60 protein-coding genes and 1 pseudogene (2 of these 61 cut by a window edge) are annotated in these 57,671 nt (G+C 39.9%); 13 read left to right on the forward strand and 48 right to left on the reverse strand.

Features of this window, described 5'->3' with window-relative positions:
- Both CSV67_RS13480 and CSV67_RS13485 read right to left on the reverse strand, forming a co-directional pair.
- On the reverse strand, positions 1–954 hold the 5' portion of the coding sequence (locus CSV67_RS13480) for an alanine/glycine:cation symporter family protein (protein ID WP_099632114.1). Its footprint begins 468 nt before the window's first position; the window shows 954 of its 1,422 coding nt (coding positions 1–954); its start codon is at positions 952–954; its stop codon lies beyond the left edge, outside the window.
- 71 nt (positions 955–1,025) lie between these two features.
- Positions 1,026–2,147, reverse strand: coding sequence for a glycerate kinase (locus CSV67_RS13485; protein ID WP_099632115.1), 1,122 nt, complete (start codon positions 2,145–2,147; stop codon positions 1,026–1,028).
- Positions 2,148–2,530: 383 nt separating this feature from the next.
- Here CSV67_RS13485 and CSV67_RS13490 point away from each other — a divergent pair, with 383 nt between their 5' ends.
- Both CSV67_RS13490 and CSV67_RS13495 read left to right on the forward strand, forming a co-directional pair.
- Positions 2,531–3,034: a DUF2243 domain-containing protein gene (locus CSV67_RS13490; RefSeq protein ID WP_099632116.1), complete on the forward strand. Its 504-nt coding sequence runs from the start codon at positions 2,531–2,533 to the stop codon at positions 3,032–3,034.
- Positions 3,024–3,857, forward strand: a complete 834-nt coding sequence (locus CSV67_RS13495; RefSeq protein WP_099632117.1) for a cytochrome c oxidase assembly protein — start codon at positions 3,024–3,026, stop codon at positions 3,855–3,857. The genes CSV67_RS13490 and CSV67_RS13495 overlap by 11 nt, the downstream gene beginning before the upstream one ends.
- A gap of 180 nt (positions 3,858–4,037) precedes the next feature.
- On the opposite strand, the gene CSV67_RS13500 is transcribed toward CSV67_RS13495, so the two are convergent.
- On the reverse strand, positions 4,038–4,364 hold the full coding sequence (locus CSV67_RS13500; protein WP_099632118.1) for a YnfA family protein: 327 nt from the start codon (positions 4,362–4,364) through the stop codon (positions 4,038–4,040).
- 280 nt (positions 4,365–4,644) lie between these two features.
- Positions 4,645–5,154 carry a YfiT family bacillithiol transferase gene (locus CSV67_RS13505; RefSeq protein ID WP_099632119.1) on the reverse strand — a complete coding sequence of 170 codons (510 nt, stop codon included), beginning with the start codon at positions 5,152–5,154 and terminating at the stop codon, positions 4,645–4,647.
- Positions 5,155–5,306: 152 nt separating this feature from the next.
- Here CSV67_RS13505 and CSV67_RS13510 point away from each other — a divergent pair, with 152 nt between their 5' ends.
- Positions 5,307–6,041: a MerR family transcriptional regulator gene (locus CSV67_RS13510; RefSeq protein WP_099632120.1), complete on the forward strand. Its 735-nt coding sequence runs from the start codon at positions 5,307–5,309 to the stop codon at positions 6,039–6,041.
- A 77-nt stretch (positions 6,042–6,118) separates the two neighbouring features.
- Here CSV67_RS13510 and CSV67_RS13515 read toward each other — a convergent pair whose 3' ends face one another.
- The 16 genes from CSV67_RS13515 to CSV67_RS13600 form a co-directional block, all read right to left on the reverse strand.
- A complete protein-coding gene (locus tag CSV67_RS13515) occupies positions 6,119–6,373 on the reverse strand; it encodes a GlsB/YeaQ/YmgE family stress response membrane protein (RefSeq protein ID WP_099632121.1) in 255 nt (84 codons plus the stop codon).
- Between the two features lie 192 nt (positions 6,374–6,565).
- Positions 6,566–7,174 (reverse strand): RIO1 family regulatory kinase/ATPase domain-containing protein, encoded by a 609-nt coding sequence (locus tag CSV67_RS13520; protein WP_099632122.1) that lies wholly within the window; start codon positions 7,172–7,174, stop codon positions 6,566–6,568.
- A 366-nt stretch (positions 7,175–7,540) separates the two neighbouring features.
- Positions 7,541–8,194, reverse strand: a complete 654-nt coding sequence (locus CSV67_RS13525; protein WP_099632123.1) for a DedA family protein — start codon at positions 8,192–8,194, stop codon at positions 7,541–7,543.
- Positions 8,195–8,471: 277 nt separating this feature from the next.
- Positions 8,472–8,906, reverse strand: a complete 435-nt coding sequence (locus tag CSV67_RS13530) for a hypothetical protein (RefSeq protein WP_099632124.1) — start codon at positions 8,904–8,906, stop codon at positions 8,472–8,474.
- A gap of 202 nt (positions 8,907–9,108) precedes the next feature.
- Positions 9,109–10,158: a threonine aldolase family protein gene (locus tag CSV67_RS13535; RefSeq protein ID WP_099632125.1), complete on the reverse strand. Its 1,050-nt coding sequence runs from the start codon at positions 10,156–10,158 to the stop codon at positions 9,109–9,111.
- A gap of 106 nt (positions 10,159–10,264) precedes the next feature.
- The gene (locus CSV67_RS13540) at positions 10,265–10,756 is read right to left on the reverse strand and encodes a DUF4825 domain-containing protein (protein ID WP_099632126.1); all 492 of its coding nucleotides are present in this window, start codon (positions 10,754–10,756) and stop codon (positions 10,265–10,267) included.
- A 466-nt stretch (positions 10,757–11,222) separates the two neighbouring features.
- Complete coding sequence (locus tag CSV67_RS13545) at positions 11,223–11,690, reverse strand: NADPH-dependent FMN reductase (RefSeq protein WP_099632127.1); 468 nt, start codon at positions 11,688–11,690, stop codon at positions 11,223–11,225.
- A 324-nt stretch (positions 11,691–12,014) separates the two neighbouring features.
- Entirely contained in the window at positions 12,015–12,176 is a 162-nt protein-coding gene (locus CSV67_RS13550) for a hypothetical protein (protein ID WP_369803185.1), read from the reverse strand.
- Between the two features lie 109 nt (positions 12,177–12,285).
- A complete protein-coding gene (locus tag CSV67_RS13555) occupies positions 12,286–12,648 on the reverse strand; it encodes a VOC family protein (protein WP_099632129.1) in 363 nt (120 codons plus the stop codon).
- A 65-nt stretch (positions 12,649–12,713) separates the two neighbouring features.
- Complete coding sequence (locus CSV67_RS13560; RefSeq protein ID WP_099632130.1) at positions 12,714–13,013, reverse strand: DNA-binding protein; 300 nt, start codon at positions 13,011–13,013, stop codon at positions 12,714–12,716.
- 110 nt (positions 13,014–13,123) lie between these two features.
- Positions 13,124–13,366 carry a CPCC family cysteine-rich protein gene (locus CSV67_RS13565; RefSeq protein WP_099632191.1) on the reverse strand — a complete coding sequence of 81 codons (243 nt, stop codon included), beginning with the start codon at positions 13,364–13,366 and terminating at the stop codon, positions 13,124–13,126.
- A 125-nt stretch (positions 13,367–13,491) separates the two neighbouring features.
- A complete protein-coding gene (locus CSV67_RS13570; protein WP_099632131.1) occupies positions 13,492–13,947 on the reverse strand; it encodes a PH domain-containing protein in 456 nt (151 codons plus the stop codon).
- 1,865 nt (positions 13,948–15,812) lie between these two features.
- Positions 15,813–16,700 (reverse strand): hypothetical protein, encoded by an 888-nt coding sequence (locus tag CSV67_RS13585; protein ID WP_158232945.1) that lies wholly within the window; start codon positions 16,698–16,700, stop codon positions 15,813–15,815.
- A gap of 364 nt (positions 16,701–17,064) precedes the next feature.
- Positions 17,065–17,454: a hypothetical protein gene (locus CSV67_RS13590; RefSeq protein WP_099632135.1), complete on the reverse strand. Its 390-nt coding sequence runs from the start codon at positions 17,452–17,454 to the stop codon at positions 17,065–17,067.
- Between the two features lie 82 nt (positions 17,455–17,536).
- Positions 17,537–17,776, reverse strand: coding sequence for an ATP-dependent Lon protease (locus tag CSV67_RS13595; RefSeq protein ID WP_099632136.1), 240 nt, complete (start codon positions 17,774–17,776; stop codon positions 17,537–17,539).
- Between the two features lie 62 nt (positions 17,777–17,838).
- Complete coding sequence (locus tag CSV67_RS13600; protein WP_099632137.1) at positions 17,839–18,249, reverse strand: hypothetical protein; 411 nt, start codon at positions 18,247–18,249, stop codon at positions 17,839–17,841.
- A 228-nt stretch (positions 18,250–18,477) separates the two neighbouring features.
- Between CSV67_RS13600 and CSV67_RS13605 the strand changes: the two genes are divergently transcribed.
- On the forward strand, positions 18,478–18,657 hold the full coding sequence (locus CSV67_RS13605) for a hypothetical protein (protein WP_099632138.1): 180 nt from the start codon (positions 18,478–18,480) through the stop codon (positions 18,655–18,657).
- Positions 18,658–18,958: 301 nt separating this feature from the next.
- On the opposite strand, the gene CSV67_RS13610 is transcribed toward CSV67_RS13605, so the two are convergent.
- From CSV67_RS13610 to CSV67_RS13630, 4 genes are all read right to left on the reverse strand, one after another.
- Positions 18,959–19,405 carry a hypothetical protein gene (locus CSV67_RS13610; protein ID WP_099632139.1) on the reverse strand — a complete coding sequence of 149 codons (447 nt, stop codon included), beginning with the start codon at positions 19,403–19,405 and terminating at the stop codon, positions 18,959–18,961.
- Positions 19,406–20,384: 979 nt separating this feature from the next.
- Positions 20,385–21,821 carry a MocR-like pyridoxine biosynthesis transcription factor PdxR gene (pdxR, locus tag CSV67_RS13620; RefSeq protein WP_099632141.1) on the reverse strand — a complete coding sequence of 479 codons (1,437 nt, stop codon included), beginning with the start codon at positions 21,819–21,821 and terminating at the stop codon, positions 20,385–20,387.
- A gap of 217 nt (positions 21,822–22,038) precedes the next feature.
- Complete coding sequence (locus tag CSV67_RS13625) at positions 22,039–22,929, reverse strand: cation diffusion facilitator family transporter (RefSeq protein ID WP_099632142.1); 891 nt, start codon at positions 22,927–22,929, stop codon at positions 22,039–22,041.
- A gap of 219 nt (positions 22,930–23,148) precedes the next feature.
- Entirely contained in the window at positions 23,149–24,033 is an 885-nt protein-coding gene (locus tag CSV67_RS13630; RefSeq protein WP_099632143.1) for a LysR family transcriptional regulator, read from the reverse strand.
- Positions 24,034–24,154: 121 nt separating this feature from the next.
- On the opposite strand from CSV67_RS13630, the gene CSV67_RS13635 reads away from it, so the two are divergent.
- Positions 24,155–25,096, forward strand: a complete 942-nt coding sequence (locus CSV67_RS13635) for a DMT family transporter (RefSeq protein WP_099632144.1) — start codon at positions 24,155–24,157, stop codon at positions 25,094–25,096.
- Positions 25,097–25,456: 360 nt separating this feature from the next.
- Here CSV67_RS13635 and CSV67_RS13640 read toward each other — a convergent pair whose 3' ends face one another.
- The 4 genes from CSV67_RS13640 to CSV67_RS13660 form a co-directional block, all read right to left on the reverse strand.
- A complete protein-coding gene (locus CSV67_RS13640; RefSeq protein WP_099632145.1) occupies positions 25,457–26,137 on the reverse strand; it encodes an acetylglutamate kinase in 681 nt (226 codons plus the stop codon).
- Between the two features lie 239 nt (positions 26,138–26,376).
- Complete coding sequence (locus CSV67_RS13645; RefSeq protein ID WP_099632146.1) at positions 26,377–26,565, reverse strand: hypothetical protein; 189 nt, start codon at positions 26,563–26,565, stop codon at positions 26,377–26,379.
- A gap of 754 nt (positions 26,566–27,319) precedes the next feature.
- Positions 27,320–28,225: a chemotaxis protein gene (locus CSV67_RS13655; RefSeq protein ID WP_099632148.1), complete on the reverse strand. Its 906-nt coding sequence runs from the start codon at positions 28,223–28,225 to the stop codon at positions 27,320–27,322.
- Positions 28,226–28,371: 146 nt separating this feature from the next.
- Complete coding sequence (locus tag CSV67_RS13660; protein WP_099632149.1) at positions 28,372–30,402, reverse strand: bifunctional diguanylate cyclase/phosphodiesterase; 2,031 nt, start codon at positions 30,400–30,402, stop codon at positions 28,372–28,374.
- A gap of 293 nt (positions 30,403–30,695) precedes the next feature.
- Here CSV67_RS13660 and CSV67_RS13665 point away from each other — a divergent pair.
- A pseudogene (locus CSV67_RS13665) lies at positions 30,696–30,848 on the forward strand (nucleoside triphosphate pyrophosphohydrolase); the annotation flags it as partial.
- Positions 30,849–30,984: 136 nt separating this feature from the next.
- On the opposite strand, the gene CSV67_RS13670 reads toward CSV67_RS13665, so the two are convergent.
- The 9 genes from CSV67_RS13670 to CSV67_RS13705 all read right to left on the reverse strand — a co-directional run bounded on the left by CSV67_RS13670 (position 30,985) and on the right by CSV67_RS13705 (position 39,798).
- A complete protein-coding gene (locus CSV67_RS13670; protein ID WP_099632151.1) occupies positions 30,985–31,575 on the reverse strand; it encodes a class I SAM-dependent methyltransferase in 591 nt (196 codons plus the stop codon).
- A 125-nt stretch (positions 31,576–31,700) separates the two neighbouring features.
- The gene (locus CSV67_RS13675; RefSeq protein WP_099632152.1) at positions 31,701–32,819 is read right to left on the reverse strand and encodes an MBL fold metallo-hydrolase; all 1,119 of its coding nucleotides are present in this window, start codon (positions 32,817–32,819) and stop codon (positions 31,701–31,703) included.
- 68 nt (positions 32,820–32,887) lie between these two features.
- Positions 32,888–33,271 (reverse strand): DUF302 domain-containing protein, encoded by a 384-nt coding sequence (locus tag CSV67_RS13680; protein ID WP_099632153.1) that lies wholly within the window; start codon positions 33,269–33,271, stop codon positions 32,888–32,890.
- Between the two features lie 785 nt (positions 33,272–34,056).
- Positions 34,057–35,262 (reverse strand): MalY/PatB family protein, encoded by a 1,206-nt coding sequence (locus CSV67_RS13685; protein WP_099632154.1) that lies wholly within the window; start codon positions 35,260–35,262, stop codon positions 34,057–34,059.
- A gap of 88 nt (positions 35,263–35,350) precedes the next feature.
- Positions 35,351–36,559, reverse strand: coding sequence for an amidohydrolase (locus CSV67_RS13690; RefSeq protein WP_199173184.1), 1,209 nt, complete (start codon positions 36,557–36,559; stop codon positions 35,351–35,353).
- Between the two features lie 200 nt (positions 36,560–36,759).
- Positions 36,760–38,190, reverse strand: a complete 1,431-nt coding sequence (locus CSV67_RS13695; protein WP_199173186.1) for an AbgT family transporter — start codon at positions 38,188–38,190, stop codon at positions 36,760–36,762.
- Between the two features lie 235 nt (positions 38,191–38,425).
- Entirely contained in the window at positions 38,426–38,572 is a 147-nt protein-coding gene (locus tag CSV67_RS16700) for a hypothetical protein (protein ID WP_158232946.1), read from the reverse strand.
- Between the two features lie 181 nt (positions 38,573–38,753).
- Positions 38,754–39,128 carry a Rid family detoxifying hydrolase gene (locus tag CSV67_RS13700; protein ID WP_099632155.1) on the reverse strand — a complete coding sequence of 125 codons (375 nt, stop codon included), beginning with the start codon at positions 39,126–39,128 and terminating at the stop codon, positions 38,754–38,756.
- 1 nt (position 39,129) lies between these two features.
- Complete coding sequence (locus CSV67_RS13705; RefSeq protein ID WP_099632156.1) at positions 39,130–39,798, reverse strand: helix-turn-helix transcriptional regulator; 669 nt, start codon at positions 39,796–39,798, stop codon at positions 39,130–39,132.
- 991 nt (positions 39,799–40,789) lie between these two features.
- On the opposite strand from CSV67_RS13705, the gene CSV67_RS13710 reads away from it, so the two are divergent.
- Complete coding sequence (locus tag CSV67_RS13710) at positions 40,790–41,182, forward strand: VOC family protein (protein ID WP_099632157.1); 393 nt, start codon at positions 40,790–40,792, stop codon at positions 41,180–41,182.
- 183 nt (positions 41,183–41,365) lie between these two features.
- On the opposite strand, the gene sda is transcribed toward CSV67_RS13710, so the two are convergent.
- Positions 41,366–41,482 (reverse strand): sporulation histidine kinase inhibitor Sda, encoded by a 117-nt coding sequence (gene sda, locus CSV67_RS13715; protein WP_099632158.1) that lies wholly within the window; start codon positions 41,480–41,482, stop codon positions 41,366–41,368.
- 338 nt (positions 41,483–41,820) lie between these two features.
- Here sda and CSV67_RS13720 point away from each other — a divergent pair, with 338 nt between their 5' ends.
- Positions 41,821–43,092, forward strand: a complete 1,272-nt coding sequence (locus CSV67_RS13720) for an ATP-binding protein (RefSeq protein ID WP_099632159.1) — start codon at positions 41,821–41,823, stop codon at positions 43,090–43,092.
- 103 nt (positions 43,093–43,195) lie between these two features.
- Here the strand turns inward: CSV67_RS13720 and CSV67_RS13725 are convergent, their stop codons facing one another.
- The 8 genes from CSV67_RS13725 to CSV67_RS13755 all read right to left on the reverse strand — a co-directional run bounded on the left by CSV67_RS13725 (position 43,196) and on the right by CSV67_RS13755 (position 51,255).
- Positions 43,196–44,092: an AEC family transporter gene (locus CSV67_RS13725; RefSeq protein ID WP_099632160.1), complete on the reverse strand. Its 897-nt coding sequence runs from the start codon at positions 44,090–44,092 to the stop codon at positions 43,196–43,198.
- A 160-nt stretch (positions 44,093–44,252) separates the two neighbouring features.
- Positions 44,253–45,722 (reverse strand): methyl-accepting chemotaxis protein, encoded by a 1,470-nt coding sequence (locus CSV67_RS13730; protein WP_099632161.1) that lies wholly within the window; start codon positions 45,720–45,722, stop codon positions 44,253–44,255.
- A 207-nt stretch (positions 45,723–45,929) separates the two neighbouring features.
- Positions 45,930–46,061 carry a hypothetical protein gene (locus CSV67_RS17050; RefSeq protein ID WP_255397364.1) on the reverse strand — a complete coding sequence of 44 codons (132 nt, stop codon included), beginning with the start codon at positions 46,059–46,061 and terminating at the stop codon, positions 45,930–45,932.
- Complete coding sequence (locus CSV67_RS13735; protein WP_099632162.1) at positions 46,058–46,528, reverse strand: hypothetical protein; 471 nt, start codon at positions 46,526–46,528, stop codon at positions 46,058–46,060. Before CSV67_RS13735 ends, CSV67_RS17050 begins: the two co-directional genes overlap by 4 nt.
- Positions 46,525–47,805, reverse strand: coding sequence for a replicative DNA helicase (locus tag CSV67_RS13740; RefSeq protein ID WP_158232947.1), 1,281 nt, complete (start codon positions 47,803–47,805; stop codon positions 46,525–46,527). The genes CSV67_RS13735 and CSV67_RS13740 overlap by 4 nt, the downstream gene beginning before the upstream one ends.
- Positions 47,786–48,592, reverse strand: a complete 807-nt coding sequence (locus tag CSV67_RS13745) for a conserved phage C-terminal domain-containing protein (protein WP_158232948.1) — start codon at positions 48,590–48,592, stop codon at positions 47,786–47,788. Before CSV67_RS13745 ends, CSV67_RS13740 begins: the two co-directional genes overlap by 20 nt.
- A gap of 212 nt (positions 48,593–48,804) precedes the next feature.
- Positions 48,805–50,166 carry an alkaline phosphatase gene (locus CSV67_RS13750; protein WP_099632194.1) on the reverse strand — a complete coding sequence of 454 codons (1,362 nt, stop codon included), beginning with the start codon at positions 50,164–50,166 and terminating at the stop codon, positions 48,805–48,807.
- A gap of 168 nt (positions 50,167–50,334) precedes the next feature.
- Positions 50,335–51,255 (reverse strand): DMT family transporter, encoded by a 921-nt coding sequence (locus CSV67_RS13755; RefSeq protein WP_099632165.1) that lies wholly within the window; start codon positions 51,253–51,255, stop codon positions 50,335–50,337.
- Between the two features lie 167 nt (positions 51,256–51,422).
- Between CSV67_RS13755 and CSV67_RS13760 the strand changes: the two genes are divergently transcribed.
- The gene (locus CSV67_RS13760; RefSeq protein WP_099632166.1) at positions 51,423–51,848 is read left to right on the forward strand and encodes a DUF1284 domain-containing protein; all 426 of its coding nucleotides are present in this window, start codon (positions 51,423–51,425) and stop codon (positions 51,846–51,848) included.
- A 101-nt stretch (positions 51,849–51,949) separates the two neighbouring features.
- Positions 51,950–53,230 carry an RNA polymerase factor sigma-54 gene (gene rpoN, locus CSV67_RS13765; RefSeq protein ID WP_099632167.1) on the forward strand — a complete coding sequence of 427 codons (1,281 nt, stop codon included), beginning with the start codon at positions 51,950–51,952 and terminating at the stop codon, positions 53,228–53,230.
- 267 nt (positions 53,231–53,497) lie between these two features.
- Here the strand turns inward: rpoN and CSV67_RS13770 are convergent, their stop codons facing one another.
- Positions 53,498–54,751, reverse strand: coding sequence for an S-layer homology domain-containing protein (locus tag CSV67_RS13770; RefSeq protein WP_099632168.1), 1,254 nt, complete (start codon positions 54,749–54,751; stop codon positions 53,498–53,500).
- Between the two features lie 457 nt (positions 54,752–55,208).
- Here CSV67_RS13770 and tatA point away from each other — a divergent pair, with 457 nt between their 5' ends.
- Together tatA and tatC are read left to right on the forward strand one after the other, a co-directional pair.
- A complete protein-coding gene (gene tatA, locus CSV67_RS13775) occupies positions 55,209–55,430 on the forward strand; it encodes a twin-arginine translocase TatA/TatE family subunit (RefSeq protein ID WP_199171356.1) in 222 nt (73 codons plus the stop codon).
- Between the two features lie 8 nt (positions 55,431–55,438).
- A complete protein-coding gene (gene tatC / locus CSV67_RS13780) occupies positions 55,439–56,347 on the forward strand; it encodes a twin-arginine translocase subunit TatC (protein ID WP_099632170.1) in 909 nt (302 codons plus the stop codon).
- Positions 56,348–56,426: 79 nt separating this feature from the next.
- On the opposite strand, the gene CSV67_RS13785 is transcribed toward tatC, so the two are convergent.
- The gene (locus tag CSV67_RS13785) at positions 56,427–56,876 is read right to left on the reverse strand and encodes a hypothetical protein (RefSeq protein ID WP_099632171.1); all 450 of its coding nucleotides are present in this window, start codon (positions 56,874–56,876) and stop codon (positions 56,427–56,429) included.
- A 191-nt stretch (positions 56,877–57,067) separates the two neighbouring features.
- Here CSV67_RS13785 and CSV67_RS13790 point away from each other — a divergent pair, with 191 nt between their 5' ends.
- Positions 57,068–57,671 carry the 5' portion of an agmatinase family protein gene (locus tag CSV67_RS13790; protein WP_099632172.1) on the forward strand. It continues 350 nt past the right edge of the window, so the window shows 604 of its 954 coding nt (coding positions 1–604); it begins with the start codon at positions 57,068–57,070; its stop codon lies off the right edge, out of view.

Here is a 57,671-nt window from a genome sequence, read left to right on the forward strand (position 1 = left end):
GCCTAGCAAAATGATGAATGCGGTCGCAGAACAGATGATGATGGTATCGAAAAACACACCTAGACTTTGTACCAATCCTTGTTTTGCCGGATGCGATACGTTTGCTGTAGCAGCCGCGTTTGGCACACTACCCATACCTGCTTCATTGGAGAAGAGACCGCGACGTACACCTTGCATCATGGCCATCCCGATTCCGCCACCCATGACTTCTTTAATTCCGAAAGCATGCTCGAATATCAATACCATAATGCCTGGAACTTCAGAAATATTCATAATCACGATATATAATGCTACCAAAATATAGAAGGTCGCCATGATGGGTACGATGGTTTGTGTTACTTTTACAATCCGTTTGACACCACCGAAGACGATAATCCCTGTTAATAGCATTAAGCCAACCCCGACACTCCAGTTCGGAATGCCGAATACTTCAGTGAATGACTGACTGATGGTGTTGGATTGTACTGCGTTAAATATGAAGCCGAAACTCATCGTCAGTAAAATCGCGAAGACAATTCCGAGTTTCCGCCAGCCTAGTGCTTTTTGCATGTAATACGCCGGCCCTCCGCGGAATGTGTCACCATCTTTCACTTTATACACTTGCGCCAATGTACTTTCGATGAATCCAGTCGCCATGCCGATTACGGCGATCACCCACATCCAGAATACCGCACCAGGCCCACCAATTCCGATCGCTAGGGCTACCCCAGCTACGTTACCTGTTCCTACGCGCGACGCGGCACTAATTGTGAATGCCTGGAACGGCGATACCCCGTCATTGTTATCCTTCTTCTCTACAATCAGGCGGAACATCTCACCAAATAAGCGCACTTGTACAAATTTCGTGCGAATCGTGAAATATAAACCCGCCGCCAATAAAAGTCCAATTAAAACATATGTCCAAATGAAATTAGTCACCGGCCCTACAAGCCAGTCAATCGCGTCTTGAAACATCTGACCACCTCCTTGTGATTCTATACCCTACTCGCCTACTAGCTATGCATGGTATAAGAAAAAACTATTTTCTACTGTCTATGTTGCAGGACAATTGACGCTTTGTTCTCCAATAACTTTGCTGCTTGTGCCATCAATTCAGCTAACGATTTTTTTCCATCGTCTAATGAATACAATTCGGTGAACCACTCCAGTAGTTCCTGACGCGCCGCTTCTTCAATCGCCCCTGAAATGACGATGACCGGAACATTCTCTACTCTCGCAAGCTTGGCAATCCCCATTAATGCCTTGCCTGCAAGCGTCTGCCGATCTGTCTTCCCTTCCCCTGTGACGATGAAATCTGCTGAAGATAGTTGCTTTGCGAAATCCATCGCTTCGAGCACGACATCAATTCCACTTTTAAGATTAGCGCCACAATACGCAAGTAATGCCCCTGCACTTCCACCAGCCGCCCCCGCACCGCGCAGCTCATGCAATCGCACGCCTGTCTGCCTTTCCGTCATGTCCGCCAGATGACGTAACCCTTCATCCAGACGCAGAACCATCTCTGCATCCGCCCCTTTTTGCGGACCGAAAACAAATGACGCACCCTGCTCACCGACAAACGGATTTTCTACGTCGGACGCAATGCGAATGTCCGTCTCCAGCAAACGTTTATCCAGTTGCGAGATATCAATTTCATCGATTATTGACAGCGTTGAGCCATTCATCTGCACTACCTGTTCGTCGGCTAAAAAACGAACGCCTAGTGCTTCGAGCAAGCCTGTTCCCCCATCATTCGTCGCACTCCCGCCAAGTCCAATAATCATTTTCCTGTAACCTGCATCAAGCGCATGACGAATTAATTGCCCTGTACCAAATGTTGACGCTTTCATTGGATCGAGTTCATGATCCGCAAGCAACAGCAAACCGGACGCTTGTGCCATTTCAATGACCGCTGTCTCGCCGTCACCAAGCACACCAAAGTGCGCATCCATTGCGCGACCAAGCGGATCTTGCACAGACACGGTTCGCAACGTCCCCCCAGTTGACGACATGAGGACAGACAGCGTCCCCTCACCACCATCCGCAACCGGTAAACGGACGACTTCTGCGTGCGGATATACTTTTTTTACGCCACTATATATAGCGTCGGCCGCTTCTTCTGCATGCAAGCTTCCCTTAAATGCATCAGGCGCAATAACAATTTTCACGGCTCTCACTCCCTTTATTCGTATTCTAGCAGATTATGCGGGAAAAGTTACCATAAATTATTGGATGGCTACTATATTTTTATCATGAAAGCTTTCCGATGTGGATGTGTGTACGCTCAATGTTTGCAGGTATCCGATCATACTTCAGCGGAGTGCGCTCTATGTGTTCGTCCATCCGCTCTATTGCGACGCGTATCCGTTCATAGACCCCGGTAAGACGCTCTATACGACCGTGTATCCGCTCAATGTCTACGGATATCCGATCATACTTCGAGACAGAGCGTTCTATGAGTCTACCCATCCACTCTACTAGCCACGCAACATGTTTTAAATGCCGCATTTTTAGGGAACACTGCGTATAAAAGGAAAGGAGTGAGTAATAGATGGCTGTGTTGCAAGTGAAAAACTGGACGAACCGAAGAAGTTATCAGAAGAGAAATCTATGGGCGGGTATATTATTCGGACTCGGGTTCGTGGCGTTTTTAGATGAGACAGTATTCCACCAGCTACTTCATTGGCATAAGTTTTATGATAAATCTACGGTGGCGGTTGGATTGGTATCGGATGGTTTGTTTCATGCATTTAGTTGGTTTGCGACAGTGGGAGGGTTGTATTTAGTGGCGGATTTGCGCAGAAGGCATGCGTTATGGCACAAGATGTTCTGGGGTGGCAAGTTACTCGGGGGCGGTGCGTTCCAACTGTATGACGGGACCATTCAACACAAGGTCATGCGCATACATCAGATCCGATATCACGTGGACATTGTTCCGTATGATATCGTTTGGAACGTTACTGCTATTTTGATGATTGCGGCAGGTTTGTTGCTCATCAAGTCCGCGCAACGGAATGCACGCTCGGCGGAAAGGCTGATGCCTCATGCCACATGATTCCTATATCAGTGCAACCGATTGGTTATTTGGGATGCTTGCGTTGCTCGCCATCGTATTCTACGGGGGCGCTGTCTTTCATTCCAACCGGCAAAGCCGCTTGCGTAAATGGCCACGAAAACGGATCGTGTTATGGATTGCGGGTGTACTCGCTTCAGCAAGTGCTGTTGTCGGACCGCTTGCCGAACTGTCACATGATTTCTTCACGTGGCATATGTTGGGACATCTCTTGCTCGGTATGATCGGTCCTCTTCTGTTGGCGCTCGCCGCTCCCATGACATTATTGCTCCGGACATTACCCGTTCGACAGGCAAGAATGGTAAGCTCCTTGCTAAGAAGCCGACTTGCGGGGTTCTATACACATCCCGTCACTGCCTCCATTTTAAATATCGGCGGACTTTGGCTGTTATACACGACAGGCTTGTTTGCGGCCATGCACCATCATCTTTGGCTCCATGTCTTGATCCACATGCATGTGTTCGTTGCGGGATATCTATTTACCATTTCTCTTTTATACACCGATCCTGTATCTCGTCGGTACAGTTACCGCTTCCGCACTGTAGTCTTTATTGCGGCTCTTGCGGGACACGGAATTCTATCAAAATTCCTATACGCCTATCCGCCTGCCGGTGTACCCATTGAAGAAGCGCGCACAGGGGCCATGCTTATGTATTATGGAGGCGATGCGGTGGATCTCGTGTTGATCATCCTTTTGTTCAGGAGCTGGTATCATTCGGCCAAACGTCAACAGACCCACATTCCGTCCACTTCAGACGGTCATGTGTATATGAATGAAACGACACAAAACGCACCCGCTGGCTAATGGGTGCGTTTTATATTTTCTATTCATTTCATGAGTCCGGTATACCTGTCACAATGGTCCCTTGGGCAGCGGCACACAACTTCCCGATAGTGAACATTTCATTTTGCGTCATGCTCTCCCCTTATAGACTGTAGGCCTTCACTTGGAATGAAGCGAATATTTTTCTTACGCCAATCGCTATTACGATCTAGGTGCAAATAATATGACAGACACACCAATTAGGCAAATACCGGCTCCTATGAAATCGTACAAATCAGGAGTTTTTTTATCAATTCCCCATCCCCATAATACGGATAGAAAGACGAACACGCCTCCATATGCCGCATAGACTCTGCCAAAGGTTGGAAAGGTCTGAAATGTGACCACTACGCCATATAAAATTAAGGCAATGCCGCCGAATAATCCGAACAGTGCAGATTTCCCTTCGCGCAACCATTGCCAAATCAAATAACCACCGCCGATTTCCGCCAAGCCGGCCAGCAGAAATATCACCACGACCTTCAACATCAGTAAACCTCCATTTAATCACTTCGGATCATCCAACATATAATTGTTCACATACACAAGTCTATTTCTTGAAAACTAGTATTAACTATATCATGATTCAGACAACTTAAAAAAGCTAACTATATTCTGAACAGATGAACTTGGCGTGAAGCTAATTAAACATGACGACTTTACTTTCGTTTGTTGCTCATACATAAAAAGGGTCTGCAACGTAACACATAAAAACCAAAATAGAAAAAGGCTTATCGAAGTTCGATAAGCCAGTTCATCGTATCTTCCATTATTTCGCCAAAGCTATCTCAATATGCGCTAAATGATGCGCTTCATGCCAAGCCAATTTCGCTACTTTTGTCGCTACGGCAATCTCGCCGTTGACTTCATGAGTAAATGTTCGTTGTAGTTGCTCTTCCGTCAGACTATTGCCTAACGCTACAATACGCTCATTGATCCCTTCAAGCATCTTAATGGAAGGCTCGACTGGTAGCTCATTGTCAGGTAGTACAGCCCATTTCTCTTGATCAAATGCGGGTACTGTTGGATGGTCGTCTGTTAACGCAAGCTTTAATCGCTGATACATAATCAACTGCGAGTCTGCAATATGATGTACCAATTGACGAACTGTCCATGCACCTGCGCGATACGTTTTAGTTAGCTCTTCGTCAGTCAATGAATCTACAGTTCCCCTTAATCGGGTAGTATATGTTTCAATTTCTTGTAACCACTTTTGAATATCTTCCAACGTCACCTGTTCAGGAACGTGTAATTTTCCGATCGGAAATTGATTATCCATAACGAACCCCCCTCTTCATTGCCTTCATTATCCCATAAACTATCTAATTATTCTACGAATTGAATAGCACTACTTATTTAAAAAACTCTACTGACTGTATTGACCCTCACGTTACGTTACACTTTATACTACATAGTAAGGAGGTGTTGATAATGAAAATGAAGGTAAAGGAAGTCGCGGATTTAGTCGGTATTAGCGTACGCACACTTCATCATTACGATGCAATCGGATTGCTGACACCCGAGGAGACAACAGACACGGGTTATCGCTATTACTCCGAACGGAACCTTGAGACTTTGCAGCAAATACTATTTTTCAGAGAACTAGAATTTCCTCTTAAAGAAATAAAGAACATTCTCAGCGAACCGTCATTTGACCGCCAGCAAGCTCTTCAGCTACATCGAAAACTATTGCTTGAGAAACGCGAACGGATCGATCAAATGATTGCGACTATTGATAAAACTACACAGTATATAAAAGGAGAGAGGGACATGTCGAACGAAGAGAAGTTTCAAGGATTTAATTTTAATCACAATCCCTATGAAGAAGAGGCTCGAAAATTATGGGGAGCAAAAGCGGTTGAACAATCGAATACCGCATTCGAAAACAAAGCAGTCGGTGAAAAAATGAATGACATCTACCGGAAATTAGCACATCTTACAAACACACCGCCTGAATCCGCTGAAGCACAAACAGCTATTACAGAATGGTATGAGTTTTTGAATACACACACTGGCCATCACTACACATTGGAAGCATTCAAAGGTTTGGGGCATATGTATATAGCAGACGAACGCTTCACAACGAATATCGATCAATTCGGTGCAGGTTTGGCACAATTTATGAGCGAAGCGATGACGTTTTTTGCAGATCATAACAAAAACTAAACATCCTGTTGCATGCTGTTTATCAATCAATAAATAGGGCTACCTCCACATTTCGGGTAGCCCCCATCCCTGTCTATTCACCGATGTTTCCGCGCTGCTTTCATCATGTAACTGACGACTATGACAAAAATCAACGCACCTACAATAGTAGGGACGACATAAAAGTCACCTAAACGCGGTCCCCAACTGCCAAATAAATTGCCTCCAATCCACGCACCGATGATACCTGTAATCACATTCCCCACCACACCGCCTGGGACACTTTTGCCAATGATCAGACTAGCAAACCAACCCATCACACCACCAATTATTAAATATAAAAGGATACTCATTTCACACGCCCCTTCTCTTATTTTCACGCGTTTTTATTACGTACATTTCGAACATAATAGTGAAGTGAAAAAGTGATATCTTATTAACAATCTATTCTTCGTTACAGCATACTATTCGACAAATGAAAGTCTGTGTAGGTGCATGTATGCGAAAAGTCCATTCTCATGTTATAGAAACACTGAAATCTCTTTTCATAATCGATATGACGGAATGAGTCCCTTTTTATACAAGAACGCTACACCATTCAAAAACGAACTCGGGACTTTCTTCCAAAAGAATCGTTTTTGATAAAATTGACGATGGGCTTTTTTCAAATTACTCCACTGTTTGCAGTCTTTTTTCTGTCTGTACCGCGCCACATCAATCAGCTTCACTCGATTGTCAGGCGTGATCAATATATTGCGTAAATGAATGTCTGAAGGATTCAAACCTGCGTCGGTTGCTAACGATAAGGCATAGTCGATTTCTTCTATATGAGCTTCTGTAATCAAACGCCCATTTGTTAGGCAATCAAAAAGTGTATCTCCTTCCACGTAATCCATCACTAAGTAATTCGCGCCTGCCTCATAAATACGTGGAAAGTACTGAATATCCTTGAGCGATCGATAAATCTCCGCTTCTTCCTTCGCAATATACTCAAAGTTTGAAAAGAATACCTTCATCGCCTTGTTCGAGAATTTGATTCGAAATACAAACGCACTCCTTCCTGTTCCGACGAGCTGCATAGACGGATGAAAGTCTATCAGACGATTCTTTTTATTCACGACAATCGACTGGACAAGTTCTTGATATATACTCAAAGTGTAACCTCCTATAATTTTCAAAAACAAAAGAGACATCAAAACCAATTAGTGGCTTAGATGTCTCTGTTACAATCACAAAAGACCTCACCAAATAATTGGTAAGGTCTCGCAAACAACGTTAGTTGCCAGTAAAGCCGAGGACTTCCATCCTGTGTTGACGACTTTTACTGTCATAGCTACTCCCCTTAACGGAAGTGTTCGTATACATGTATAGGCTCACTATAAATTGAACCGATTTAGATGTCAACTAACTAAGCATGCATAGGTATTCATTGACACATTGTGATAAAACAACCAATTACTTTTCTGCTGAACCCCTTATTCCATCAAACGTTTCACTAGTGCACCTTAAACTGTTTCTTCTCATCTTGCAGGTTGACTGCTAAATTTACTTTTTACCATACCGATCAAAGCAGGCAGAACAGATAAAAAGATAATCGCAAGTAACACCGTGGAAAAGTTCTCTTTAATAATAGGAATATTTCCGAATAAATACCCTAGCATCGTGCACAGACCTACCCAAAAAGCTGCCCCGACGACATTATAGAAAGCAAAGTACCGGTAATTCATGCGGCTCGCGCCCGCAACGAACGGAGCGAACGTCCGGACAAACGGCATAAAACGGGCAATCAGGATGGTTTTCCCGCCGTGTTTATTAAAGAACGCCTCCGCGGCTGTCATTTTCTCTTGGTTTATGACTTTCCCTAGCCAACTGCCAGGAGAAATCGACATGCCCACTTTACGTCCAATATGGTAGTTCACTGTATCGCCTATGACCGCCGCAACGAAGAAGACCGCGACAAGCAACCAAATATTAAAAGCATCTAGCGCCGCAAATGCACCGCCTGCGAAAAGTAAGGAATCTCCAGGTAGAAACGGAAATATAACGATTCCAGTTTCAATGAAAACGATTAAAAATAAGATGACGTACGACCAGCCGCCAAATATTTGAATAATATCGACTAGATGCTCGTCAATGTGCAAGATAAAGCTGATCAGACCTTGAATGAGGTTCATGTAAAGGCTCCTTTTTTGAAAAAATGACTTCGACGCTACGCAAGTGAGGATACCAGGCGTATACACACTATCTATACACCTTACGTCCGGCACAAGGTATTTATCCTTGAAAAGCGCCAAGCTTGTAAAATAAATAAGATTCTCTTCCCATTTGAAAGCAAACAGGGAATGGATAATAAGCGGTTGCGTCTACTTATGAGACTTATTAAATATACCATGGATTCCCGTAAGTTCATCCAACTTATTATATTTTCCATACAATTGAATCCCAGATACGCTACACACGAACCCGATCAACGTATCGGATGACTAGGCTAGCAACGAGCACACTAAAAATCAAATGACTTACCGTCCAGTATAACCACGCCATGCCGTCATCCGCTGCTGGCGGCTGATCGGTTAGCAAGGTAAGGAAATACAATACGCCGCTCCCCGCTGTATACACCACAACATACGGCCACATGTTATATTGCCATTTGAAAAATTTTAATAAGTAAAACAGCCCCAACACGCTGGCAATACAAAAGACGAAGTGAAAGACGATGCCGAACCAAGCGACGTGCGAAAAGACATGAATGATGGGGAAATAATCTACATTGTACAGCAAAATATACGCTTCATTTCCTGTTACAGCCCATACGACAAGCATGAGTAGCGCCAACACGGCACCACCGGCAATTCCTATGCTGACCAACTGCAAAAATTGCTTCATCTGCTCCCCCTCTTTTCGTTAAGGTATTTGGTTATCTATTCCCTCGCATTTTCTAAATAAACGACCCTATTCCATAGTCTTCTATACTACAAATCTACAGTCTAGAGGCACTACTACGTGCCATACCATCACAAAAGAGACCTCACCCAAAACGGGAAGGTCTCACAAAAAGAGTTGAGTTGTCAGTGGCACCAACCAGCTACTAGTAGGATGTAATACATAGCAGATGCAAATCATGGACGAGCATGTCGACATGTTCTTTCTTAGTAGACCAACTGGTACAAAAACGAACCGCACTATGGCTAGCGTCGACTTTTTCCCAGAAGGTGAATGAATATTTTTTGCTCAACTCCGTCATGACATACTCCGGCAATATCGGGAATTGCTGATTAGTTGTCGAATCATAACGTAATGCAAACCCGTTCTCTACAAATGCTTGTCGAAGGATCAACGCCATGTCCACCGCATGTTTCGAAACTTCATAGTACAAACCATCTTCAAACAACGTTTCAAACTGGATGCCTAACAGTCTCCCTTTAGCAAGCAAGCCGCCCCGTTGTTTAATGAAATATCGAAAATCTTTTTTCAATGAATCATTGGTAATGACAACTGCTTCACCAAACAATGCACCAATTTTCGTTCCGCCAATATAGAACACATCACATAGTCGTGCATAATCTGCTAACGTAATATCATTATCAACCGAAGCCAACCCATACCCAAGTCGGGCACCGTCCAGTATTAATGGCAATCCGCATTCCCTACACACTTTATTCAAAGCTTCCAATTCCGCTTTAGTATAAGTCGTTCCATTTTCAGTAGGGTTCGAAATGTACACGAGACCCGGCTGTACACTGTGCTCTGGACTTGCGTCATTCCAATGGGCATCCACTAGCTCTTTTACTTGCTCCGCTGAAATTTTCCCGTCCTCGCTAGGTAAAGTCAGTACTTTATGTCCCGTAGATTCAATTGCGCCTGTTTCATGTGTCGCGATATGTCCACTCTCCGCAGCGACTGCGCCTTGGTAAGGACGTAAAATCGACGCGATGATAGTAGTATTTGTTTGGGTTCCCCCTACTAAAAAGTGAACATCCGCCTCTTGCGCTTCACACTCTTTACGAATATACTCTCTAGCTTTTTCGCAATGTTCATCCATACCGTATCCTGGAGTTTGTTCTTCATTTGTTTCAATCAATCGTTGCAAAATTCGCGTATGCGCGCCTTCCGTATAATCATTTTCAAATCGTATCATCGTTGTCCATCTCCAAATATGCCTGATTTTTTCTGCAAGTATACCATAGAGTGATGGATTTCTGTTACATCTTATATTGTTCTTACAATGATGAATTTTCCGTTTTTTATTCCGCAAACCGCTGTTGTACTTCACTGTCATCTTGTAATTTTTCTTGAATAAAAACATCCAATTCTTCTTCATTCGTAAAGTCGTTTAACTCTTTCCCATACCAGTCTTGTAATTTCGTTTTATGAATTGTATAGGCATAGTCTCCAAATTTAAAGCTAGCCCACTCCGCATTATCGATGAGCGCGAATAAATAACTAGCATTGTAAACCGCTGTCTCTTTATATTCACTTTCCCCTATCGCCGCGTCCATATTTTCATACTTGATCGTCATACCATATGGTTCTGTTTTGGTTTCAAGCGACACTTCCTCAAACTTTTCGGCATAACGCAGTTGGCCAATTATATGGATGACTGCACTATTATCACCAATAAATGATCCTTTGTATTGGAATACATCTTCACTTGGTTGATCGGTAGTGGAATTGCAACCAGTTAAGAAAAGTATTAGTATTAATGAAGACAAAAAGTATTTTGTGAAGTTTTTCATTGGAGTCTCCTTCCTTAATATGTTTTACTCTATCGCTCAATGATCATGACGATAGACGTTATTTGGGTTTTCAAGGATTCCCATTCTATTTTACGCTATAACTATTCCGTCTTCCAAATCATTTATCCATTTACAGTTAAAAAAAGAGGGAAGTAATACTACTTCCTCTCTTCTAATCGATTGTTTAGATTTTTATGTTGCTTGCCAACTTTTCTCCATAACGTGGTGCCCTTTTAGAAAAAGCACGTCTACCAAGTGATAAATGGTGCGGATCCGGGTGGGGCGTTTCGTATCATATCAACTAGAGGGAAAAACAGCGTGAATACTATGCCACCAATATTAAACAAACTAATTATGGACTCTAAATTAATCTCTCTCTCCCCTTTTTCAATATCTGTTAACTGGTCCGTTAGTTCAATAAGAAAAGCGATTCTTATTTAAAGAATCGCATAAAACGGCAGTTTCCTTATGCTTGATATTTCTTAATCAAATGAACAAATGCATCAACGAATGTTTGTAAGAATTGAACAGTTCCTTGATCTTTCACTTTGTCGTTTTCCTCCAATAAAGCTGCAGCATTACTAATATAAGCTTCCGGTTGTTGAACCACTGGCATATTTAAGGGTACAAGGATTTGACGTAAATGCTGGTTTGCACCAAATCCACCCAAATTACCAGGTGATTGGCTGATAACCGCTGCCGGTTTACCATTCCATACACTCGCTCCATAAGGACGTGAACCTACGTCTAATGCATTACTTAATACAGCAGGTACAGAACGGTTATATTCAGGCGTTACAAATACAATAGCGTCAAATTCCTTTATTGTGTTACGAAATGAAGTATATTCTGCTGGAACATTATTTTCCCCATCTACATCCTGATTATAAATATTAAAGAAAAAATACTTCCCCCATGATATATATCTTTTCAGCTGCTTCTCCTATATAAGTAATCGTGGCATAAACATTAAGGTCTTTCTCGACATGTATTGATACTTTGAAATCATCCACCTGTTTAGACTCATTAGTAATCGGTTTACCACTTACATTTTCTTCATTAGTGTTATTGGTTACACATCCGTATAGTCCGAAAATAGAAGTTATGGAGACAACGACAAATAATCTTCCAATTATTCCCGACCCCTTTTATGATTAGACGTGATACTAGTCGGTTCGTTTCAAATTTAATCATACTAATCTGGCCCTATTTAGACTAAATCATCTTCCACAACTGCACTCATTTGCATGTAAACCATTTAATTATCTAAATTATCATCAGTAAATGACTTTTTATTTACTACAGGCTCGGTTGTTCTTTCTATTGACTGTCCCACTACAGACTTGTTAATTCCTTCTTTGACTGCTTTGTAGATCACTAGATAAAGAATGAATAGTCCTATAATCCAGAGAATAATCATCCCAAAAACCTGGCTTGCCATTAACTCTCACTCCATTCTTTATACAAAGCTTCCCCGCTGCTGGTACGGTGTTTATTCAACAACTGCTTCCATTTGCTGAACCCTGAACTTATAATTCTTGAATCATTTCTACTCTGTTCCCAAACGGATCTCTAAATTCAAATCGGTCATAACCTGGAATTGGTACGCCTTCAATGATTTGAATAGTATGTTGTTCTAACACGCCTTTCCAATGTAAGAGATCCTCTACCAGATAAGCTAAATGCGCTTTTGTCGTTAAGCGGTTAAAACCGTCTTCTGTGCCTACGTGAACCTCTCTGTCTCCGACTTTCAACCAGAATCCTCCACGACCAGTAAGTGAATCTGGCTTTTCTACTACTTTCAATCCCAATACATCACAATAAAAATTCTTACCTTCCTCTTCCGCATTTTTCGGAATTGTGATCTGCGCATGATGCAATCCAAGAATCATTTACCTCTCCCCCTTTGTATTGAAGACTTTACCTATCAAACAATCCGGCCAAATTACTAGATCGTTCACGCCCCTATATCAGATAACCATTTACGAAGTTTTGCTTTAGGGTAATATATTTTATTATTTATAACTACGCGCGGTATGTTTGGATATTCTTGAATCAAGTGTTTCGCATCTTCTTTGGAAATCCCCATGAAGTAATGAACATTATTTTCCCTTATCAATTCGTGTTCATCATCATCGCTAAAGATTTCGCTGATACTATCTTTAGCATTCGGATTTTTAAAATTTTTGAGCCCATCTCCTACAAAATATCCAGCTGCAGCAATTCCTAATCCAATCCAAATCAAATCAAATTCCATATCATTATCTCCCAATTTTCCAACATACTGTATGTAAGTAAGTGGTCCTTATATAGATCAAACGCAATTCCTTACTATAAAATCGCACTCGATTCTATAGTAATCTCTGATCATATAATGATTTCCAATCCACTTCTGTTTTCTGCTACACCAAATTCGATAAAATTATTTTGTGCTTCTTGTAACGACGGCTCGTTAGCTCCGCCAGTATAGTCTGGATCAGCAAATTGAATGTTATCGTCTTCCCAAAAACAAATACCGCAAATATCGAAAGTGCCGGATGGCTTTTCATCTAATGTTTTATATCCATAACTGGGACATGTATATTTTCCACCATTCCAACACTTTTTCAGCTTTAACAATCTCGTATGATAATTGACTATAACTATCCTTTTCTATTCAATTGAAGGAGTGTTCAATAATTTGACCCGATCCCCTGTTAAGCAATCGCGTTACGAATATGGAAATGATAGTACCTCTACTTTTCATTGAATTCCAAAGAAATCTTGTCTATTTGTATATTGGGGTTTACAGCTAACAATGAATGTATAAGTTCACTTTCATTTTTGGGAGATATATTTATCACATCATATTTGCCAAAAAGAATATCCAACCTGTCAACGGATAGAGCAGGCGCTGTAAATGGACTTTTTGTTCTGCTGATTTTTTTGATCTCTTTGATTTGTACTTTACTTTTATACGGACCAAATTTTAATTTCAGCAATTCCCCCTCAACCTTATAACCTGTTCCAAACCAAATCCATATTAATAAAGCTAGAATCGATGCACCTATGATATATCCAGGTACACTTTTATAAGTGATTATTTGCCAGCCAACAGGTTCTCCACCGAAAATGTAAGTTAAAATCATGAAAAGAATAAAACCCCAAATGATTAAGAAAAACCAAATGTCTTTCTTGGTTGGAAAATACAATTGAATCACCTCTATTTAGATACCTATTCCATTAAATGGACCGTTAGTTGCACAAATATTATTGTTTATTTTTGATTTCTTCCAAAAGAGAAATCATCTTATCATTTTGTTCAATAACTGTTTGATTCTGTTTTCTAATTTTTGCAAAGTCGAATACAAATACTATTAAAACCAAGATTAAAAAGAATAACACGTTTTCCCCTCATTTCTATACCAGCAATTCATTTTATTTTTCAAAAATCGTGTAGTTGCCCTTTTATACTCGACATCACCTTAAACTCATCTACTTTTATTCAATCCCATTAAATTTGTTGATACACAATTTGGACCTCTTGCGAGAAAAAAGTTATCCCATAAGATGTGTTATAAAATATAGAAAACCATATGACCCTAGCGAACCAATACTAATTACTAAAACCATAACCGCTAAGATTAAAGGTCTGTAATCTGACCTTTCCTTTGAATTAAAGAGGAAAATAAGGGATACACCTATACTGGCGATAAAAAAGATTAGCCACAAAATATTTAATGTGAAACTTTCAAAATTAATAAGGTAATTAGCTATATACAATAAGTTTATTAAAAGCAGTATAGTTAAAATCATTTTTTTCAAAATAACACCCCTAATCACCTAGATTATCTTTCCAATTCACTCGACAATCTGGCCCGATTGTGGAAAATACTTATTTAGTTATCGCGTCTATTTATGGAATTACCAAACGGGTTCATCTATTCCACTTAATTTAATTTTAGAAATAATAAACGGAACAAATAGTAGACTTAACCATCACAAAGTTAATAACCTTCGCGATTCAACAGAGATGTATTGGCTGTCACCACAATGGAGACAGTCTTTTCCCTTCTTTGAAAATCCAAGAGCGATTATGTCTTTGACATTCCACTTGTAATTACAGTTAGTGCAACGTGGCATGATTATCCCCTCCTCTTCTTCATTACCCTATATTCAGAAAGTGGCCCGGTTGCGATATTAGGGCGATTACTCGTGTAGCAAACACCCCTATTTATTGTCAGGTGATTTCGATTTGCCTTTAAAAAATAACACAGAAATTAACATAATTATGCCTATAATCCCTACTATGAATTCAGCGATGTAAAAGTCAGAATCTCTTATTAAACGAATAAGAAATCCTCCACCAAAGATTATTGTCATACTCATACCAAGAATTAGAAATGTAGTTTTCATTACTTCCCCTCCAAGCATAATTTTTTCGCAAAATGGCTCTATTACTTAATAGGATGCAGGTCTCTTATACAAGAATTGAGCCCTATTCTTGTATAAAACTTCTTGTATAAACCTATTCACTCGCGATCTTTTCACCATATTTATTTTCCCTAACGTAAAAAACAAAAAGTATTATGAGAATCACAATTGGAGTTGTACTATGCTCCATTAACTCGAAGTACGGCAATATTAAAGACAGAAGTATGAATGTTGTCGCTACCAATCGTATGATAATAAGGTTTTTAGGATGTTTTTTTATTATCGAACTTACTCTCCCCTTTTCTAAAAAAATGGCGCTATTGTGGAAAGGACGCAACTCCTTCTTCAAGAATTGCGCCCGATAATCGAATACGGCTATCTTTTTCTATTCATTTGCCAAGCTGTCATGGATGCCGAGAACATCAACAAACCTCCTCCAAAATTCATTATTCTATTACCCGTGTCGCCCAAACTATTAATTGTCAAGGAAACCATAAATACCCCAATTACCATTGCGAAAACTATTAATACCTTTTTCCACACGCCAATCCCCCCTAATATTTACATCAGTATGCTGCAAATTGGCCCGATTGCGATTTAGTCGCGATCACTTGTGCAACAATCGCGCCCGATTGTGGAAGTATTATTCGATAATAATATTCCCTGCATATTCGGCGTTACCTTTATCCGTAAGAAGCTTCACGACAATAATGTATTCTCCTTCTTCTTCCGGCAAATTAAAGAATTTATCTTTAACTGGTAAATTCATTTTTTCGTCGTTATGGTGCGCATAAACACGCAGATCCTCAATTTCAAAGTTATGATGATCAAATGATATCTCCATTTGCTCGCCAGAATCATGGTTTAATGGCTCTAGCCCGTTTTTAAAAAAAGACATATCATCTGTTTCTACTGTGTATTCTCGCCATTCTGCTTTATATGATTCTAACTCTTCTTTATCTGCCTCATCTGAATTGTTATCAAGTGAAACCCTAGGAGGATAAGGGTTATCATCTCTTTCCCGAATATCAAAATTTCCTACATATTCCGTGTTTCCACTATCAGCTTCAAGCTTCACAACAATAAGATAATTGCCTTCTTCTTTCGGCATCTCAAAAACTTGATTATCAACTGGAAGTTCCGTTTTTTCGCCATCTTGTTTTACATAAATATTTATATTATCAATCCTTATATCCCCGTTATCAAATCTTATATCCATCTTTTGTCCAGAATAATAATGTAATGGCTCTTGTTCTTTTGCAAGGGAATCAATGTCATCTGTTTTTTTCGTATACTTCTTGTCGGAATCCCAATTTATATTCGCAGTCTCCAATTCTCCTTTAACAAAATCAAGCTGACTCTCAATGAAGGCGTTAGGAGGGTTAAAATCATAATCTTCACCTATACATCCCGTAAGTAAAAAAACAAAAAACAAACTTATAGAAATCATTAATTTCCGCTTCATATTAAAAACACTACCTCCCCTTTTTATTCCACTAAATGGCCCTATTGAGGCATAATTCTTATTCAACAACTGCTCGCGTTCGTTGAAGTACACACTTTCCAAAATCATTTATTTTCCTTTGGTTTTTTAATACTGAAGTATGCTCCTAAAATTAAACCTACCGCTGACAATCCATAGATCACAGATTTACTATCCGTATGAATATTTAAACTAGATGTAACCACAGCCAATATAATTGAAATCAATATGAGTAAATAGAATGTAGATTTCATTTTCTCACAACCTTTGTCTGCTAAAATTTGCAATCTCTAAAAAAGCCCTAACTATATTAAATTGGCCGGTTCCTTGTATAAGTTGTATGATAATCACATCCTTTTCTAGCTCATCAAATTCATATCAAAAGCACAGCCACTTCACAACAACATCTACTTCACATTTCCTTAAACTGATTTGACACATGAACCAGAACATACTTTTTCGTCCACATTTGCGTCGTAACGAGCAAGGTCTCACCTTCTTTTTCAAAGAAAAGGCCTGAACCCTCTTTTGCTTTAAATGCCCACCCTTTGGAGCCAATCATTTCTTTAATCGTTTCATCAGCTATTGAAATACCTTTGTTCTGGCTTCTTGTGATATACCACGCGGAGTCTTCATCCGTAGCGACTTCTACAATCTTTTGATCAGAATCATTCAATTGTCTGATGACTTCTTTCGCCGATAGATTTTCTATTGGTAGAGAAGGATAATAGGATTTATTTACAACAATCCACACAGACACCATAACTACAAGTACCGCCACGATCATGCCAATCCATTTCACACGCGCTCACCCATTCCCACAAACTGTCGATACACATACACCACGCTGTGTCATTCACTTCTTCCCAACTGAAGCTCTAGTCTCAACCATCTTGCTCCGACTTTTCCCGTTCCTCTCGTTCAAAAATATATCTCTCGTATGCAGCCTTCACGCCATCGTACGCATCGACTGGGACGGTATGTTGATGTATTTCCTTCAACAACCAAAACGACCTGAAAATCACTCCGACGATGATGGTAGCTAACATATACCAACCTATAGGTCCCGTAAACGCCAAAATTCCTAAAACCCCCGCCATCAAAATACACCCTACCAACTTCATACCATCTCTCCTCGTACGTAACATGTGGCGACAGATTTGCCGCCACTATGATTTCTTCTGTTTCATAATCCAATCAACTTGAAATATGTTTCTTCATCATTTTTAAAGATTTGCATATATTCATACGTCCGATCCAATGTAATGTTGTATAACTTATACTCGTCTTCTGTCGGGTCATCATTCTCCTGCAAGTATATCTGGATAGAGTCCTCATCCGTTTTAATCTCCACATCGCCAAATCCTTTGCCACTTTCCAGGAAGTCTCTATTTAAATACAAATATCGTTTTACTTCTGTTTCATTGAACATATAGATGCCATTTCCCTCAGGATCATCAGAGGTTTCTATACCGTCAATGAAACTTTTCACATCTGCATTCACTTGATCGATGGTCACTTCAGAATAGGATAATTGCTTCTCGCCACACCCTACCAACACGCCCACAACCATCAGCAACACGAATAATTTCCTCATTTTATATACGTCACCTTTCAATTTAATTCCATAAGCATTGCATAAACACTTCCAATGAATATACCACCACTTCCAAATATTACATACCGGTTATGTACTATTCTACAATAAAAATTAGCGATATATGCAATAATTCACAATTGTTCATACGTATATGATAAAATGGAATAGAGTCACATTCTCTTTCTTAAAAAGAACACTATTGTTTAGTATAAGGAGGAATTGCAAATGACTAAAGATGACAGACAAGAGATTATCAGAAAGAATGAAATGCGGTCGAAGGAAATTTCCAAAATGATTGGCGAAGGCGGAATCGGTGCGGAAAAGTATTATGATATTAGGAAAAAAACGTCTACTGAAGATACTCCAGAAGAACAGAAAGAGAATGTATCTGACGACAATAAATAATCTTGTTGCATACTGCACGATTCCATAGTACAACCAACGCGCCGCTTTCCTATTTCAAGGAAAGTAGCGCGTTATTTTGCGTGAACACAAAGAAGACTTCCGTAGGGCACTACCGTGTACGATATGTGAAGAGAAAACGCGAAAACGTAACCCAATTAACAATTCATTTAGCGTATGATTTGCAACCGAATTGACAGTAGAAAAAGCAAGAAAAAAATGCTTAGGCATAGAAGCCTGAGCATTTCTTTATTCAACAATCGTACCTGATTGTTGCACAGTCTCTAGTATTTATAATACAAAGTTACCCTCCCGTAGGAGCGACACAAATAACTTGAACCTTACATTTTTTTAGATTTGATTTTCTTACAATCTTGATTTGCCCGCCGTTACATGGCGCAATGCGAACAATAATGGGCTGCCCATTTTCATCTCTGCTCCAAACTAATGTAGGACATTTTTTTAATTTGCCTGCATCATCGATATATGTGAACCGATGAGCCAGTAGTTCCAGTTCGCTTAGAGTAGCGATACGAAAAGGATCCCCTAGACTATGACAATATTCAACTGCCTGGCGAAAATATCTGTTTATTTGAGTGTAATTATAAGCTATATTAGTAACACCATCATAACCCTCTGAGGCAATCCAACTTCTGATTTGTTGACATTGACTTCCTTCACACCGGGTTAATTGTTGTGGACATTTCTTTTTACACTTACAACGGCAACCTGTTTTTTTCTTTTTGCACATACTATTTCACCCCCTACAATTACGATATTCATAAAGGTAGATAAGGGATTGTATGTATATATCAGAAAGTGCAAAACAAATAATTAGAACGCTAATACAAATGTTTTCACAAAAATTGACCCTCATACTGAATATGCGGGCGCTAAATCTTATTACGGAATCGTGCCCGATTGTAGAAGTCTTTTTTATTTAATCTCTTTTTAAAAATATAAATTGAATATCCATGTTTACCTCCTGGATATAAGTTATGACTACTATCGATAACCAATTATAAATCTGTTAAATTAAGAAAACCCTTTAAAAATATTAGGAAATAAAAAATACACAGATTATGATCTGTGTCATGAATGATTATTAAATCTCTTTTACATTTTTAGTTGTTTGGGTGACTGGCACTCGACGACAAGATACCCGCTACATTAAAAGTGGTTGGTTTAAATAACCCCTAAGTGGATGGTCCCCGAAAATGCTTTGTATTATAGAATTATACTGTATAGAATGAAGAAATGTATTTCTAAAAAGGAGGAAGGCGTAAAGGTGTTCCTTATTGCATCAATGATTCTCGTGGTCATTATTTTAGCGGTCGGACTAATTATGACCATATCCACTGCTAATTCTATGAATAAAGATTATAGTAGTAAAAAAAGTTTTTCCAATTTGCTGTGGATTTATGTTTTATCACTCCCAGTTATTGTTATATTGACTCTTGTATCTATATTTATATTTTATTAACATCGGTGGACGGTTCAGGTCCCGTGAAAAGGCATATGTTTTCGAGTCTCAGGAACCGTCTAAGTCCACTGAAAAAGTTCGTATTTCACTAATACATTCTGTAGATTCTTCCCTGTAGGTTCCTTGACCGCGGGGTGGATTATTCATCATCGTTCCCTGAATTATGTGGTTGACGTTACAGTACGACAACGACACAATTCTAGGGAGCAAATGTGGCAGCCAAACATTCATTGGCATTCTTCAAACATTATCCCCTGTAACTTCTTAGCGCGTAGGCGAACCTTGAAATGCCTTCTTGTATGGAAGCTCCGTTACCTTTACCATAAGTAAATCGTACGTATCCATTCTTTGAACCCATTAGTCTTCCAGGTACAAATGAAACGCCATTTTTCATAGATTCTTCAAGTAACTTATATTCATCCATTTCGTGGTGTATTTTACACCATAAATGAATTCCGCCTTGTGGCACTACATATGTAACTTCATTTTTAGTTAAACTGTCCAATGCTAAAATTAACGCATCTCTACGCTCCTTCAGTTGGATCCTTAAATTTGAAACATGTTTATCAAATTGAGGGGAATCTAGAAATTGATTTGCTATCCATTGTGGAAAAACACTATGACCGAAGTCTATTTGCTGTTTGCCGTCTGATAAACGCGTAATCACTTTTTCTGGTCCAATAATCCAACCAATGCGTAATCCTGATGCAACCACTTTTGATAAGGAACTAATGTATAGAACATTTTCATTATCATCCATTGACTTTAACGTGGGTCCAATGTCCCCATCGAATGACGTCAAATTATACGGATCATCCTCAATTATGGGAATACCGTACGTTGAGGATAATTCCACTATTCTCTTTCGACGTTCTAGCGACATTTTTGTGCCAGTAGGATTTTGATAATCAGGATTTAAAAAAAGCATACGAATTCGATGTTTTCTTTGTAAAGCTACAATATCATCAGGATTTAAGCCATATTGATCAACTGGGAGTAATAGCGTTTTAATACCAAACGATTGAAAGATCGGTAAAGAGAATGCGTAGGATGGATCTTCAATAGCAACTGTATCACCTGGTTTTAACAGGCACTGAACGATTAGGTGGATGGCTTGCTGAGCGCCCGATGTAATCAGTATGGAGTTTGGCTCAACTTCCATATTTTTATAGGTTTTTACATGTTGACAAATGGTCTCCCGTAATTCCACATCGCCTAAAGGATGATCGTACCCTAAATTCCCATCAAACGCATAATCCTTAAGAATCCTAGCGAATTGAGCGTTAGGTTGTAAATCTGCTGCAAGTTCCCCGCTTGATAGGTTAATCATTCCTTCTTGCTCCGTTTCATTACGAAGTTTCTGTACAAGAGGAAGATTCGGAAGAAATGATCCATCCTCCACATATCTACCCCAATTCGGAACTCTTTTATGAGTTAGTCCCCATATATCCGTATTGATATACGTTCCGCTTCCTTTTATTCTGACAATTAATCCACTCGCCTCTAACTCATCATAAGCAGTCACAACTGTGCTCCGATTGATCCCTAACTTTTTTGCTAACTTACGTTCAGATGGCAATGGCTGGTCCTGAGATAAATCCCCAGATAGTATCCCATTCTCTATTTGTTCCGCAAGTTGCCTATACATCGGTTTTTTTATTGAACGGTCTAGCATAAATTGCATTAAACTCCACCCTCTATTTATATGTTTTCAATATACTAAATTTCGTCGTATGCTCGTAGTGAATTAGTACATGTTAGTATATCATCCCTTACCAGCTGTATCTCTATAGAAGTGGTAAAGATGATCTTGGCCATTTCAACTACATCTGTATCATCATTTGTAGGTAACTTTCGAAGTTCAATCTAATTCTCCCCCACTATGGTTCGTTACTCCGTTCTTATTCCCCTTCGTTACACGTGGTATTTGGTTCTACATGAACGTGAACATCATATACATCATTTTTTTCTTTTAGTTTTTTTTCAACTAATGTGGAAATGTCATGTGCTTGTTTGAGACTTAAGGTTGGTTGAACCAGAATTACAATATCAACTACTGCATTATTACCGTAATACCTACCTTTAATTTCTTTAATTTTTTGAACATCTTTTATGGTTTGAATGGTTTTTTTATAAATTTCAATTTGATTTTCATCAAAACCATCACTTAAATCATGAGAAGCCTCTCTGAAAATATCCCATGCTGTTTTACAAATAAGGAATCCTACTGCTAATGCAGTCAAAGTATCAAGCCATGGCATATTTAACTGTGAACCGAATATGCCTATAGCAGTTCCGATACTGACCCAGGCGTCTGAAATGTTGTCTTTGGCAGCAGCCATGACAGCTTGGCTGTTTATTTTTAATGCTAATTTTTTATTGTATCGATAAACAAAGTACATAACTATAAAGGAGAAGATACCGACATATCCTGCCATGATATCTGGCGATTCCTTTCCTCCCTGGAAAAAGGAAGTGGCTGTGCTAATTAAAACTTGTATACCCACTGCCATCATAATGAAAGAGGCAACCAGCGATGCGATTGTTTCACTTTTCCAATGGCCATATTTATGATTTTTATCTGCGGGTTTCCTCGATAATTTTAGTCCGATCAAGACAGCAATCGATGCTATAATATCCGTTGTATTATTTAAACCATCTGCCTTAAGGGCTTCAGAGTCGCTCAGATACCCTATAAATAATTTTAAAACGGATAGACATATATAAGCGACTATACTGAGATAGGCTCCTCTTTCACCTAATTTCAGATTATGATACCTTTGCTCTTCCAAAAAAATTCAACTCCTTATCATAGAGATTTATCAGAGACGATGTTACACAGGATGAAAACTCGCCTTCAGACAACATGAACCTATGATTACGTCTAGCCAAAGGTTCATTTTTTTTGAAGAAGTATATTTTATTGATACATTTCTTTTTTCAGCTTCCCACAATCTGGCGTCCCCAGTATCTTACATAAGCGCGCCCCATTTTTGAAGATATAGCTAATGCTACTCGAACTTTGGAGGCTCACTTAGCCATGATTTCAGATATTCAATGAACTTTTTCGTAGATGGAGCAAGGGTTTTAAAAGATGAAACCGCAATACCAATTGTTCGATAATTTTCTCCCTCTAGTTTAAGGGCTCGAACATTAGTTGGAATCCGATGTAAAACCATTTCAGGAAGTATACTGATTCCCATACCATTTCCGACCATTGCAATAATTGCCTGGTCATCTGTCAGTTCAAATTTTATATTAGCTGTAACATGGTGTTCTTTTAAAATTCTTATTAAATCGTTATCACTCCCTTTTTTCGACTTGATGAGAGGCTCCCCTTTAATCATTTCAAAACTAATTTCATTTTGATCGGCAAGAGGGTGCTCGTTTGAAAGGATACAGAGCAATCGATCTTTTCTTAAGGGAATTACTTCAAAGTGTTGCGAAGTCGGTAGGGACACAAACCCAAAATCAACTAAGCCAGTTGCGATCCAATGCTCGACATCGTCATAGTCCCCTTCCATCAATTTGATTTCGATCGAAGGATAATGGTCAGTAAATTTTTTTAAGATTTCAGGTAACCAGTGTACAGACACGCTAGAAATCGTTCCAATACGTACTGTACCAATTTCCAACCCATTGATACTGGCTATTTCTTGACCCAACTCTTCGTTCCATTTTAGTATTTCACGTATGTATGTTAATATGCGCTCTCCGTTACTGGTCAATTGAATACCTGAACGGTCTCGATTGAGTAAGGTAAATCCCCATTCTGATTCAAGGCTGGCTATAGCATGACTCACAGCCGATTGGCTTAAACCGATTGTTTCGCCCGCTTTTGTTAGGCTCCCTAATTCCACCACGGTACTGAATATCTCAAACTTCACTAAAGACACTTTGACCCCTCCTCTAGCATGAAAATCATTCATGTCATTCTTCACAAACATTCATTTTTCTAATCTTCAGTTTACAGCTATACTTATAAACAATCAATTCGTGATGGGATAGGTGATCAAAATGAATCGGAATACGTCGTCCGGGGTAGTACATGGGATAGGATCGGATACTCAATTAAAGGCAAATTTCATGATGCTGATTGTGACGATGCTTTGGGGTTCATCCTATTTGTTTACAAAAATAGGTCTTGATTCTATTCAAGAGTTTAACCTGATAGCACTACGTTTTGGCATAGCCTTTATATTAGCCGGCGCTGTATTTTACAAGCGGTTAATACGTATAGATCTCAAAACAGTGTTTTATGGATTTCTACTAGGGTCCATCTTATTCGTATTATTTACGGTTGTTACGATCGGATTAAAATTCACATCTATTTCAAATGCAGGATTTTTATTTAGTCTATCCGTTGTATTTGTTCCATTGTTACTAGCCATCCTATTTAGAAAAAAACCTGAAAACAAAGTGATTTTTGGTGTGGGTATCTCCATTACTGGGATTGCTCTATTGACGTTAACTAATGAATTGACGATCAATTCCGGGGACTTCCTCATCATTTTAGGTGCACTATTTTATGCCATTCTCATCATTGTGACAGACAAGTTGACGAAAAACGTTGATTCGATCGCACTCGGGATTTTACAACTCGGCTTTACTGGGGCATGGGGGCTTCTATTTTCATTATTTCTCGAAAAGCCACATCTTCCTGACACAACCAAGTCATGGGTTTCTATACTGGCTTTAAGCATACTTTGCAGTGCCATTGGATTTATTGGCCAAGCATGCGCACAAAAGTATACTACACCAACGCATACAGGTCTTATATTTTCATTAGAACCCGTTTTTGCAGCATTATTTGCTTTTATTTTCGTACAGGAAACACTACAAGCTACAGGATATGTAGGGGCAATTCTTATTTTAATTGGTATCTTAACCGCTAAGTTTACTGTTAAACGGCCTTTTAGAAAAAGATTCAACCAAACTGTTGATGGTTCTGAATTCTAGCCAACTATCCACGATCAACATGGTAAAGGGTATGCAAAGGCATGTAATTATTCATTGCAAGGGTCCGGCTAGCCTCCTTAGTGTATTGGGAGATGTTAGCATTCACGTAAATACGCAACTTTGCTTAGGTTTCTTTCTTCATCAAATGTCCCTTTAAAAGAAAAATAAGCGCTATTCTTTATTACAGAATAGCGCTCGTTTGTTGAATAACTAATGAGCTTTTATTAACTGATAGTAACTTACAAGCGTTAATATTTCATATGTGCATAAATTCTTGCCATTGTTAAACTAAATTAATAAGGCACTGAAATTATAATTGGAGCCGTTTATTACCTGATTGTGCAATTAACAACTCTTATCCTAAAAAATTTGGGGGAATTGTTTCACAATCGCATTAGTTAGTGTGTCCGCCATTTGTAAAGCTTCTGCCTCAATTTTGTTAAACACATCAATACTTGATTGAATATTGTTTTGGAGTATAAGTACTGCTTCCTGTTTAGTAAGAGCCAGATGCTCGAAAAACATTGCTTGAAATTTATCTTTTGAAATAAAAGGATTTATTTCACTTAGAAATCCAGCAATTTCTTCTCCATTTTCGTGCCATCTTCGATCTATAGCTGCTACAGCTCTCTGATCACCGGCTTTTGCAGCTTTGACAAGTTCCGCGGCAATTACCAGGTGCTCCCTTATTAATTTGCTGTACATGTCGGCTATTTTATTTCCATAGTAAGGTCTCAATAAATTTCCATTATCTGTAGCGTTTTGGAGTAGACGTGCGGTAACAGCATCTGTATCAGGTGAATTAAAAGCAATGCTATTTATTATCATTCTTGTCCAGTATACGTGTTGTAACCAAACTAAACGCATGGAATTACTTAAACTTTCTTTCTGTTGATTATAAATAGGTTTGTCACCCCATCCCTCATGACATTGAGGGTTATGGTCAAATTTATAATTCGCTCCACATTGGCAATAAGGGTTTAAACAATTACGTTGATAATAAGGGTAACCGCCGTAATACCCCTGATTATTTTGCCACATCTTTCATCCCTCCAAAACCTTTAGTTCTCATTAAATTACTATATGTAATATAATTCAATTAGGTGTTTGTCCTTCCTAGTTGAATGATTCACATTCGTAAATCAGCAATTTTTAATTTGAAACTTTTTCGGGATTGCTTCACAATCGCATCAGTTATTGTGTCCGCCATTTGTAAAGCTTGCGCTTCATTTTGTTAAACACAGCAATAATTGATTAAACATTGATTCGGAGTATAAGTACTACTTCCTGTGTAGTAATATCCACGTGCTTAAAAACATTTCCTGGAATTCATCTTTTGAAATAAAAGGGTTTATTCTACTCAGATATTCGGCAATTTCTTCACAATTTTCGTACCATCTTCTCGTTATAGCTTCCACAGCTTTCTGATTGCCAGCTTTTGCAGCTTTTGCAGCTTTGACAAGTTCCACAGCAATTAACAGGTGCTCCCTTATTAATTTGCTGTATCTCTCGGCTACTCTATTTCCATGAAGAGGCTTTAATAAGCTTTACTACCTCCCTTTACTACAAAATGGTCCTATTGTGGAAAGGTCGCTAATCCTTCGTCAAGAATTGCGCCCAATTCTGGAATTGTAACGCTCAATTGCCTACATTTTTTCTAGCTACTCTATCTTTACAATTTAAAACCAACTCAAACATGAAAAAAGCTAACAATCCACTCCAAAAAATAAAAACTGGAGGAAACAAGCCAGTTGATGTAAATAAATAATAAAAATAATCGATTCCCGAAACGAACGTGTACGTAAAAAACCCAAAACCCAACCCTTTTTTAGAGTTGAATACTTGTCTATCATTCATTTTTCTGAAGAACATCACATGTCACATCCTTAACTTCACAATCAGGCCCGTTGTTGAATAAGCCGACCTCTTATATCTCTATTTTTTCATAAAATCATTTATTCCCTTCAATGGTATCAGTTATTTCAAATACCATGTCCGAAACTTCTATCAGCCATGCAATTAGCAGAGCGACATAAATTTACGTGTTGCTGTTTATTGGTTTACCCATTGCGTTGTTATTTTTTGCTGATTACCGCTTTACGCATGGATATAGGTACAAAAATAAGGACGCTAATTCATATGCGAATCGCGTCCCCAATTGGTATGCTATTTACTGTTTTCTCTCCGTGTTCTGAATCCGTTCACAGTACACGAAAATCTTTTTTACAATATATACTTATCGATCTTCAATACCAATTCTGCGATTTCCGGCTTACTGACTTGATCGTCAGCTCCAACACTATCTCCTTTATGCTTCAAGTCATCTGTGATGAGTGAAGAGAAGATGATAATCGGCAGTCCCGCAAGTTGAGGCGTTTCACGAATTCGTTTTGTGAAATGGTGTCCGTCCATTTGTGGCATCTCGATATCCGTGATGACCAACTGGACTTCCTCTTTCACATCAACACCATCCGCCACTAGCGTTTCCAAATAATCAAACGCATCTTTGCCGTTTTCATAAAAGTCGAGATTCGCGTAGCCTGCTTCATTGAGCGTGTCATACAATAACTTACGCAATAACGGGGAATCTTCCGCAATCAAAATGCGTTTATTTGATCGTTCACGCTTCCCAAGCTTCTTCACTTGCTCCAAGTTAATACCTGCGTCTGGATTAATATCCATAATGATCTTTTCGAAATCAAGCAACAGCAACATATCGCCATCGAGCTTGATGACGCCAATCACCTGAGAGTTTTCCGCTGCATAAATGCCAGAAGGTTTCTCAATTTGATTCCAAGAAATACGGTGGATCTGCGTCACGTTATGTACGCGGAAAACGACCGTTTGTTTATTGAATGATGCGACGATATACTTTGCATCTTCCGGATGGCTTGAAGGGGCCATTCCTAAAATTTTCTCCATACTGACGACGGGCAATACTTCGCCACGCAACTGAATAATTCCTTCCACCGCAAAATGTGCATGGGGAATCGGCGTGATTTTCAATGGCATGATAATTTCCTTCACTTTGATCACGTTAATGCCATAACGGTTCCCTTGCATCTCAAATCCGACAATCTCCAGCTCATTTGTGCCACTTTCCAATAAAATTCCTGAATCATTGGACACGCTCTTCCACCCTCTCAGACGATATGGTCAATTGCTAATATATGTATTCCAAGTATATATAATTCATTGGTGCGATAGAACTAGTATATCACACCAATTGACTATCAATCTATGGGTATATAAATAAATCTAGTAATGAGTTCGAGTTAAGGATGTACGAAACCTCGCGTATTTGACTCTGCCAGCCAGCTTTCGAGTTGTGGAACGGTCAAGGGTTTCGAGAAATAGTATCCTTGGAAAGTCAAATCAGACTTCAAACCAAGCAGAAATTCCACTTGTTCTTCTTTCTCTACGCCTTCGACGACTATTGTCAGATCCATCGAGCATCCGATCGCTATGATGGCATTCAGCACTGCACTGTTCTTCGCTGGCGCGGGTACTCTGTCTGTAAAGGACTTATCGATTTTCAGTGTCGTAATCGGCATCTGCTGTAAAAAGGACAACGACGACACGCCAGTCCCGAAATCATCAAGCGCGATCGAAAACCCATAGCGCCTGAATCGTTTCATAGCCGCAATAGCCTGGTTAGTGGACTTCGCCGTACTCGTTTCCGTTAGCTCCAGTTCAATACGACTTGGATCGAATCGATACGCAGTGGTTTCTTTCCATAACAGATCGAGTAAATGTGGTTCTGTCACGTATTCGCCAGGAATGTTAATGGCTACTTGCGGTACATGAATACTTTGCGAATCCCAGTTATGAATCTGTCTGCACACTTCGCGAATAACCCAGTCCGTCACTTCTCCCATTCGCCCTTCTTGCTCTAGGATCGGAATGAACGTCGTTGGGGGGATCGCGCCAAGTTTCGGATGCGTCCAACGAAGCAATGCTTCCACACCGACAAATTCATGGCTAGCCCCTTTTACTTTCGGTTGATAGACGAGATAGATCTGTCTTTCATCCAACGCTTTGGAAATATCGCGCAAGACATCTTGCTCATACGACATTCCGTGGGTCACTGGATCGAACGTCACCAATCCCCACTCATGTGAAGCTGCCGCTTGTTCCACAACCATCAATGCTTCCTTATATAACGTCTTCACGGATTTGTTTTGATCAGCCTTAGCTAATCCACATGCATAACGCATCTCTTGGTTCTGAATAGGTAATAGTTGATCGATATCTCGTTGCATAAGGACTAAGTTTTTATAAAAATCTGCGGTGCGTCCCGTAGATTCCACACAAAATAGATAACGATTTCCGCTGACACGATATAACTGTGCATAGGAAGGTTTCCACTTCGCAAACAACTCACCGATTTGCTGCAGGATCTTATCTCCTTCTGAGTAACCATATAATTGATTGATACGTGGCAGATCAGGGAAATTCCAAATCGCAACATCTCCCGCTGCGACTTCATCGGTCAAACAACGTTCCCAATTCCGTCGATTCGGCAGTTTTGTCAAGACATCGAAATACTTCAGCCAATAATCGACATAGCCGTCAATATAGGAGATCAATAACATGCCGAGAAGCAAAAGCCCAGAGCCAACGCCGATCAAAAGATTCATCACTTGCATATGCATAACAGACTCACTTAACGCTTGTCCTTCTTCTACATAATACGTAGTAGCGAGTATGCCTAGATAATGCATAGAAAGTGTCCCGACTGTCAGGGAAAATGTCGCAAGTACTTTTGATAGCGAAATACGTTCTAGATTGCTGATTTCCCGCAATGCGAGATATGCAAGCAATCCAGCAATCACGTTCCCCGCTATAAGTAATTTCCAATCGTAGACGATTACAGCATCCACCTTCATCGCTTTCATACCTATAAAGTGCATAGCGGTCGTACCTTGCGCAATCAACGCTGCCCCTACTGCATGACGCCAACAAGCTTTCATCGGACTACATACAAGCTGGAACGCAAGTAATGTCGCAAAGAAAATGGGCAATATACAAACGAATGCCCACCCATAATGCACATGCACTTCAATCGGCAACAAGAGTGAATTCATCGCAAGAAAATGGGTTGCCCAAATCCCAAACGATAATGCCAGTGAAGCCAATAAGAGCCATACTTCCCGCTTAAAGAAACTTGGCTTTAGCATACGATCATATAATACGAGTGTGGTATAGGAAGAGAACGCTATCACCAAAAATGATGCGAGTATCATTTTCGGTGAAAAGGAACCGATTAATTGTGTATAGTCTTGGTAGTCTGGTGTCGAAAACATCCGTTCCACCTCCTTACCCCGTTAGATAGGGAAATTCATACTTTATCATGATTCTAAGTACTCACAGCTGACATTGTACAAAATGAGTTGCTTACTACTTATTATTTACTATTCGACAATACTAGTCAATCAATTTTGTATATATTCTGGACATTTAGCAATCTAATCCACTAGTAATGTGGTAAGTGTATAGGGTTTTCCGTTAACCCGATGGCAAAATCTCTTTGGTTATCACAGTTTGTAAGGGATTATGGTAGAATAAAGCAAATTACAGAACTAAAGGAGAGATACAAATGCCCATCTACAATAAACTCGTTCGCGACCTCATCCCGGAGATCATCGAAGCGGATGGAAAAACTTGCGTGACCCGCATATTGAATGATTCACAATATATAGCTGAAATAAATAACAAGATGCATGAAGAATTGGCGGAGTATGAGGAAGCGAGTTATATTGGTATAGAGGCATTTAAAAAGAAAGTCAGTAAAATATATGAAAGATTCTACTCTTCAGACCAATAAAAAGACGTCCAATTTTTCTAAAATCGGACGTCTTTTTATTGAGTAGATTATCACTTGGAATTTACGGTTTTTGTCCAACGAACTGGATGACATGAGAAAGTCCTTTATGGAGGTCGCCTTCATGGCGTGTGACCTCTCCAACGAAAAAATGAATGATTCGCCAATCACTGAATGCGTCCAGAAAGTCTTCCGGTCGGTAGAGAAAATCCAGCTCTTTGGGGCCTCCGCTTTGATAAGGGATTTGGTCTTGTGAATAGACTTCCGCTATAAAATACCCTCCAGGCTTTACGGCTTCTTTGACTCCATGAAGGGTTTTCAGTCGGACTTCTCCTGGGAAGTGACCAAAAATATTCACAACTCCATCCCATTGATTCTTCTGCCACTGTGCTTCTGCCAGATCGATCCGTTGCGTGTTCACCTGGACACCTTGTTTTGCTGCCAACTTTTTCAACTTATCCAATCCGGATTCGGCATTGTCCCATGCCGTGACGTGCAGCCCCTGTCTGGCCAGGAAGACAGCGTTTCTTCCTTCCCCTTCCGCGATGGTCAAGACCTCCCCAGATAAATTCCCCTGCATATCCTTTAGAAATACATTCGGTTCGGTCCCATAGATGTATTTCTTGTCTTTAAAGCGTTCATTCCAGTTCACCATTGTACTGCCTCCTTAGTTTTGGAGTAAATTCTGCAACTCCCAACAACGGTGGGTTTGCAATCGGTATTGGGCAAGCAAGTCCTTTTGCATCAAATGATTTATCTGTCTAAATCATTTAAAACCCTCTATACTGCGCAGTTGTTCGGGCCAGTCTCCATTTCCTTCGCTTCTTCAGGCGGTGGATTAATCTTGCCCATATTTGTCTGTCGGATTTCTTCATATGCATTCGGCTGATCTTTCAGACCTTCCGTTACCCGCTTGATAAACTTTTCTTCATCTTTTATCTGCAGTCCCTCATTGTTCTGATAAAGAACAGACAGTTTCGCTGACACACTGCCGTCTTCATTGAGCTCACTGACGTCCGAGTAATGAGCCGGAAGCACAAGCAGGTCATCAGCCAATTTTTTGTAGCGGCTGTAGAGGGTTTCGTACAGATCTTCTGCCCAGTCGCCCGCTTTACCGGCAAGATCCGGGCGGCCAATGGATTCTACAAACAGAATGTCACCCGTGAGCAAGTACTGATTATCGACCACGAATGTCGTACTGCCGATTGTATGCCCAGGAGAGTATACAGCTTCAATCTCTGCGCTGCCGACTTGAAATTTCATTCCATCAACGACTGGTTCAAATTTAAAAACCACTTCTTCCGCATCATCCGGCGGCAAATAATAGGTAGCATCCACTGAGTTCGCCAGTTTTTTACCGCCTGAAATATGGTCCGCATGCAAATGCGTATCAATGACATGTGTTATCTTCAGACCTTTTTCCCGCGCAAACTCTTCGTAGGTTTCTGTCATCCGGCTAGCGTCAATAATTGCCGCTTCCCCGTCGGATTCGATCATATAGGATAAGCATCCTTTGCCAAGTCGCACGAATTGATAAAGAGCGCCTCCAGGCAATTCACCAATTTCAACTGCTTCCAGCTGTTCACTCCAGGCTGCCATGCCGCCTTCAATCGAGTAGACATTGTCAAAGCCCTGTTCTTGCAAATAGGAAGCCGCTTTTTGGGAATTGTTCCCTCTTGCACACACTGTATACACGTTCTGGTCTTTCGGCAAATCCTCCAGACTCGTTGAATTGGGATCACTCAGCTCCCTGAAAGGAATGTTGATGTATTTGACTTGATCTCCTTCAATCTGCCAGTCAGCCGCCTCGTCTTTGCTGCGTACATCCAGCACATAAACCGGTTCTTTCTGAAACACCTGATTCGCCACTTTCTTTGGGGATACTGATTTAATTTCCATAAATAATTCCTCCATTCCATAAACTCTTATTTACCGTCCGAGTTATACTGTACGGTAAAAAAATCAGCTTAAACTGTCTTATCAATACAGCCAATCAATCTCTTTTCAATATCCACCGCAATTTCCTTCAGCGAGTCGTTATTAACCATTTCTATCAGCGCACTCGGTTTCGGCATGCCTATTTTTGTTGTACCCTCTTCTTCAAAGATAACAATTTTGCATGGAAGGAAATACCCAACGAGCAGATCTTCGGATAGTACGCGGTTTGCTTCCTGCGGGTTGCAGACTTCAAGAATCGTATATGGTGTATCGAAATCAGTGCCTTTTTCCTGCAGTTTCGCAGTCAAATCGAAATTCCAGAGCACACCGAATTTTTCGTCCTTCAGATTCGCTTCCAGATCCTTCACCGCTTCATCCTTGCTCTTGCTTGTTTCCACTGTGTAATCAAACATTTGTATTGCTCCTCTCTTGTGTACTCATTCTTTTCTTAAACTTCCCGTATTAATCCCGCCAAAACATTTCTTCTGGAAATAAGCCTTTACTACTTAGTAAAAATAACAAAGAACAAAAGCGGTCATCGTTTTATTTGCTATTTTATTTTCCAAAGCAATTAGCCATTGAAATCGGGAAATAAACACTACCAAAAGCAAACAAAGACGCAAAACCATCCAGTAGAAGTTCTAGACGTATCCGATTCTTTTGAAGTATGCGGATGAGCTAAGTGAATTGGAGTGGATCTTCGAGAGGAAAGATTTTATTTGAAGATGGTGTGTTTGGTTGGGTATGGGAGATTTATGAGTATCGATTGCATTGGTATTTTGAGAGGAAGAGTTCTGTTTAACACACAAAAAAGTTGTAGCCATTGCGCAACTTTTTTGCGAGTCGGATCTAGGCTACAACCCTTTAACTACTTACGCAAAGAGTTGTCTTTGAAATGTTTAATTTTCTAAATAGGAATATTTTAATATAAATGAAATGAAACCTAAAACTAACCTCTTTAACAATTATATCTCCTCCTGTAAACATACCCTTTCAACATCTTACAGCTAAGTGTAGTACCTTGTAGTTATAATGATAAAGAGCTCTTAACAATAGGTTGCTACTATCATTTTACTTTTAAAAACAGAAATGTTAAAATCCACACAAATAAGTAGCAACTACATCTCTTCTATCAAAAATAGAGCAATGGGTTAACTAAAGTGTTAATTTATCCATTGCTCTATCATTTATTTAAATTTTATCTATTTAAACGCTCTAACTTTTTGCTTTTCTTTAATGCCGCACCTAAACGATGCAATGCTTCCTCTAATGCGTCTGTTGGCAATGCTAAGTTAATCCGCTCAAAGCCGTTGCCTTCTTCGCCAAAGATGTACCCTGACGTCGTAAAAAACGCGGCATCCTTTTGCAAAAATGATTCAAGTTCTTCTTGATCCAAACCTAAAGCATTAAAATCTAGCCATTGCACATAAGTCCCTTCAATCAATGGTGCTTTGATTTGTGGGAAATATTCCTTAAAGTAGTCATGTACTAAATGTTGGTTGGTATCAATCACCTTTAACAACTCATCAAGCCAAGCTTCTGATTTTGTATAGGCTAATTCATAAGCCTTATACCCTAAAATACCAACCATATTCCCAGTTTCTACTGCCAATTCTTGATTGAATTGTTCACGAATTTTTTTATTTGAAATAATGATACTAGAAGCCATCATCCCCGCCAAGTTGAAGGACTTGGAAGCTGCTGTACAAGTAATTAACTTATCTGTCAACTCTTCATTAACCGTTGCAAGCACCGTATGTTGATGTCCTGGCATGATAAAATCATACCAAATTTCATCTGAAATCACATATAAATCATGCTTCACAGCAATGCCTGCTAATTTTTCTAACTCTTCCTTTTTCCAAACTCGACCCACAGGGTTATGCGGGCTACAAAATAACAATATTTTGTTGTTCGGATCTGCTGCAGCTTTTTCAAAAGCCTCAAAGTCAATCGTATAATCGTCATTATTCTTTAGTAACGGTACATTTACTTCCGTACGCTCATTATCCTCAATTGCCATACTAAACGGATAATAAACGGGACGAAAATTGATGACTCCATCTCCCTTTTTTGAAAACATACGAATTGCTGTATAAAAAGCGGATACAATCCCTTGAGTGGGAACAATCCATTCCTTTTCAATTTCCCATTGATGTCGTCTTTTTTGCCAGTCCACTACAGCCGTTAAAAAGGATTCATAAGGACCTGTATAACCAAGCACTGCTTCATCTAGATATTCCCTTAATCCTTCTATCACTTCAGGTGGGTTTTTAAACTCCATATCAGCATCTGACAATGGGATAACATCTTCACTCACATCTGGATTCAACTTATACATTTGCTCCCATTTCAATGCACCTTTATCTTTTCGGTTCACTCTTGTTGTAAAATCGTATCCCATTTCTAACACTTCCTTATATAGATTGTACTTTTTATACTTTTTATACCTTTTCTTCCTATCTTAATCGTCTATTCACAAGAATCATATATTATTTAGTTAGAAAATCTACTGCAAATTTAGACGTTGCCAAAACTCCGTTAATTAGCGCATTTTCATCTATATCAAATTGATTATTATGATGCTCTGCACCACTTCCGTACCCTTCATTACGAACACCTATAAGAGCAAAAAGCGTAGGTGCTATTGTTCTATACTCACTAAAGGTTTCAGTCGCATACCAGATTACATCATGTATGACAGAACCTGGAATAATTTCTTCATTACCAGAAATCGCTAGTTCCGCTAGTTTTTCATCATTTATAACCGGATCCCCACCAATTTCGAGATTTTCTCCAAATTCAACGGTACAATTATGTGCCTGTGCAGTAAATTCTGCAATTTTCTTTACTATATCCAAAGCCTTTCTGCCTTCTTCCACATCAAAAAATCGGAGAGAACCCCGAATATTCACCTTATCTGGAATGATATTATCTATCTCACCACCATGGATTTGCGTCAATCCGAGTGTAACCGTTTTTGTGACGTCAATTTGATTCGCCCATGCATTTGTAAGTCCAGTTAAAATATTGGCTGCAGCAAAAATTGGATTAATGGATAGATCCGGACGTGAACCGTGACCACTTTTCCCATGTACAGTGAAATTAACTAATTTACCTCCGGCCATTCTCGGACCTGCATCAACACATATTGAACCACTGTCCATAAATGCCGTTAAGTGGTTGCCGTAAATGGCATCGATTCCTCTATTAACTAAGTGTTGAACCATCGCCTCAATACCGGAGCCAATTTCTTCCCCTTCTTCAAAAATAAAGTAAACTTTACCACTCAAATCATGCTTCATTTCTGTTAGTATTTTCATTGTGGAAAGTACAATAGCCATATGACCATCATGTCCACATGCATGCATAACTCCTGGATTTTTAGAGAAATACTTTCTTGGTCCAGCAAGATTCTTCGGATTTTCTTCTATAGGAAGTGCATCAATATCTGCTCTAATTCCTAATGTCTTTCCTGGTTTTCCTGTATCAAATAAAACGGTGAAACCAGTGCTGCCAGGTACTTCTTCAACTTCCAATCCTAATTCCTTTATTGTATCTTTTAAAAATTTAACTGTTTCGTCTTCCTCAGAACTTAGTTCTGGATATTCGTACAAATACTTACGAATGCGAATGGTTTCTGCTTCTAATTCTTTCGCTCTGTTTTTTATGAATGTATTCATTTCTGTCATTGTCGTCATGTTATCGCCCTTCCCTCATTTATTTAAGATCATATAAGTGAATCCATTTCATCGTGACAAAAATCGCTACATCAAGATATGTGTTTAAGAAGTTCACAACGAAACCACATATCAAACTGACGTGAAGTTAAACTCGTATGATGAAATGGATTAAAGTGTATATTAAACATGCATTTGTAATCATTTACTTTTCATCCTATTTATTCGCCACCAGTCCAGCCGACAATTGTTAGTATATATAGAATGACAAAGCTCATTAGCATGAAGATTAATACTGCGGGGAAAACCCAACGTACCCATTTTGTAAAGGGTACACCTGCCATTACACAAGAACCGATTGTCCAACCAAGCACTGGAGACACTAGATTTGTGAAACCATCACCAAACTGGAAAGCTTGAATTGCTAACTGATTTGGTAGACCCAGCGTGTTGGCAATTGGTTCTATGATTGGAACAAGAATCGCTGCCTTACTTGTAGCTGATGGTATAAGCGGATTAATTATAGCGACAACTATACTTATTCCAATTGTAGCAAAACTTTGGTTAAGCTCCATTAATGGCTTTGTCATGGTAAAAACAATTGTATCAATGATATTTCCTTCCGTTAAAACCAATGACATAACACGAGCTAAACCGATAATAAAGGCAATAAAAGCTATAGAAGCAATTCCCTTAGAAAAGTTTTCACCAATATCATCAAAGGACATACGAGTCAATAGTCCAATAACGATAGCAGCTATTATAGCAACAACAGTAAAGAAGTGGTAAAGCTGTTCTCCCCCAAATACAGAATAAGCGATGATCACTAAAAAATGAGCAATAAAAACCAATAGTGCCAAAATACTTGTTAATTTAAGTTTTTCTTCTTTTATTACATCGTCTCCATATTGATTACCTAATTGGTGTGCTCTCCATCCATTACTATACATTAGAGAAGTTTTTTCATTACTTTGAATTTTTTTGATGTAACGCATAAGATAAATTAAGCCAACAATCATAAATAAGTTTACAGAAATGAACCGAAATCCGATTCCGGAATAAGGTGTAACACCAATCATCAATTGAGATATAACATGGCCTTGAGGTCCAGTTGCGAATCCAATTAAGGTCGGAAAAGTTGTAATACCGATAGCAACAAGTGGATCCAGTTTCAACTTCCTAGCAAATATGACACCAATTGGTACTAATGCAATCAGTGAATCACTACCTGCAAGTGCACCAATATAAACCATCAATATAAACATTACACTAACTAAAATACCCATCCCTTTATCTTGTAATTTAAAAATAGCCCAGTTCAAAATATTATCTATTGCACCAGATGCGAGTAGTACAGCAATTGTTGCACCCGATACTAAAACAAGGTAAATAATGATGCTAGACTCATTCAATCCATCCAATATTAACATCATCATCTTCCAGGGACTTACAGGAGTTTGATGTCCGAGGAACGCAAACTGATTTCCTAAAACAGTCCCATCCTCATCCGTCGCAAAATTACCTGCTGGGATTATATATGTTGCAATACTGCCCAATAATAATATCCCCATCATTATCCAAAATAAATGTGGCAACTGGAACTTTTTCTTATTAATAATTAGATTTTCATCTGCCTTAAATTGCTTTTCCATAATGAGAATCCCCTTTTTAATTTAGATGTATTCTTATCATTTAAAGGATATATTCTAAAACACTTTCACTTGGAAGCCTTATATGTTTACATTACTTAAGCACTAAAATTTTATACCCATCTCAAAAAACTTCTAATCATGAACTGAACGAAAGCGCTTACACATCTTTCATTCAAGTTTAATTATGTCTAGATGTAGTATTTCTCTTCAAATGAATACTACATCTTTTAACCAATTAACTTCTTATAATGTTTTCTTTCTTTTGAAATACTGGCACATCTATTTCAATAGTCTTCGGATATTTAATTCCAGCCCCTGTATTTAGTACAACGACTTGTCCATCTTCTTTAATCCAACCATCTTCCCGAAGGTGCGGCGGCAAATGCTAACGTACCTTCGGGACAGACAAATGTCCCCTCTGAAGAAGCGATAAAACTTAATTCTTTCATTAGAGCGCCGTTACTTATAGCTATTGCACAGCGGTTTGTTTTTTCAATACCTTCCACTAATTCTTACAATTCACGAAGTCCTTTATAAATGCCAATATAGCTATAAGTCATTTATTAACGAATGGCAATCGATTCAATTTCAACCAAAGCGTTTTTGGGAAGTTCTTTGACTCCTACCATGGCTCTAGCTGGTTTACTATCACCGAAGTACTTATCGTATACTTCATTTACTTCTACTACTTTATCTAATGAAGTAAGGTAGACTGTATTTTTCACAACATTTTTTGCAGATAAACCGGCGGCTATCAAAATCGATTCTATATTTTCCAGACACTGCTCTGCCTGTTCCACGATATCTTCATTCATTTTATTGGTAGTTGTGTTAATAGGTAATTGACCCGAAATGAATAAAATATTATCCCTTTCTACTGCTTGTGAGTAGGCACCTACTGCTGCTGGAGCATTATCGGTATGAATCTTCTTGAACATATTAATCATCTCCCAAACTATTATTAAAACTTTGCTCCATACGAACTTTCTGAAGGTAATTGTAAATAGTGAACTTCGACACTCCTAGAACACTAGCGATATATTCAGTAGCACCTTTAATTAAGAATGTACCCTTCGACTCTAATTCCCTAATGACTTCTATTTTTTCTTCAGTATCCAACAGTGCAGGAGCTTTAAAGTGTTTTTCAAGTGCTTGCCTTGTCATTGATTGGATCACTTCATGTACATCGGTATAAAAGTTTTCATTTCTTTGCACGTCCTCTTTGAAACTAATAATTTCTTGAACTTCACCTCCCAGTTGAATTAATAAACTAATATCAAAATTGATGCATAACGCTCCTATTACCCTATCGTGAGAGTCTTTCAAAAATACAGTTGATGATTTCATAACGGAACCTTTTCCAGATACTGTTTTGTAGTTCGCAAAATCTTCCCCATGCCCATTTTTTAATTGCTGTAACACTAAATCCGTGATTGGTGAACCAACATCCCGACCTGTCACTGATCCAGCCAAGTGGATAAGCGATTTTTCCAGACTACTAAAATCGTGTACAGCAACTTCGCACTTCGATCCAAACATCTCGACTAAAATATCAGCAGTGCGAATCGCGTGATCAAAAACTAATTTATTTTCTTTTTCCAATTCCATCCACTCCCACCTCTCGTTATCTAGGTAAAGCAACTATTCGGATAACTATATAATCAATATTATCAGACTGTTATTTTAATTACAACAAATTTTTAACCATTAAAATTTTGTTGTAACTGAAATCTTTTTATAGGTTATAAAGTTTATGGCTATCTGACAAATCAACAAATGAGAGTTTGGCGCATTTATCACAGTAATTTTAAATACTATGAAATGGCTGTTTTAACAGAACTTCGCGAGTATTTTCGGACAGGAGATGTTTCTATTGTTAGGTAGCAAGTTCACATTCACTACGTCCACTTGTCCAATAAAAATAAAGCCGATGATTCCTTAGCGTAGGAAAAATCGGATTGGTGGTTGTTTTTAATAACTTTTTGAACGCAATTAAAATACCATGGTTATATGCTTAAGATGAATTGTTAATTTGTACATCATTTTTTGTTTGAAAAGACATATGTATTCTCCATGCTTCTTTAGTTAACATAACGACACTTCTAGTAGTTGATCCAGGCAGACAAGCACTTGTAACACTTCAGTTCCCTCTATGGCCTTTCCCTTTCGTTATGTGTGAAATATACATCGTTATATTAACGGGCTTTTGGTGAATGACAGACCTGTCTAACTGAATAGCTATGCAGATTGACCTCAACGATGAGTAGATGAAAAACCCTCGCGGAAAGTCATGGGGAAATTCATTCAAATTTATCCATAATTAGCATGTGAATCCTTTTTATAAGTAACGACATTCCTCTAATACCTATGTCTATGTCCTATACGCCGTCAATACGGACCCATGTTTCATTCTTATATGCACCTACAGGTACCAGGTCCCTACACAATTAGGGTGTCAGTTACTTTTAAAAAACGTACTATTAGATATACCAGACCCGAAAACATGTTGCGATAAATAATACTCAACAAACAAGCATTTTTGACTGTATCCGTATCAACTCGTATATACTACATACAAAAGAGAAAAGGAGCAAAACCCATGATTAATAAAATCGGTCAAATTATGTTATATGTACACAATCAAGAAGAGGCAGTGGATTTTTGGACGAAAAAGGTTGGATTTACTGTAATTTCTGATGAGGATAACGGTCAAGGTATGAGATGGATTGAAATAGCTCCAACCAAAGAAGCGGAAACGAGTATAGTCCTTCACAACAAGGAAATGATTGCTGAGATGCAGCCGGAATTGAATCTTGGCACTCCTTCTTTACTGTTTTTCTCAGAAGATCTCGAAACGTTACATAGTACCTTGTCAAATGAAGATATTACGGTGGGAGAGATAGTCGATATGCCTTCGGGGAGGGTATTTAACTTTGCCGATAGCGAACAAAATTATTTTGCGGTTATGGAAAAAGTACATAACGAATCGTAACGTGTTGCATGAAAATACTAGTTGTTCCATTCGCTTCCACTTGTATACATGGGAACCGCTTGAGATTGTCAGATCAGTTCAGAAGCTAACACTTAGTTGGTTGGAACATGTCCGAATGCAGTTAGGATTCATTCTGATTCAACAAACTAGATATTTCATTAGACAAAAATAACGCCATGGCATCTATATACCACGGCGTTTCATTTCTTCTTCAAGCAGTTCAATAAATTCTGGTTCTACCTGTACTTCCCCTGTGCGCTCATAGACCTCAAGCAATGCTGCGTTTGATAAGTTTAGCATAAGACCCCTACTTTCTTGTATATGAACTTTGTTTGTTTACCATACCCCTAAATCAAGCATTTAAACCTTTACGTACATAATCGTATCAGTTTTTTCACTCATTTTGTTGCTCGCTGCACGTCCAGCTAAAAAGCAGAACAAAGAGTTCCAAACACCATTTCTTTTACAAGCACTAGTGAAAATTCACTAAACGTGATAAAAGACTGAATATTTAATACGCTTTTTAATACATTATCTGTTATAATTTTAATAAATATTTTAAAGGAGTTTTAAATATCACATACTTTATCGATGAAGGTAGAAAGACGGAACTGGCTAAAGGCATAGAATCGTTACTAGTGGGCCATGTGGTATATACGTATACAGACAGTAACAAGTATATAGAACACGCTACATCATATATAGCTGAAGGATTGGATAAAAATCACGTCATTTTGTATGTAGATCAGCCACAGAGTTTTGCATCTGTTAAAGAAAACCTTAGAAATAACGGTTATTCGGAAGAACAAATGGATAACATTTATTTTGTTGATACCCACATAGCATATAAAAAGCATGAAGATTTTAATCCTGAAGCTATTTTAAAGGATTTACATGACTTCTTTGAACCTCATGTGAAAGAAGGTAACGTGCTTCGCGGGTGGGGATTGGTGACTTGGCGTCCTCAAAGTATAAAAACGTTAGTTCCTTCGGTCGCATTACATGAACAAAACTTTGATGAATTTTTCTCTAGAGTAGCTAATATCACACGTAATTATATCAATGTGTGCGCGTATGATAGTGTATCTTTATCTAGTTCACTCTTAATTGAACTTTTGCAAACCCATGAATACCATATGACGGATACGCATTTCTTACCTTCTCATTTATATAAAAAAGAGTCTCTTCGTTTCACAGGAATATCCAAACAACTGCAGTTTGAAAATGAACTACGAAATCATGATACGCGTAGAGATAAATTACACATCACGGGAAAATTGGCTACCATTATTGCCCATGAACTTCGCACTTCCCTAACTGTCGTGCAAGGTCGTTTACAATTATTGGATTTGACTGACGGCAATCGTAGTGAAGCCGGTCAACTACAACTTGACGGGATCAAAAAGGAATTACAGGAAATCGAACAAATCGCTTCCAAATTCGTATCTTTAGCTGAAACACATGTAGTAAATAAAAAAGTGATCAATATTACGGAATTAATCGAAAGTGTTAAGGTCCGGATGGAGTCGGATATGGACATGAAAGCCATTGCTATACATGTACTATCGGATAATCCCAAAATGACCATTTTTGGTGATGAATTAAAAATAAGACAAGTATTTATTAATTTAATAAAGAATGCGGTTGAGGCTATGGAAACCGGAACTATTACAATTGATATGAAAGACGATGTTGACCATGTGACTATCGACGTTGCTGATAGTGGTCCAGGTATCCCTGATGTTATTCTACGTCAAATAGGTGAACCATTCATGTCATCAAAAGTACATGGGACGGGATTGGGATTGTTGATCTGCGAAAAAATCATTAGAGATCATAATGGGAACTTAGTACTTCAAACGGAGGTTGGAAAAGGGACGACCTTTACAGTTAGTTTGCCAAAATCATAACTAGGTTTATAACGTTGAATGAGTCTCCTTACGAAAAGAAGCAGAAGCCATTTAGGGCTCCTACTTCTTTTTTGATTTTCTCGAAAAGTTTATGACTAGTCGTTCAAATCAGTACATTCAATAAAATACTTAACGTAATAATACTAAGTAGCGTAGAAATCAAGGTGATCATCGAAACTAGTTCCGGCTCGGTATCAAATTCAATCGCATACATCGTCGTGGTGGCCGCTGTAGGCATTGCGGAAATGATGATGAGGACTGTCCCTACTAGAGGATCCAACCCTACGAACAGCACGAAAACAAAAGCAAGTATAGGCGCAATGACCATTTTCAATACTACGCCCGAAATGACAACTTGCCAATTTGGCCTCTTACTAATCACTGATCCTAGTTGCATGCCGAGCAAGATCATCATTACGGGAATCGCGGCATCCCCGACCATAGACGTCGTAGACAAAATCGATTCTGGTACGGAAATCTTGAAGTACTGGAAGAGGAAAGCGAAAATCGCAGCATACGTTGTCGGCATTTTGAAGACCATTTTTATGGATCGACCTATTCCGCTCGTACTGCGTGACGCGTAATACACACCGAAGAAATTATTTTGTAGCGATTGAATCACCATGATGAAGATGGCATACGGCAGCGCTTTTTCTCCTAAGCTAAATAACACGACTGGCAAACCATAGTTTCCCGAATTCATGAAACCTGTGGCCAGTATGGAGGCACTTTCTACTTTCTTCTCCCACTTAAAGATTTTCGCAATCACCTTGTTTAGTAAAACCATCGCATAAAAAAGTGAAAACATATAAATCAGGATGGTCATATAACTCGCATTGAAATCCGCCTTATATAAGGAAGTAAAGACAAGGGCTGGCGTTAGTATGTAAATTGAAAGAGAAGAAATCGATTTGATATGTAAGTCTTTGACTCGTTGTAAAATGAATCCGACTGCGAATACTGAAATGATTGGTAAAATAACTGTAAAAAATAATCCCATTTATACACCTCTATTGTTCCTGTCATCTCAGAATCTGGATTGGACGTAGGTGCCTTTGATAAACTTCAAAGACACCTTACGGATTCCATACTACTAGTAATCTTGTAGATTGTCTCCTTATATGAGATGTTCATTTGCAAATGGTACATTACTTATTACATTACGTTCCACGAATTGCAATGGCTTCATCATGCGTTTCATGAATATAGTTTGCAATTTCTTCTTGCTCCCCTGCCAATTCAGTCAGCGTGGCATTTAACTCTTCCACTGCTGCTGTGCTTTGCTCAACTACCGCAGCAAATTCTACCGTGCGCTCACGTATCGTTAATGTTCGTCCCGTAATGACATCAAATTCACTTATGAATTTAGCTAACCCATTTTGCAATGCAGACATGACTTCATGCAACACGTTAAATGACGCACTGGATTCATCCGCCACACTGTTTTGCATCGTCAACTGCTTTACCCCTTCTTCTAATTTTCCAACCGCAATCGTATTCGTACTATTTAACTCCATAAGATTCGTGTCGATCTTCTGAAGTGTCTCATCTGTCAATCTAGCCAGTTTACGAATTTCATCTGCGACTACCGCAAAGCCTTTGCCATGTTCGCCTGCACGCGCTGCTTCAATCGATGCATTTAATGCCAATAAATTGGTTTGCTCTGTAATTTGTTTAATGGAACTTGCAAACGCATTGGTCTCGTCAATTTTACTTGAAAGAATACCAAATGTATGATTCAAATCTATAAAGAATACGGCAAATGTATCAAGGCTCTCTTTCAATTGAGTCATTTGTGCAGTTCCCGCCTCCGCTTTACTACCTGCATCATTTGTTTTGTCGCCCAGTTCACCAAGGCCTGTCGAAATCTCTTGAATCGCTTCATATGTCTGTTCCGCGTTTTCAGCAATCTCCGAAATATGATCGGCTTGATGTTGGCTACCTGAACTCACTTCATTGACCGCCTCTAACATTTCGCGCTGGGAAGTCGTTGACCTAGCCGTATTCGTTTGAATAAACGCTAGATTAGACGTGATTTTCGTCACGGCTGCGTCAAGCTTCTCAAACAGCATTTGTTCTTCTTCGGCTTTCTCCGACGTAAGTGCAAGAAGCTCTTCTACGTGATGAAAGACACGATCATTCTGTCTCACTAATAAAAACAAACAAAGTGCAGTGAGAAAGTGAAGTAGAATCAAATTGGAACCGCTTCCAATAATGATTTCAGGTGATATGAAATATCTATTGTTCACGAGCAGTGCAATCAAGCTCAGTACATAGGCAATTCCAATAATATGCATTTTCCCATGAACGGCACCTAACACTAAGACTAGATAAATCACGCCAATCGTCCCTAGGTTAGCATTTGAGAATAAAATGAGACTCATGGAAATGCAAAAAGTCAAAAAAATTAAAATGTAAGGAAACTGTCTTGCGATGAAAGTTGATTGATTCATAAATAAGTAAAAAATGATGGCCACGACGAACGGAATGGCAACGGATGTAATAATAATCATGGACGACTGAAGAATGATTTGTGCAAGGAGTCCAAGTCCCGCTGTTAGTCCAAAACTGAGCGCCATAATGTTGTTTTTGTTCATCCAATCCGTGTGTTTTAGTTCTTCAATTTTCATCTTTCATTCTCCTTTGGTGGCAATAGGCCCAGGAGGGTTATGGAATACCCTTATGTATAAGGTATCATTTATAATAATCTAAATACATAGGTAATTTGATTCAATTATATTCATATAACTTTTCAGCAGAAGAGCTATATGACGTTTTCTGAAAGTATAGCTACGTCTTGGATGTTTCTCTATTTCCTATAATCTAGTAAATTTCCATCACCACTTGGCTATAATCCTTTCATACAATGCTTCCAACTCGTCATCCCCCATCCTCTCTACATAACTCATCGAATAATTCGAGCGCAAGCAAATTATCAAAACCAGCACTCCGCGTTCTTCCACTGTCATGCACCCACCTCCACCCGATACAACACACGCTCTCCTGCTTTTGCATGGCCCACATATGCGGGGTACGCAATGATCTCTTTCTTATGCTCATACAGGCATTCTTCGGCACCCGTTTCCATAAAGGTCATGCAGTTGATCATCAGTCGATCGGCTCGTGTGATTTTTGGTTGTTGTTCGCGAAATAATTCTTCATGTAGTCGGTAAGCATCCAATGAATGCTCTGCCAGATAAAAAGCGTACCACTCATCGGGGCCGTCCATGACAAATAGTTTCACTTTGCCGATATTCAAGTCGTTTTTCTCCATCAATCGCTTAATTTCCACTTCGTCGAATTCGATTGCTTGTAGTTTTTTACTGTCATCTTGGAATGTAACTTTATCTTTCTGTAAGGCCCAGTAGATGCTGTTGGCTAAGTGTGATAAGTCCATTTCTAGTGCGTAGTCGAACATGTCTTGAACGGTGATCATTTGTTTTCTCCCCTTTTATAGTAGTTTTCATCAAAGTTATATAGCTTGCCGGTTTCTTTGCTGTAAATGGTCTTGATCGTGCCGGTTGGTCCATTACGGTGTTTGGCAATATCGATTTCTAGTAGATTCGTTGGCGCTTTGTCTCTTTCGTAATAGTCCTCACGGTGGAGAAGCGCGATCACGTCGGCGTCTTGTTCAATATTTCCTGAGTCACGCAAGTCACTCATGACGGGATGTTTGTCATGCCGCATTTCAGACGCTCTTGATAGCTGCGATAAGACGACGACGGGACAGTCGAACTCTTTTGCCATCGCTTTTAATTCATTGCTGATCTGTCCGATTGCTACCGTTTGATTGTGTACATTGCCTTCAGGACGAATGATTTGTAAGTAATCGATGAATAAAATCGGTCGTTTCGTCGGATTGGTTTTGATGATATACCGAGCTTTTGCTTTGATTTCTCTGACGGTCATACCGCTTTTGTCGTTGATGTGAATCCCTCCACCGTTCAAGTGATTCAGCGTGGGTGTCCATCGATCTTTTTGTGGTTCGGTAAAATATTTATACGGGTCGCGCATTCGTAAACGATTGTATTCACCTGTCGATGCGATCATTCGATCAATCATTGTTTTACGATTCATTTCAAGCGAGAAGACGATTGGCATATGTCCATCTTTGCTGGCTTGCAGTGCCAAGTGATTGAGCACGTCCGTCTTTCCCATAGATGGCCGACCCGCGACGACGATGTACTCACAGTCTTGGAAGCCGTTCAGGATTTTATCCAAATCGATTAGTCCAGTCGATATGCCAGGCTTTGTTTGATCTGGCAAGAACGGTCTTTCAAATTGAGTGACTAGATATTCCGATAATATCGTCACCTCTCTGCCGTTATTCAGTTCATCCAGTTCTTCTAGGACATGCACTACGTCACCCCCGCTCCACTCATGCTCAATCGCTTGCTGTAATATCCGTGCCGTTTCTTGCTTTTTCCATTGGTCGATGATCATCTCTTCGTATTCATCAAAACGTACGACATTCGCAAATCGTTTGAGTCCATATACGTAATTGACTCCTCCTAGTTCGCTTGGCTCTCTCCTTGTCAGAACCGTGATATAGTCTACCGGTTTCCCTTCCTGCGCCAATTCCCGCATGACAGTATAAATAGTTTGATGGACATGCCCTTGGAAAAATCTCGCTTGCATGTGACTATCGAGAATTAAGTAATTTTCTTCAAACATCGAACCTAGTATACTTTTTTCAGCAAATTCGTAACTCATATGCATTCTCTCCCTTTTCAAAATCTAATGTTGGTGACGTATAGGCTTCCAATCCGATCGTTCGAGCCATTTCAGCTGGGGCTTCATTTAAATAATTTTCGAATTTCTCTGCTTTGAATAATGTTGATGGTTGCAAGTAATAGCGAAATTGCGGATGGTGGAGCCATTGAGCCACTTTCGTATCGATCACTAGTTTGAAATCATCCAGTGTGTAGCCTTCTTCGATACGCTCATGGAGAAGGTCCATCGTCGTATTCGTATTATGCTTGAATCGCTTGAACGCTTTTTCGTTTAGATAATCAATGACAGAAGAAATAGTGGCGAGATCTTTCTCGCTATATCTTTTTTTCTTTGTAGTCTGTTTAAGTTCTTTGGTTATTGCTGGGTGCAAAACGTTCTCCTCAGACAGACGTTTTTGTTCGACTCTATCGACCATTTCCGTCTGCTCGAATGGTACAAATTCGCCGCACGTCTGTGACAGCTTTTCGTAATCAATCCGATACCATTTTGTTCGATCCATCGGCATTTTATTGTACGCAGACGTAATGATCAGTTGGTCCGTTTCCAATTTTTTCACTAGCCTCTTGACCACATGCATCTTCCAACACGGAAATTCACGCGTCCACTCTTCATACGTGTTATACACCCATCTATGGCCTTCGTTGTGGTTTTTAGATATTTGCAATCGGTAGTGCAATTGCTGGAGAAACAGCGCTTCATTTACGCCAACTATTGCTGCAAACTCCGGTGAAAATGGGATTCGTACGTCTTGATTTTTTTGTTTCATTTCTCTGCGCCTCCTGTTCAGTTGTTTAATGATTTGCTCTTTCATACGTCATATAGACGAATTATTCAAAAAGGATACTGGTTTCTTATTTTTATTTTTACAAAGCTGATATTTGCACACAAAAAAAAGAAGTTACGGCTCGTTTTTGAGCTGTAACTTCTTTTTTGTAGTGATAAACCACAGATATTTCTCTAGAGTGTTGATCGCAAGACTTACTTCTTACCCGCAATAATTTCAAAGATGATATCCGCCTGATCCGTATTATCTAACAAACCTGTAAAACGCTCTTTGGATGGTCCATATGCATAAACCGGTACGTCTTCACCCGTATGTCCACCAGTTGTCCAACCCGTAAAAGAGCGTTTGTCGATGATCTGTTTGATGGCTGTTTCAATATCACTTGTCTCTGTACCTGCCGCTTGGATGGCTTCGATTTCATTCTTCTCTATTGGCAAACTTTCTTGATCGATATAGCGTTTCAATGTTTCTTCTACATCGTTACCGTTCGCCATTTCTTGCGCAATGAAGGCGGGCGTTCGTTTCACTGCTTTGATCGCATCCGCTGACCAATCATATATGTCATCTGCTCCAATGGAGAATCCTCCAGTTGAGTGATCCGCCGTCGCAACGACTAATGTGTGGGGGTCGCTTTTTGCAAACTCAATAGCTGCCTTGAATGCATTCTCGAAGTCTTCCATTTCACTCATCGCACCGACAATATCATTGTCATGTCCTGCCCAGTCGATTTGGCTTCCTTCCACCATGAGGAAAAATCCATCTTCGTTTTTTTTCAATCGCTCAATCGCCGCTACCGTCATTTCTTCCAGTGAAGGAGTTTCTGCCGAACGGTCAATCATTTTCGGCATGCCGCCATCTGCGAACAATCCCAGTATTTTGTCATTCTTATTGTTCAATAATTCTTCTCTTGTCGTGACGTATCCATATCCATCCAATTCGAATGAATGCGCATGGCTCAAATCTTCTCTGACAAAGTGTTTTTTTCCGCCACCTAGAAGAACATCGATCGTATGCTCACCATTGATGCGTTCATTGTAATAATCATCGGCGATCTCGTCCATATTCTTTCTGCTTTCATTATGGGCACCGTATGCGGCTGGAGTGGCATGTGTAATTTCAGAAGTAGCGACAAGGCCTGTCGATTTCCCTGCTTCTTTTGCAGCTTCAAGGACAGTTTGCACGCGCTCTTTCTTTTTATCCACTGCAATGGCGTTATTGTATGTTTTGACACCTGACGACATAGCCGTTGCTGCAGACGCTGAATCTGTAATCGACTCCTCGTCATCGTCAGGATATGTCATCTGTTGACCAACTAAATGTTGATCGAACTCGGTTAACTCGATCTCAGGGGTTTTCGGATCATCCTTGAAGTAACGATAAGCCGATGTATAGGAACTCCCCATGCCATCGCCAATCAAGAATATGATGTTCTTAACTTCCGGAGCGTCATCTTTTTTCACTTCGTCAGCTGAACTCGCTGAATAATTCCCCGTCCAGATGGCCCCACCTATTAAAGCAGCGGATAGCATGACGACGGGCACGATGGTCTTACTCATCTTCTTCACCAATAAACAACCTCCTGTATGTGTAATCAACTTTTACTCTACTGGAAGATTATTAATATACGAAGAAGGCTGTGTAAATGTTTGGTAAGGAAAGTGCTTTTTATATAGTGTTTCGTCGTTAAACTAGCGGATACTATTCCATACTTCACCATCTACTACCTACCCAACAGGAGGAATAGATTTATTTCGACTTCGTATAAACATCTCCAACGTTCCTGAGCCGAAGAGGACCCCTGCCACAATAAATACCAAACCGATAAAGTGAGCGGGGTAAATGGATTCGCCTAAAAATATACTTGCGCCTACTAGTGCGAAAAACGTATTGAAATTTAAAAAGATTGAAGCTCGTGCTGCACCGATGGTTTGAATGGCTGAATTATACGCCATGTGACCAACAGCGGTCGCGATGAGGGATGAGAATATGAAAACGGCCCATACTGTGGGGGTTCCTTTACCCAATTCCGCAAAGCCACCTGGTTCTTTTATAAGGGCGATGATGACTAAAAGGATGGAGCCGACCAACAACATGTATCCTGTCAGTAGTCTTGCATCCATAGTTCTAGAAGCTTTTTTAATGAGCATAAAGCTAATGGCTTGAGACAAAATCGATAAGAAGATTTCTACATCTCCGAATGACGTTTTGCCTACTGTTCCACTCCCTCCAAGCACGACGATACTTACGCCTATCCCTCCAAACAGAAAGCCCATGGCACGTACGCCTGTAATTTTTTCTTTCAAAATGAAAACAGCCAACGTCGCGGTCAATAGCGGTCCAAGTCCTAAAATCAGTCCTCCGTTAGCAGCACTCGTTCTAGAGAGCCCTTCCGCTAGAAAATAATGATGCATCACGACATTCGTCGCGGCACCCAAAACGATATATAGCCATTCCCTATTTCTAGGCAAGCGAATTTTCTTAAGGAAGAATAAGATGATAAATACTAAAACGGCTGCGGACATAATACGCATAGACGTCATAGTAATCGGATCGAAATAGGTCACAAGATACTTGAGAGCGGAAACGTTCATTCCCCATGTGAACATGACGAGTACCAATGTGATAATGACTTTTAGATCTTTCATAGTTCACTAGCCCTCTCTGCAGATTATTTTCGTATTGGGCTAATTATAGAAGCTACATCCATAATGTCAATGCCGCCAAACTTTCACTTCCCTCCCGCACATGATTATGTATATACTGAATAATAAAAGTAGTTAACAAACTTACATCTCAGAAAAGGCGGGTTTCGATGATTAAATTACGCGGACACCATATCTTTTGTTTGCTTGGGTACCGGGGAATGGGCTATTCGGAAGAGTACACCGCAAATATGACGAAAATCCACGACGTGTTACGGGAGCGGCCCGATACGTTGATTCAGATCATAAAAGGACCCGATTCTTTATGCGCAAAGTTTCCCAAAGGGCAACCGTATCATTGTGAAGATGACGGGATTTATGAACGCGATTCGGTGATTTTACATTCGCTTGGATTGAAAGTCAGCGATGTACTACCTTGGCGTGAGGTCGAAAGAAGGATTCGGCTACATGTCGTGCCGGATGATATTGTCGTAATATGTGAGACGTGTTCTTGGCGTTCGTACGGGTATTGCCAGGAAGGTGTCGAGGATATGCTAGAGTTAAGAGGTTTGCGGGAAGTTCTTCACAATAAATAATTTCCTTAGAGCAATAGTCCAAGTCGAAATAGCATGATATGATAAGTACATAGATATGAAAGCGTATTCATACACTTTCATTATACGAGGAGGAGATTTCAATGAATATGTCTCTCCAGCAAAAACAAGAACTCGGCTTGCGCATGACTACTGAACTTCGGCAAGCGATCGAGCTATTGCAGTTATCAACTTATGATCTAGAACTATATATACGGGAAAAAGAGTTGGAAAACCCCGTGATCGAGATACAGGAAGCTGAAAGAACGGATTCATTCCAAGAACGACAGTCCACAAATTATTCCAGTCAGGAAACTCATTCAACAGAATGGGTGAAGCAGCAAGAAGTCAGTAAGCGTGACCAAATGCTTCGCCAAGTCGAAATCGATTTCGAAGATGTCGAGACGAAGCAATTACTTAAGACGTTGATTCATAACTTGGATGATAATGGCTATCTATGTGCAGAGATGCAGTCTATAGAAAATGTAGAGACAGGTATTGAATTACTGCAACAAATCGGTCCGCCTGGCATAGGTTCTCGGACACTGCAGGAATGTTTGTTGCTACAAGTGAAAAGTTGCGATGAGTATCCCGCTTTAATGGAAACGTTCATATCGAAGTATTTGCCCTATGTGGCCGAACGTAAATGGGCAGATATCGCAAAAGGTATGAATATTACGCTGGCTCAGGTAAACGAATTGCATGAATTTCTGCTGACGCTGCATCCAAGACCTTGTCCAGAGCTTGGTAACAGTGAAACAGAATTTATGATGCCTGATGTGAACGTAGAGGAAAAAGACGGAAAATTGTCATTTCATTTGAACGATCGGGATCTCCCGAAAATTGGTCTGCGCAGGGAGTATGTATCTTCACTTACAGGTACATCCGATCTGTCTTCCTATTTGCGCAATTACCATAAACAAGCGCAATGGCTGCTAACGAGCATCGAACAGCGACGCAATACGATCATTCGCATTGTCACGGATCTTCTCGAAAAACAGGACGCATTTTTTCGCCATGGAAGGAAAGCCTTGCAACCCATGACGATGAAAGATGTGGCGGACAGTATTGAAATGCACGAGTCGACAGTTAGCCGTGCGGTGTCCAATAAAGTGATCCAAACACCTGCAGGCACGTTCGAAATGCGTTCTTTATTCACTTCCAAACTGGCCGCACAGGATGGAGACAGTGTGTCGCCGTCCGCTGTCAAAACTTCCATTCAGTCACTGATTACACATGAGGATAAACGGAAACCGTTATCTGATCAAAAGATTGTGGATTTGCTCTTAGAACAACAAGGGATCACTATTTCGCGCCGGACGGTCAGCAAGTACCGGGAAGAACTTCACATCCCGTCGTCTAGTAAACGAAAATCCATTTTATAAGCCGTATTCCTTCATCTTCAGTCATGTTCTTTATTTTTAGAATGTTCCCTCTTCACTTGTATTGTTACAGTAATTCAATGAGCCATAGCTAGACAAACAATACATCCAACATTATGAAAAGACGTTATAACATTCTTGTGTATCAGTCTCCAATTAAAAAGCAGCATACCCCCAGTCGAAACTAGACAGGGGGTATGCTGCTTTTTGCTTTGTCTGTACTTATTCCTACGATGCCCGCTCCAAAATCTTAATCGCACGTTCCTTTATTCAATTCACAAACGATGTGAAGCCATCGGAAGAATTGAATTTCACTTTGAAGCGTCCATAATCTGAATCCAGATTAAATGTATATTGGTCAAATGTGTACTTCGCATCTGTTACCGGATCCAATTCAATTTGCTGGGTAGTTGTAACATATTTAGCCACCATATTTTTATGTCCATAGGATGTAAACTCGGCTTCCAAAACTTTTTTGGCTTCATTAATTGTCAGCTGGAAGTTCTTCGTACCAACCTTCGTATACTTTAACGAATTCATCTTCCATTTATTATCTTGTTTTTTAAATTGATAGGCCACAAATCCGCCAACAGAATAGCCATTTTGGAATTCCACCGTGTTTACATTCAGTGTATTGGAATCGGGCTGTGTAAACTCGAACCGTACCAATGGCTCATTATTAATGTATGGCAAGACGTTAGTATAGCAGTCCAGGCATTTAGGATCGTAGTAACCTTTCAGATCCCCGTCTACAAACGCTTTTGTTGCATTCATACGTAGCGTAGACTCTATATCCAAATATCTCCATTGATACATCCGCGCATCACGCATAGTCTTCTCAAGTTCAAATGTTCTGCGATTGACGAGATCCCATGCTTTACCTTTTGTCACTTTATCTGTCGCCGGACGAGCTTCCTTCACCTTGATAGCTGCGTATAAGAACTGTGCATAGTGCGCGCGCGTAACAGGTTCATTCGGTTTAAATTCACCTTCAGGATAACCGTTCGCAACTCCACTAGCTTTTAGCGCATTGGCATGTGTGTAGCCCCAGTGGTCAATATACACATCATAAAATGAATTTTGTTTCGTCATATACAAATCAAACGCGATATCGAGAACTTTCGCCATTTGAATCCGTGTAATCGGTGCGTCCGGATTGAAGTAGCCATCTGTTCCGCCACTGAAAATGCCAGCTGCGGTCAACTTCATGATTGGGCCATAGTACGGGTGACTTTTCGGTACATCATGGTACGTGACGGTGCTGTTTGCTTGCGGTAACTTCAGTGCCTGATCTAGTAACTTTGCCACGTGTTTACGTGAAATCATCTCTTGTGGTCGGAATGTGCCGTCTGTATAGCCGGCTATGAAACCCTTATCCTGTAAATAGTGGATCGCTTCATAGTTCGGGTGATTTTTCGACACATCCTTGAATTCTTTTGTTGCTGCTTGCGTGGAACCAAATGATACAAATGAAAGCATAACGAGCAATATCGTCCAAACGAAAATCCGACTCATCTTGTTCATACTCTTTCCTCCTCAGTGAATTATTTTGTCGGCTGTAGGTTACTTGTTATTAGTATTCTACCAAGTTTCAAATGATTCGTATATACTTAATTTCAAAATATTGCAAATAATTTAATATCTTCATTCATTCTGCCTTATTTCAAGCTTTTGTCATAGTGAAAATGACATTTGACCTATCATATGAAGTCTGTTAGCATGAAAAGATTGTTATCCTTTCGACAAACTTCGATGATATGTAAGACTACAATGAATACGTTCATAGTTCTAAGTCTATTGGTAGAACAATTTATCATGTTACGGGGGATAATTTCGACTATAGCGGTCTAGACTTCATTAACGTACAAAACTTATTTGTTGTGAGTGTTAGCAATTTCACTCATAATAGTGGATACAACAATACTGCAACAGTCGGTGCACTTGCCTCTCGTATAAATTAAGTAGGAAGGATGGATGGATTATGAATTTAGCAGCAATCGGTGTACCAGGGCTCATCATTATCCTTGTAATTATTTTGATACTTTTCGGACCTCGTAAATTGCCTGAAGTCGGCTCAGCAGTCGGTAAAACTTTGGCAGAGTTCAAAAAAGCTACAAAAGATATTATGGGCGATGATGAAGAGAAAACAACTAGTACTACACAAAAGACAATAGAAACAGACAAAAAAGATATAAATAAGTAGGTGACAAGATGGATCCGTATAGTGATCAAAACTCAAAAAACCAAAGCCCGTCAGACAAAAAAGCAAAAGATGAAGAAACCGCGCTACCCGTTCACTCTGCGGAGACTTCTTCCACTGAACGGGCTGTACCAGAAGAATTAAAACCAGAACCACAGCCGGAAGAACCAAGAATGCCGCCTCCAGAGCCATCTGAAGATGAAAAGAAGGAGACAGATCCTGCGCTAATCGAACATCTCACGGATCTTCGGAAGCAGCTCATCAAAAGTGTCGTCGTATTCCTGGTTTTCTTCATTGCCGTATTCAGCACCATCAATCTATGGTTCCCATACGTTACACGGGGCTATAAGCTGATCGTTTTGAGTCCGCTTGAAGTCATTTCATTCTATACGACGATTTCCGCCGCGATGGCATTTGGATTATCCGTCCCGTTCGTCTGTCATTTCCTCTGGCAGTTCGTCAAACCGGGTCTGACGCAGAAAGAAGGACGTTTCCTAAGCCTCTACTCCCCTGCAATTCTGATCCTGTTCGTCGGTGGTCTGGCATTCGGTTACTACGTGGTCAATCCGCTAAGCTATAACTTCTTAGTGAAGCTCGGAAAAATAAATTTCGATGTCATGATCACAGCAAAGGAATACGCACGTTTCCTATTAATGACTACCATGCCGATTGGCTTGCTGTTTGAGCTCCCGATCGTCGCACTATTCCTGTCCGCTATCGGTATTCTGACATCTGAAACTATGAAAAAAGTGAGAAAGTGGTCGTATGTGATACTCGCAGTTGTATCCGCATTGATCACGCCCCCTGATTTCTTAAGTCAGTTGATCATTCTCATTCCGATGATTGCTTTGTATGAAGCGAGTATTTTCATTGTCATGAAAACTGAAAAACGACTGGTACCTGAAGCAGAGGCATCGTAAAGACTAGAAAAAAGCGTTCCACTTGTAAAGTGGGACGCTTTTTTTGCGTGGGGAATGTATTTAATGACGCGGTCGCTTACTAATTCGAGCAAGCTGCTCTATGCCGGGCGTTAAACGCTCTATGCCAAGCGCTATCCGCTCTATCCGTCACGCCTAACGCTCTATGTCCAACGCTATCCGCTCTATCCGCCACGCCTACCGCTCTATGTCCAGCGTCTAACGCTCTATCCGCCACGCCTACCGCTCTATGTCCAACGCTAAACGCTCTATCCGCCACGTCTAACGCTCTATGTCCAACGCTATCCGCTCTATCCACCACGTCTAACGCTCTATGTCCAACGCTATCCGCTCTATCCGCCACGCCTAACGCTCTATGTCCAGCGTCAAACGCTCTATCCACCACGTCTAACGCTCTATGTCCAACGCTATCCGCTCTATCCGCCACGCCTACCGCTCTATGTCCAGCGTTAAACGCTCTATCCGCCACGCCTACCGCTCTATGTCCAGCGTCAAACGCTCTATCCGCCACGCCTACTGCTCTATACCCAACGCTATCCGCTCAAAATCCCCCGCCAACCGCTCAATACCCACCTCCTCCCCATCAAAAAACTACAATTATTCCCCCTCATGATTTAATTTATTTAAAACTATTTGACAATTAGTCAAATCGGTTTTATTATTAGTACAAGTTCTTTAAAAAAATTAAAGGTGGTTATTCATATGACAGAGATGATCTACGGCAATACTCCATGTATGTTGGGGGCTAAAAATATATCAGCAACAAAAGATTTTTCGGATGTAGACGCGATTGTATACGGTGTTCCTTGGGAAGGCGCGGTTACATGGGGAGATTACACAGGTTGCGAACTCGGTCCAAAAGTAATGCGCTTATGTTCTGCACGCTACTCGGGTTACCTTCCTGAAATCAACGACATGGATGTTTTCGAAAACGTCAAACTAGGTGATATGGGAGATGTCGACGTCGTGCCTTCTGATGTAGATGAAACAATGAAGCGCATCACCAACTTCACTTCGGAATTATGGAAATCAGGCAAGTTCGTCATCGGTCTTGGCGGCGATCACGGTATTACGTACCCTATCGTGAAAGCGATTGCAGAGCAAGATAAAAAGGTTGGAATCATTCATATGGATGCACACTATGACAACCTTCCATCACATAACGGTGACGAGTTCGCTCGTTGTAGCCCATTTGCTCGTTTGTATGAACAAGAAGGCGTACGCAACGAAAGCATTATCCATACAGGGATCCACGGCCCTCGCAATAAACCCGAAAGCGGACGCAATGCGAAAGCTGCTGGTGCAG

The organism is Sporosarcina sp. P2, assembly GCF_002743255.1.
Classification (GTDB): domain Bacteria; phylum Bacillota; class Bacilli; order Bacillales_A; family Planococcaceae; genus Sporosarcina.

Bases quoted from the DNA above. Each gene is read 5' to 3' on its own strand.
- CSV67_RS13490 (WP_099632116.1), top strand. From the start codon at position 2,531: ATGGCTGTGTTGCAAGTGAAAAACTGGACGAACCGAAGAAGTTATCAG.
- CSV67_RS13495 (WP_099632117.1), top strand. From the start codon at position 3,024: ATGCCACATGATTCCTATATCAGTGCAACCGATTGGTTATTTGGGATG.
- CSV67_RS13500 (WP_099632118.1), bottom strand. From the start codon at position 4,364: ATGTTGAAGGTCGTGGTGATATTTCTGCTGGCCGGCTTGGCGGAAATC.
- CSV67_RS13505 (WP_099632119.1), bottom strand. From the start codon at position 5,154: ATGGATAATCAATTTCCGATCGGAAAATTACACGTTCCTGAACAGGTG.
- CSV67_RS13510 (WP_099632120.1), top strand. From the start codon at position 5,307: ATGAAAATGAAGGTAAAGGAAGTCGCGGATTTAGTCGGTATTAGCGTA.
- CSV67_RS13515 (WP_099632121.1), bottom strand. From the start codon at position 6,373: ATGAGTATCCTTTTATATTTAATAATTGGTGGTGTGATGGGTTGGTTT.
- CSV67_RS13525 (WP_099632123.1), bottom strand. From the start codon at position 8,194: ATGAACCTCATTCAAGGTCTGATCAGCTTTATCTTGCACATTGACGAG.
- CSV67_RS13530 (WP_099632124.1), bottom strand. From the start codon at position 8,906: ATGAAGCAATTTTTGCAGTTGGTCAGCATAGGAATTGCCGGTGGTGCC.
- CSV67_RS13535 (WP_099632125.1), bottom strand. From the start codon at position 10,158: ATGATACGATTTGAAAATGATTATACGGAAGGCGCGCATACGCGAATT.
- CSV67_RS13540 (WP_099632126.1), bottom strand. From the start codon at position 10,756: ATGAAAAACTTCACAAAATACTTTTTGTCTTCATTAATACTAATACTT.
- CSV67_RS13550 (WP_369803185.1), bottom strand. From the start codon at position 12,176: ATGATTATTCTCTGGATTATAGGACTATTCATTCTTTATCTAGTGATC.
- CSV67_RS13555 (WP_099632129.1), bottom strand. From the start codon at position 12,648: ATGATTCTTGGATTGCATCATGCGCAGATCACAATTCCGAAAAATGCG.
- CSV67_RS13560 (WP_099632130.1), bottom strand. From the start codon at position 13,013: ATGGAATTTGATTTGATTTGGATTGGATTAGGAATTGCTGCAGCTGGA.
- CSV67_RS13595 (WP_099632136.1), bottom strand. From the start codon at position 17,776: ATGAAGTTGGTAGGGTGTATTTTGATGGCGGGGGTTTTAGGAATTTTG.
- CSV67_RS13600 (WP_099632137.1), bottom strand. From the start codon at position 18,249: ATGAGGAAATTATTCGTGTTGCTGATGGTTGTGGGCGTGTTGGTAGGG.
- CSV67_RS13605 (WP_099632138.1), top strand. From the start codon at position 18,478: ATGACTAAAGATGACAGACAAGAGATTATCAGAAAGAATGAAATGCGG.
- CSV67_RS13610 (WP_099632139.1), bottom strand. From the start codon at position 19,405: ATGTGCAAAAAGAAAAAAACAGGTTGCCGTTGTAAGTGTAAAAAGAAA.
- pdxR (WP_099632141.1), bottom strand. From the start codon at position 21,821: ATGCAATTTATGCTAGACCGTTCAATAAAAAAACCGATGTATAGGCAA.
- CSV67_RS13635 (WP_099632144.1), top strand. From the start codon at position 24,155: ATGAATCGGAATACGTCGTCCGGGGTAGTACATGGGATAGGATCGGAT.
- CSV67_RS13640 (WP_099632145.1), bottom strand. From the start codon at position 26,137: ATGTGGCAAAATAATCAGGGGTATTACGGCGGTTACCCTTATTATCAA.
- CSV67_RS13660 (WP_099632149.1), bottom strand. From the start codon at position 30,402: ATGTTTTCGACACCAGACTACCAAGACTATACACAATTAATCGGTTCC.
- CSV67_RS13670 (WP_099632151.1), bottom strand. From the start codon at position 31,575: ATGGTGAACTGGAATGAACGCTTTAAAGACAAGAAATACATCTATGGG.
- CSV67_RS13675 (WP_099632152.1), bottom strand. From the start codon at position 32,819: ATGGAAATTAAATCAGTATCCCCAAAGAAAGTGGCGAATCAGGTGTTT.
- CSV67_RS13680 (WP_099632153.1), bottom strand. From the start codon at position 33,271: ATGTTTGATTACACAGTGGAAACAAGCAAGAGCAAGGATGAAGCGGTG.
- CSV67_RS13685 (WP_099632154.1), bottom strand. From the start codon at position 35,262: ATGGGATACGATTTTACAACAAGAGTGAACCGAAAAGATAAAGGTGCA.
- CSV67_RS13690 (WP_199173184.1), bottom strand. From the start codon at position 36,559: ATGACGACAATGACAGAAATGAATACATTCATAAAAAACAGAGCGAAA.
- CSV67_RS13695 (WP_199173186.1), bottom strand. From the start codon at position 38,190: ATGGAAAAGCAATTTAAGGCAGATGAAAATCTAATTATTAATAAGAAA.
- CSV67_RS13700 (WP_099632155.1), bottom strand. From the start codon at position 39,128: ATGTTCAAGAAGATTCATACCGATAATGCTCCAGCAGCAGTAGGTGCC.
- CSV67_RS13705 (WP_099632156.1), bottom strand. From the start codon at position 39,798: ATGGAATTGGAAAAAGAAAATAAATTAGTTTTTGATCACGCGATTCGC.
- CSV67_RS13710 (WP_099632157.1), top strand. From the start codon at position 40,790: ATGATTAATAAAATCGGTCAAATTATGTTATATGTACACAATCAAGAA.
- sda (WP_099632158.1), bottom strand. From the start codon at position 41,482: ATGCTAAACTTATCAAACGCAGCATTGCTTGAGGTCTATGAGCGCACA.
- CSV67_RS13725 (WP_099632160.1), bottom strand. From the start codon at position 44,092: ATGGGATTATTTTTTACAGTTATTTTACCAATCATTTCAGTATTCGCA.
- CSV67_RS13730 (WP_099632161.1), bottom strand. From the start codon at position 45,722: ATGAAAATTGAAGAACTAAAACACACGGATTGGATGAACAAAAACAAC.
- CSV67_RS17050 (WP_255397364.1), bottom strand. From the start codon at position 46,061: ATGACAGTGGAAGAACGCGGAGTGCTGGTTTTGATAATTTGCTTGCGC.
- CSV67_RS13735 (WP_099632162.1), bottom strand. From the start codon at position 46,528: ATGATCACCGTTCAAGACATGTTCGACTACGCACTAGAAATGGACTTA.
- CSV67_RS13740 (WP_158232947.1), bottom strand. From the start codon at position 47,805: ATGAGTTACGAATTTGCTGAAAAAAGTATACTAGGTTCGATGTTTGAA.
- CSV67_RS13745 (WP_158232948.1), bottom strand. From the start codon at position 48,592: ATGAAACAAAAAAATCAAGACGTACGAATCCCATTTTCACCGGAGTTT.
- CSV67_RS13750 (WP_099632194.1), bottom strand. From the start codon at position 50,166: ATGAGTAAGACCATCGTGCCCGTCGTCATGCTATCCGCTGCTTTAATA.
- CSV67_RS13755 (WP_099632165.1), bottom strand. From the start codon at position 51,255: ATGAAAGATCTAAAAGTCATTATCACATTGGTACTCGTCATGTTCACA.
- CSV67_RS13760 (WP_099632166.1), top strand. From the start codon at position 51,423: ATGATTAAATTACGCGGACACCATATCTTTTGTTTGCTTGGGTACCGG.
- rpoN (WP_099632167.1), top strand. From the start codon at position 51,950: ATGAATATGTCTCTCCAGCAAAAACAAGAACTCGGCTTGCGCATGACT.
- CSV67_RS13770 (WP_099632168.1), bottom strand. From the start codon at position 54,751: ATGAACAAGATGAGTCGGATTTTCGTTTGGACGATATTGCTCGTTATG.
- tatA (WP_199171356.1), top strand. From the start codon at position 55,209: ATGAATTTAGCAGCAATCGGTGTACCAGGGCTCATCATTATCCTTGTA.
- tatC (WP_099632170.1), top strand. From the start codon at position 55,439: ATGGATCCGTATAGTGATCAAAACTCAAAAAACCAAAGCCCGTCAGAC.